At 69.0% G+C, this 56,426-nt stretch carries 52 protein-coding genes and 4 pseudogenes (2 of these 56 cut by a window edge); 33 read left to right on the plus strand and 23 right to left on the minus strand.

The annotated features are described in order from the left end of the window. Nucleotides 1–85 carry the 5' end (the start) of a type I restriction endonuclease gene (locus L2X99_RS13245; protein ID WP_236126325.1) on the minus strand. It extends 998 nt beyond the left edge of the window, so 85 of the gene's 1,083 nt are visible here — the first part of the coding sequence; it begins with the start codon at nucleotides 83–85; its stop codon lies off the left edge, out of view. 92 nt (nucleotides 86–177) lie between these two features. Here L2X99_RS13245 and L2X99_RS13250 point away from each other — a divergent pair, with 92 nt between their 5' ends. Further along, complete coding sequence (locus tag L2X99_RS13250) at nucleotides 178–591, plus strand: (deoxy)nucleoside triphosphate pyrophosphohydrolase (RefSeq protein ID WP_236126324.1); 414 nt, start codon at nucleotides 178–180, stop codon at nucleotides 589–591. Here the strand turns inward: L2X99_RS13250 and L2X99_RS13255 are convergent, their stop codons facing one another. Next, a complete protein-coding gene (locus tag L2X99_RS13255; protein ID WP_236126323.1) occupies nucleotides 592–1,161 on the minus strand; it encodes an HNH endonuclease in 570 nt (189 codons plus the stop codon). 252 nt (nucleotides 1,162–1,413) lie between these two features. Between L2X99_RS13255 and L2X99_RS13260 the strand changes: the two genes are divergently transcribed. Then, nucleotides 1,414–1,740, plus strand: coding sequence for a nucleotide pyrophosphohydrolase (locus L2X99_RS13260; protein ID WP_236126322.1), 327 nt, complete (start codon nucleotides 1,414–1,416; stop codon nucleotides 1,738–1,740). Then, entirely contained in the window at nucleotides 1,737–3,461 is a 1,725-nt protein-coding gene (locus L2X99_RS13265) for a DUF2075 domain-containing protein (protein WP_236126321.1), read from the plus strand. Before L2X99_RS13260 ends, L2X99_RS13265 begins: the two co-directional genes overlap by 4 nt. A gap of 25 nt (nucleotides 3,462–3,486) precedes the next feature. Here the strand turns inward: L2X99_RS13265 and L2X99_RS13270 are convergent, their stop codons facing one another. Beyond that, on the minus strand, nucleotides 3,487–3,951 hold the full coding sequence (locus tag L2X99_RS13270; protein WP_236126320.1) for a GNAT family N-acetyltransferase: 465 nt from the start codon (nucleotides 3,949–3,951) through the stop codon (nucleotides 3,487–3,489). Further along, nucleotides 3,948–4,247, minus strand: coding sequence for a type II toxin-antitoxin system TacA family antitoxin (locus L2X99_RS13275; protein ID WP_236126319.1), 300 nt, complete (start codon nucleotides 4,245–4,247; stop codon nucleotides 3,948–3,950). The genes L2X99_RS13270 and L2X99_RS13275 overlap by 4 nt, the downstream gene beginning before the upstream one ends. Nucleotides 4,248–4,400: 153 nt before the next feature. Here L2X99_RS13275 and L2X99_RS13280 point away from each other — a divergent pair, with 153 nt between their 5' ends. Beyond that, complete coding sequence (locus tag L2X99_RS13280) at nucleotides 4,401–4,733, plus strand: VOC family protein (protein ID WP_236126318.1); 333 nt, start codon at nucleotides 4,401–4,403, stop codon at nucleotides 4,731–4,733. Here the strand turns inward: L2X99_RS13280 and L2X99_RS13285 are convergent. Further along, nucleotides 4,712–5,290 carry a TetR/AcrR family transcriptional regulator gene (locus L2X99_RS13285; RefSeq protein ID WP_236135233.1) on the minus strand — a complete coding sequence of 193 codons (579 nt, stop codon included), beginning with the start codon at nucleotides 5,288–5,290 and terminating at the stop codon, nucleotides 4,712–4,714. The two genes, L2X99_RS13280 and L2X99_RS13285, sit on opposite strands and share 22 nt — an antisense overlap. 168 nt (nucleotides 5,291–5,458) lie before the next feature. Between L2X99_RS13285 and L2X99_RS13290 the strand changes: the two are divergent. Then, nucleotides 5,459–6,453, plus strand: a pseudogene (locus L2X99_RS13290) (SDR family NAD(P)-dependent oxidoreductase). A gap of 218 nt (nucleotides 6,454–6,671) precedes the next feature. Here the strand turns inward: L2X99_RS13290 and L2X99_RS13295 are convergent. After that, nucleotides 6,672–7,526 carry an SDR family NAD(P)-dependent oxidoreductase gene (locus tag L2X99_RS13295; protein WP_236126315.1) on the minus strand — a complete coding sequence of 285 codons (855 nt, stop codon included), beginning with the start codon at nucleotides 7,524–7,526 and terminating at the stop codon, nucleotides 6,672–6,674. A gap of 9 nt (nucleotides 7,527–7,535) precedes the next feature. Here L2X99_RS13295 and L2X99_RS13300 point away from each other — a divergent pair, with 9 nt between their 5' ends. From L2X99_RS13300 to L2X99_RS13315, 4 genes are all read left to right on the plus strand, one after another. After that, a complete protein-coding gene (locus L2X99_RS13300; protein ID WP_236126314.1) occupies nucleotides 7,536–7,907 on the plus strand; it encodes a hypothetical protein in 372 nt (123 codons plus the stop codon). Between the two features lie 195 nt (nucleotides 7,908–8,102). Then, complete coding sequence (locus L2X99_RS13305) at nucleotides 8,103–8,804, plus strand: DUF2786 domain-containing protein (protein WP_236126313.1); 702 nt, start codon at nucleotides 8,103–8,105, stop codon at nucleotides 8,802–8,804. A 166-nt stretch (nucleotides 8,805–8,970) separates the two neighbouring features. Then, nucleotides 8,971–9,357 carry a hypothetical protein gene (locus L2X99_RS13310; RefSeq protein ID WP_236126312.1) on the plus strand — a complete coding sequence of 129 codons (387 nt, stop codon included), beginning with the start codon at nucleotides 8,971–8,973 and terminating at the stop codon, nucleotides 9,355–9,357. Nucleotides 9,358–10,129: 772 nt separating this feature from the next. Continuing rightward, on the plus strand, nucleotides 10,130–11,098 hold the full coding sequence (locus tag L2X99_RS13315) for a hypothetical protein (RefSeq protein WP_236135234.1): 969 nt from the start codon (nucleotides 10,130–10,132) through the stop codon (nucleotides 11,096–11,098). Between the two features lie 137 nt (nucleotides 11,099–11,235). Here L2X99_RS13315 and L2X99_RS13320 read toward each other — a convergent pair whose 3' ends face one another. Then, nucleotides 11,236–11,580 (minus strand): prealbumin-like fold domain-containing protein, encoded by a 345-nt coding sequence (locus L2X99_RS13320; protein WP_236135235.1) that lies wholly within the window; start codon nucleotides 11,578–11,580, stop codon nucleotides 11,236–11,238. Further along, nucleotides 11,484–12,992 carry an Ig-like domain-containing protein gene (locus L2X99_RS13325; RefSeq protein ID WP_236135236.1) on the minus strand — a complete coding sequence of 503 codons (1,509 nt, stop codon included), beginning with the start codon at nucleotides 12,990–12,992 and terminating at the stop codon, nucleotides 11,484–11,486. Before L2X99_RS13325 ends, L2X99_RS13320 begins: the two co-directional genes overlap by 97 nt. A 229-nt stretch (nucleotides 12,993–13,221) precedes the next feature. Between L2X99_RS13325 and L2X99_RS13330 the strand changes: the two genes are divergently transcribed. The 4 genes from L2X99_RS13330 (at nucleotide 13,222) to L2X99_RS13345 (ending at nucleotide 16,282) form a co-directional block, all read left to right on the plus strand. Further along, a complete protein-coding gene (locus L2X99_RS13330; protein WP_236126309.1) occupies nucleotides 13,222–14,745 on the plus strand; it encodes an ATP-dependent DNA ligase in 1,524 nt (507 codons plus the stop codon). Nucleotides 14,746–14,783: 38 nt separating this feature from the next. After that, entirely contained in the window at nucleotides 14,784–15,047 is a 264-nt protein-coding gene (locus L2X99_RS13335) for a type II toxin-antitoxin system Phd/YefM family antitoxin (protein WP_236135237.1), read from the plus strand. After that, nucleotides 15,044–15,418, plus strand: coding sequence for a type II toxin-antitoxin system VapC family toxin (locus L2X99_RS13340; protein ID WP_236126307.1), 375 nt, complete (start codon nucleotides 15,044–15,046; stop codon nucleotides 15,416–15,418). The genes L2X99_RS13335 and L2X99_RS13340 overlap by 4 nt, the downstream gene beginning before the upstream one ends. A gap of 123 nt (nucleotides 15,419–15,541) precedes the next feature. After that, nucleotides 15,542–16,282, plus strand: coding sequence for a class I SAM-dependent methyltransferase (locus L2X99_RS13345; protein ID WP_236126306.1), 741 nt, complete (start codon nucleotides 15,542–15,544; stop codon nucleotides 16,280–16,282). 95 nt (nucleotides 16,283–16,377) lie between these two features. Here the strand turns inward: L2X99_RS13345 and L2X99_RS13350 are convergent, their stop codons facing one another. Next, a complete protein-coding gene (locus L2X99_RS13350; RefSeq protein ID WP_236126305.1) occupies nucleotides 16,378–17,112 on the minus strand; it encodes a formylglycine-generating enzyme family protein in 735 nt (244 codons plus the stop codon). 237 nt (nucleotides 17,113–17,349) lie between these two features. Here L2X99_RS13350 and L2X99_RS13355 point away from each other — a divergent pair, with 237 nt between their 5' ends. From L2X99_RS13355 to L2X99_RS13385, 7 genes and pseudogenes are all read left to right on the plus strand, one after another. Further along, a complete protein-coding gene (locus tag L2X99_RS13355) occupies nucleotides 17,350–18,732 on the plus strand; it encodes a plasmid pRiA4b ORF-3 family protein (RefSeq protein WP_236126304.1) in 1,383 nt (460 codons plus the stop codon). Nucleotides 18,733–18,859: 127 nt separating this feature from the next. Beyond that, nucleotides 18,860–21,179: pseudogene (gene purL, locus L2X99_RS13360) on the plus strand (phosphoribosylformylglycinamidine synthase subunit PurL). Between the two features lie 52 nt (nucleotides 21,180–21,231). Beyond that, nucleotides 21,232–21,375, plus strand: coding sequence for a hypothetical protein (locus tag L2X99_RS13365; protein ID WP_236126303.1), 144 nt, complete (start codon nucleotides 21,232–21,234; stop codon nucleotides 21,373–21,375). Between the two features lie 622 nt (nucleotides 21,376–21,997). Then, the gene (locus L2X99_RS13370; protein WP_236126302.1) at nucleotides 21,998–22,318 is read left to right on the plus strand and encodes a cupin domain-containing protein; all 321 of its coding nucleotides are present in this window, start codon (nucleotides 21,998–22,000) and stop codon (nucleotides 22,316–22,318) included. A gap of 126 nt (nucleotides 22,319–22,444) precedes the next feature. Continuing rightward, nucleotides 22,445–22,789 carry a TraR/DksA family transcriptional regulator gene (locus tag L2X99_RS13375; RefSeq protein WP_236126301.1) on the plus strand — a complete coding sequence of 115 codons (345 nt, stop codon included), beginning with the start codon at nucleotides 22,445–22,447 and terminating at the stop codon, nucleotides 22,787–22,789. A 29-nt stretch (nucleotides 22,790–22,818) separates the two neighbouring features. Further along, nucleotides 22,819–23,640, plus strand: a complete 822-nt coding sequence (locus tag L2X99_RS13380) for a hypothetical protein (RefSeq protein WP_236126300.1) — start codon at nucleotides 22,819–22,821, stop codon at nucleotides 23,638–23,640. Nucleotides 23,641–23,898: 258 nt separating this feature from the next. Continuing rightward, a complete protein-coding gene (locus L2X99_RS13385) occupies nucleotides 23,899–25,077 on the plus strand; it encodes a winged helix DNA-binding domain-containing protein (RefSeq protein WP_236126299.1) in 1,179 nt (392 codons plus the stop codon). 39 nt (nucleotides 25,078–25,116) lie between these two features. Here the strand turns inward: L2X99_RS13385 and L2X99_RS13390 are convergent, their stop codons facing one another. Next, the gene (locus L2X99_RS13390) at nucleotides 25,117–26,094 is read right to left on the minus strand and encodes a helix-turn-helix transcriptional regulator (protein ID WP_236135238.1); all 978 of its coding nucleotides are present in this window, start codon (nucleotides 26,092–26,094) and stop codon (nucleotides 25,117–25,119) included. A 163-nt stretch (nucleotides 26,095–26,257) separates the two neighbouring features. On the opposite strand from L2X99_RS13390, the gene L2X99_RS13395 reads away from it, so the two are divergent. Continuing rightward, nucleotides 26,258–29,257, plus strand: coding sequence for a hypothetical protein (locus tag L2X99_RS13395; RefSeq protein ID WP_236135239.1), 3,000 nt, complete (start codon nucleotides 26,258–26,260; stop codon nucleotides 29,255–29,257). A gap of 11 nt (nucleotides 29,258–29,268) precedes the next feature. Next, complete coding sequence (locus L2X99_RS13400; RefSeq protein WP_236135240.1) at nucleotides 29,269–30,327, plus strand: S53 family peptidase; 1,059 nt, start codon at nucleotides 29,269–29,271, stop codon at nucleotides 30,325–30,327. Nucleotides 30,328–30,535: 208 nt separating this feature from the next. Here L2X99_RS13400 and L2X99_RS13405 read toward each other — a convergent pair whose 3' ends face one another. Then, nucleotides 30,536–30,904, minus strand: coding sequence for an ArsR/SmtB family transcription factor (locus tag L2X99_RS13405; RefSeq protein WP_236126296.1), 369 nt, complete (start codon nucleotides 30,902–30,904; stop codon nucleotides 30,536–30,538). 82 nt (nucleotides 30,905–30,986) lie between these two features. On the opposite strand from L2X99_RS13405, the gene L2X99_RS13410 reads away from it, so the two are divergent. Both L2X99_RS13410 and L2X99_RS13415 read left to right on the plus strand, forming a co-directional pair. Next, nucleotides 30,987–32,297 carry an NAD(P)-binding domain-containing protein gene (locus tag L2X99_RS13410; RefSeq protein ID WP_236126295.1) on the plus strand — a complete coding sequence of 437 codons (1,311 nt, stop codon included), beginning with the start codon at nucleotides 30,987–30,989 and terminating at the stop codon, nucleotides 32,295–32,297. Beyond that, nucleotides 32,294–32,695, plus strand: coding sequence for an arsenate reductase ArsC (locus tag L2X99_RS13415; RefSeq protein WP_236126294.1), 402 nt, complete (start codon nucleotides 32,294–32,296; stop codon nucleotides 32,693–32,695). Before L2X99_RS13410 ends, L2X99_RS13415 begins: the two co-directional genes overlap by 4 nt. A 222-nt stretch (nucleotides 32,696–32,917) precedes the next feature. Here the strand turns inward: L2X99_RS13415 and gnd are convergent, their stop codons facing one another. Then, nucleotides 32,918–33,982 (minus strand): phosphogluconate dehydrogenase (NAD(+)-dependent, decarboxylating), encoded by a 1,065-nt coding sequence (gene gnd, locus L2X99_RS13420; RefSeq protein ID WP_236126293.1) that lies wholly within the window; start codon nucleotides 33,980–33,982, stop codon nucleotides 32,918–32,920. Nucleotides 33,983–34,058: 76 nt separating this feature from the next. Further along, complete coding sequence (locus L2X99_RS13425; RefSeq protein WP_236126292.1) at nucleotides 34,059–34,997, minus strand: LysR family transcriptional regulator; 939 nt, start codon at nucleotides 34,995–34,997, stop codon at nucleotides 34,059–34,061. A 148-nt stretch (nucleotides 34,998–35,145) separates the two neighbouring features. Here L2X99_RS13425 and L2X99_RS13430 point away from each other — a divergent pair, with 148 nt between their 5' ends. Genes L2X99_RS13430 through L2X99_RS13440 form a run of 3 tightly spaced genes read left to right on the plus strand, consistent with a single transcriptional unit; the run spans nucleotide 35,146 to nucleotide 38,402 of the window. Beyond that, entirely contained in the window at nucleotides 35,146–36,525 is a 1,380-nt protein-coding gene (locus L2X99_RS13430) for an MFS transporter (protein ID WP_236135241.1), read from the plus strand. Between the two features lie 39 nt (nucleotides 36,526–36,564). Beyond that, nucleotides 36,565–37,785, plus strand: coding sequence for an FAD-dependent monooxygenase (locus L2X99_RS13435; RefSeq protein WP_236126291.1), 1,221 nt, complete (start codon nucleotides 36,565–36,567; stop codon nucleotides 37,783–37,785). Next, nucleotides 37,782–38,402 (plus strand): NADPH-dependent F420 reductase, encoded by a 621-nt coding sequence (locus L2X99_RS13440; protein ID WP_236126290.1) that lies wholly within the window; start codon nucleotides 37,782–37,784, stop codon nucleotides 38,400–38,402. Before L2X99_RS13435 ends, L2X99_RS13440 begins: the two co-directional genes overlap by 4 nt. Before the next feature lie 56 nt (nucleotides 38,403–38,458). On the opposite strand, the pseudogene L2X99_RS13445 reads toward L2X99_RS13440, so the two are convergent. Next, nucleotides 38,459–40,745, minus strand: a pseudogene (locus L2X99_RS13445) (glycoside hydrolase family 3 C-terminal domain-containing protein). A gap of 97 nt (nucleotides 40,746–40,842) precedes the next feature. Here L2X99_RS13445 and L2X99_RS13450 point away from each other — a divergent pair. The 3 genes from L2X99_RS13450 (at nucleotide 40,843) to L2X99_RS13460 (ending at nucleotide 43,153) form a co-directional block, all read left to right on the plus strand. After that, entirely contained in the window at nucleotides 40,843–41,418 is a 576-nt protein-coding gene (locus L2X99_RS13450; RefSeq protein ID WP_236126288.1) for a TetR/AcrR family transcriptional regulator, read from the plus strand. A 4-nt stretch (nucleotides 41,419–41,422) separates the two neighbouring features. Then, nucleotides 41,423–42,373, plus strand: coding sequence for a Gfo/Idh/MocA family protein (locus L2X99_RS13455; protein ID WP_236126287.1), 951 nt, complete (start codon nucleotides 41,423–41,425; stop codon nucleotides 42,371–42,373). An 84-nt stretch (nucleotides 42,374–42,457) separates the two neighbouring features. Continuing rightward, entirely contained in the window at nucleotides 42,458–43,153 is a 696-nt protein-coding gene (locus L2X99_RS13460) for an SGNH/GDSL hydrolase family protein (RefSeq protein WP_236126286.1), read from the plus strand. A 23-nt stretch (nucleotides 43,154–43,176) separates the two neighbouring features. Here L2X99_RS13460 and L2X99_RS13465 read toward each other — a convergent pair. The 5 genes and pseudogenes from L2X99_RS13465 to L2X99_RS13485 all read right to left on the minus strand — a co-directional run bounded on the left by L2X99_RS13465 (nucleotide 43,177) and on the right by L2X99_RS13485 (nucleotide 49,632). Next, nucleotides 43,177–44,635 (minus strand): annotated as a pseudogene (locus L2X99_RS13465) (lipase maturation factor family protein). Between the two features lie 106 nt (nucleotides 44,636–44,741). After that, a complete protein-coding gene (locus tag L2X99_RS13470; RefSeq protein WP_236126284.1) occupies nucleotides 44,742–45,668 on the minus strand; it encodes a glycine betaine ABC transporter substrate-binding protein in 927 nt (308 codons plus the stop codon). A 48-nt stretch (nucleotides 45,669–45,716) separates the two neighbouring features. Then, nucleotides 45,717–46,682 carry an ABC transporter permease gene (locus L2X99_RS13475; RefSeq protein WP_236135242.1) on the minus strand — a complete coding sequence of 322 codons (966 nt, stop codon included), beginning with the start codon at nucleotides 46,680–46,682 and terminating at the stop codon, nucleotides 45,717–45,719. After that, nucleotides 46,682–48,025, minus strand: a complete 1,344-nt coding sequence (locus L2X99_RS13480; protein ID WP_236135243.1) for a quaternary amine ABC transporter ATP-binding protein — start codon at nucleotides 48,023–48,025, stop codon at nucleotides 46,682–46,684. The genes L2X99_RS13475 and L2X99_RS13480 overlap by 1 nt, the downstream gene beginning before the upstream one ends. A 275-nt stretch (nucleotides 48,026–48,300) precedes the next feature. After that, a complete protein-coding gene (locus L2X99_RS13485; RefSeq protein WP_236126283.1) occupies nucleotides 48,301–49,632 on the minus strand; it encodes a class I SAM-dependent methyltransferase in 1,332 nt (443 codons plus the stop codon). An 89-nt stretch (nucleotides 49,633–49,721) separates the two neighbouring features. Here L2X99_RS13485 and L2X99_RS13490 point away from each other — a divergent pair, with 89 nt between their 5' ends. Continuing rightward, nucleotides 49,722–51,695, plus strand: a complete 1,974-nt coding sequence (locus L2X99_RS13490; protein ID WP_236135244.1) for a DUF5107 domain-containing protein — start codon at nucleotides 49,722–49,724, stop codon at nucleotides 51,693–51,695. 111 nt (nucleotides 51,696–51,806) lie between these two features. Here L2X99_RS13490 and L2X99_RS13495 read toward each other — a convergent pair whose 3' ends face one another. Further along, nucleotides 51,807–52,421 carry an ArsR/SmtB family transcription factor gene (locus L2X99_RS13495; RefSeq protein WP_236135245.1) on the minus strand — a complete coding sequence of 205 codons (615 nt, stop codon included), beginning with the start codon at nucleotides 52,419–52,421 and terminating at the stop codon, nucleotides 51,807–51,809. A gap of 76 nt (nucleotides 52,422–52,497) precedes the next feature. Here L2X99_RS13495 and L2X99_RS13500 point away from each other — a divergent pair, with 76 nt between their 5' ends. Beyond that, a complete protein-coding gene (locus L2X99_RS13500; RefSeq protein WP_236126281.1) occupies nucleotides 52,498–53,838 on the plus strand; it encodes an MFS transporter in 1,341 nt (446 codons plus the stop codon). A 23-nt stretch (nucleotides 53,839–53,861) separates the two neighbouring features. Here the strand turns inward: L2X99_RS13500 and L2X99_RS13505 are convergent, their stop codons facing one another. After that, a complete protein-coding gene (locus L2X99_RS13505; protein ID WP_236126280.1) occupies nucleotides 53,862–54,425 on the minus strand; it encodes a winged helix-turn-helix domain-containing protein in 564 nt (187 codons plus the stop codon). A gap of 59 nt (nucleotides 54,426–54,484) precedes the next feature. Further along, nucleotides 54,485–54,706, minus strand: coding sequence for a hypothetical protein (locus L2X99_RS13510; RefSeq protein ID WP_236126279.1), 222 nt, complete (start codon nucleotides 54,704–54,706; stop codon nucleotides 54,485–54,487). A 121-nt stretch (nucleotides 54,707–54,827) separates the two neighbouring features. Here L2X99_RS13510 and L2X99_RS13515 point away from each other — a divergent pair, with 121 nt between their 5' ends. Next, complete coding sequence (locus tag L2X99_RS13515) at nucleotides 54,828–56,201, plus strand: MFS transporter (protein ID WP_236126278.1); 1,374 nt, start codon at nucleotides 54,828–54,830, stop codon at nucleotides 56,199–56,201. Nucleotides 56,202–56,327: 126 nt separating this feature from the next. On the opposite strand, the gene L2X99_RS13520 is transcribed toward L2X99_RS13515, so the two are convergent. Beyond that, nucleotides 56,328–56,426: the final stretch of a biopolymer transporter Tol gene (locus L2X99_RS13520; RefSeq protein WP_236126277.1), read on the minus strand. 747 nt of this gene lie beyond the right edge of the window; the window shows 99 of its 846 coding nt (coding positions 748–846); the start codon falls outside the window, past its right edge; it ends in the stop codon at nucleotides 56,328–56,330.

Raw genomic sequence — 56,426 nt, forward strand, 5'->3', positions numbered from 1 at the left:
TCTTTGTCGCCTCCTCCGTACCGATTGCGGTCGCCTGGTTCCTCACCTTTGTGGCAAGTGCCTCAAGGCGCTCGGCAAACTCCATATCACTCCGATCCCCGTCGAACAGTCAGATAGTTCCGAGGCTATCGGATAGGTCGCGTCCTCAGCTGTCGTCCGCGCTGTTACCTTCGCCTCATGTCCGAAGCTCAGGGTCTGAGAAAGATCCCCGTCTCCGCAGCTGCGATCATCCGAGATGGACTGGTCCTTGCGGCGCAACGCGGGCGTTCCGCTGCGCTTCCAGGGCTCTGGGAGTTCCCGGGCGGCAAGCTCGAAGTCGGTGAAACCGCCGAAGACGCTGTGCGGCGCGAGATCCACGAGGAGCTTGGCTGCACGGTTTCGGTGGGCCCCCGAGTCGCTGTCACCGTTCACACCTACGACTTTGCTGTCGTTGAACTGTCCACGTTTTACGCAACGATCGTCGACGGTGTTCCGTCCCCACGCGAGCACTCCAGGTTGCTCTGGTTGCCGCCACATCAACTCATGTCGCTCAAATGGACTCTCGCAGACATGCCAGCGGTCGAGCAAGTACTCAGAGACATGGGCGCTTAGTCAGGCCGCGAAAGCCTCAAACTTCGTCGCAAGCCGCTCTCGTGACGGCCAGTCCTTCTCCCTCTTAGGCAGGGTCAATACTCGCCCGTGCATGTCCTGCAGGCCATGCCGCAGCATGGGCCCGTCCACCTCATCAAGAAGTTGTCGGTCAATTCGAACCTCGTAGTCCGGTGTGATTCCGAGCAGATTCCGGTCGTAGGAGGCATGGTGGATCTTGCACAGCGCAAGACCATTAGTCACTTCAGCGACACCGTACTGATCGGAGTCTGGAACGATGTGAGCGGCGTCCAAAAGCTCCGCGTGTCTCAACGAACAAATCGCACAAGAGGAGTCGTAGGCTCGCAGCACCCGCGCCCTAAAAAGCGGTTGATGGAGTCGTGAGCGGACGAGTCGTTCGGCGTATCGCCGTTCGGACTGCTTGAGGTTGAGCGGGTCGTCGAAGAATCGGAGCGACTCATCGAGCGCCAGATGCACTTGACGACGGACCGGATCGCGTGACTGGTAGGAGTACTGGACTAGGCCCTCAGGACTAATGCCGTCGGAGTACACAGTCCTCTTGGCGCTGGTCATGATCGTGAGCGTCGAGTCAAAATCCGCAGGATTTCTTATCCCGTCGGCTCCGATCGAGCAATGGGATACGCTCGATGCCATACCTATACCCCAGCAGCTCGTCGCGACTGTACTCATAGCCCCGGCATTGCGGCGGTCATCCAGCCAGCGGAACACGGCCTCGCGGATCGCACGTTGTTCGGACAAGGGGCGTGCCATGAGCTCAACTTAGCCTCTCTCTGTGCACAACAGCCCCGCTGGTAGGTTCAGTCCATGCCGTCACCGAAGACCATCGAAGCCCTCCGCGCGTTCACGGCCGAACGCGACTGGGCTCAGTTCCACTCCCCCGAGAACCTCGCGAAGAGCATCGTCATCGAGGCAGCTGAGCTGCTCGAGTGCTTCCAATGGAACGACGCCCCGAACCAGCGCAAGGTCGAGGACGAGCTCGCCGACGTCGTCACCTACTGCATCCATCTCGCCGGCGTCCTCGGCGTCGACCTCGACGAGATCGTGCTGCGCAAGCTCGCGCAGACCCGCGCCAAGTACCCCGTCGAGAAGGCCCGCGGCCGCGCCACCAAGTACACGGAGCTCGAGCCGTGACGAGCATCCGTCACGTCGCGTTCGATCGCGCCGATGTCGACGACTGGGCGAAGACTGATCAGCAGCACACGAACTGGCCCGTCGTCTACCTGCTCGATGGCAAGCGCAAGCTCTACGTCGGCGAGACCGTCAGCGCCCACAACCGCCTCCGCCAGCACCTCGACGGTCCGAAGAACGATGTCGGGCTCGAGAGCATCCGCGTCGTCGTCGACGACACCTTCAACAAGTCGGTCTGCCTCGACCTCGAGTCGCACCTGATCCGCTGGTTCCACGGCGACGGTCAGTACGAACTCCTCAACGGCAACGACGGGCTCACCGACGCGCAGTATTACGACCGCGAGCTCTACCGGGAGTCGTTCCGCGACGTCTTCGAAGCCCTCCGCTCCGAGGGGCTCTTCTCACGCAGCATCCCGCAGATCGAGAACTCGGATCTGTTCAAGCTGTCGCCCTTCAAGGCTCTGAACAGCGACCAGGCCATCGCCGTCACCGACATCGTCGAGGGGCTGCTCGAGGATCTGCAGCATCCAGGCATCCGATCGACGCTCGTCGTGCAGGGCGACCCTGGCACGGGCAAGACGATCATCGCGATCTTCCTGATGAAGCTGCTCGCCGACATCCGCGATCATCGCGCGCACGACAACGTCGAACCCGACTCGATGTTCACCGAGTTCTTCGTGCCGGAGAACAGCGAACTGCTGCATGACCTGCGCATGGCCCTCGTGATTCCGCAGCAGGCGCTGCGGAAGTCGGTCAAGGAGGTCTTCAAGAAGACCCCGAAGCTCGACCCGAAGATGGTCATGACGCCGTTCCAGCTCGGCGAATCGGATGTCGAGTACGACCTGGTGCTCGTCGACGAGACTCACCGCATCGGGCAGCGCGCGAACCAGGCATCCGGCATGCAGAACAAGAAGTTCACCGAGATCAACCACGCACTGTTCGGGGACGACGATCCGAAGCGCACGCAGCTCGACTGGATCAAGGCGCGCAGCCGGCACCAGCTGCTGCTCGTCGACGGCGCGCAGAGCGTTCGTCCGCACGACTTGTCGCCGGCGACGCTGGATGCCGAATTGCGCGCAGCACGAGACGCGCATCGGCACTACCGGCTCAGCACGCAGATGCGGGTGCGCGCCGGGACTGACTACGTCGAGTTCGTGCGAGGGATGCTGCGGGGCGAGGACCCTCGGATGCCGGATCTGGGCGAGTACGACCTGCGGCTGTTCGACGACGTCGGGGAGATGCGCGCGGCCATTCGAGCTCGGGATACCGAGGTCGGGCTGTCGCGGATGGTCGCGGGGTACGCGTGGGACTGGGTGTCTCGTCGTGATCCGGCGGCATACGACATCGAGGTCGACGGCGAACGGATGCGGTGGAACACCACCGACAAGGACTGGATCAACTCGCCCGGGTCGCTCGACGAGGTCGGGTCGATCCACATGGTGCAGGGGTACGACCTCAACTACGCCGGCGTGATCATCGGGCCGGATCTGCGGGTCGTGGACGGCACGATTGTCGCGGACTGGGATGCCTATCGCGACAAGAAGGGCAAGGAGAACACCGGGCACCTGAAGGGATCGTTCGGGGAGGACGAGCTGCTCGTGTTCATCCGGAACATCTACGGCGTGCTGCTGACGCGCGGGATCCGGGGGACGTATGTGTATGTGTGTGATGAACGACTACGGGAGAGGGTGCAGGCTTTGATCGGCGGCGTTCAGTCGACGTAGCGCCGCAGCACCTTCATCGGGACCGTCAGGTGCAGGTCATCCGCGGAGACGGGACGAAGTCGCCGAGGTGCAGGTAGAAGTCCCGGGCGTTCTCGTCACGACAGTGCACGAGGACAGCGGCGGCGCCGATACTGTCGCTCACCACTATTGACCGGAGAAGGGCATCTCGAAGCAGTTCCGCACCGAGTCCTTGACCGCCGTAGCGCTCATCGACCGCAAGCCGCGCCAGCAGGATGCAAGGGATCTGTGACGGCCGGGACCCCTTGAGCAGCTCCGACGGCGCGGCCGACTTCGCAACAGTCGCCATCGCGATCGAATAGAACGCGACGACACGATCGCCATCCGTGATCACGTAAGTGGTCGCGTTATTCGCGGCCTGGTTCTCCCAGCCGTACTTCACAAGCCATTCATCAAGGTCTGCCGCCCCGCTGCGGAACCCGCTGAGGTCGTCCGACTTTCGCAGCTTTCGGGGAGCGGTCAGATGGCTCACTCGCCCTCCGCGAGGTGCGATGGGCGGGCGAACAGGCGGTCGAACTTCGACGTGGACGGCAGAGGCTCATCAAGCAACCGGACGAACTCATCGAACTGCGCTTCAGTGGCGCTGAACCAACGACGATCGGCGAGAACCCGGTGCGCCTCATCAACGGCGCTGCTCATGACGAACTCTGTGAGGGATCGATCTGTCGCTTCCGCTGCACGACGAAGCACGGCCTCCTGACGCTCGGTCGCCCGGAGATTGATCCGCTGGCTCTTGGCTACGCGCGATTCGATAACTGTCTCAGACATGAGTTCCTCCGTACTCACATTGTACGCACGTGTGAGTATTATTCGGCGGCATTCTCCCGGCGCATGCTCGTCATTTGCACCTCGGCCCCGTACTCTGACCTCAAACGCCGCCGAGTCGAGGAGCCCGCCATCACGTCCACCCGCGAAGTCAAGATGATCGTCCTCTCCACCGAAGACCTCGACGAGTCGATCCGCTTCTACACCGAGACCCTCGGGTTCCCGCTCAAGTTCCGCGACGGCAACCACTTCGCGGCGCTCGACGGCGGCACGATCACCATCGCTCTCGCCACCGAGATCGACCACCCGATCCCCGGCCAGGTCGTCGTGGGCATCAAGACCGAAGACGTCGACGCAGATGCCGCCGCAGTCGACGAGAACGGCGGCGGCATCGTCACCGCCGCGTACAACGACGCGCACGAGCGCCGCGCCGTCGCCTACGACAGCCAGGGCAACGGGATGGTGCTCTACTCACCACTGCCGCGCTGAGTCCGGCTCAGGCCCCGATCCCCCGCAGAATCACATCGACCATCGCGTCCACCCGCCCAGCATCCATCGGCCCGCCGACCAGCGCCGAGTACGAGCCGATCGCAATGAGCTGATCGGCCACGACCGGCGGCATCCACGTCCGCGCGCACGTCCCCGGCATCCACCGCCTGCGCCAGCCGCATCAACGTCCACTCCCGCAGCGGCGCCGCCAGGCGCGCGTTGAGTTTCAGGCCGAGCTCGACATCCGTCGCGGTCACCTCGATCAGAGCGCGCGCCAGCGACACGGCATCCGGGCTCTGGGCCGAGAGCACCGCTCGCAGATCGGCGCGCAGATCTGAGGTGACCGGCAGGTCGAACGCCAGCATCTCACCTTCGAGCAACGCCTCGCCGAGGATCGCGGCCTTCGACGGCCACCAGCGGTAGATGGTCTGCTTCGAGACTCCGGCCTCCAGCGCGAGGCCCTCGATCGTGATGTCCGAGTAGCCCGACTCGGTCAGGGCACGACGCATCGCCGCCAGCACCGACTGGCGGGCTTTCTCACTGCGAGGACGAGCCACGCTCACAGATTAGCGGTACCGACTGGAATAACGAGACGGTGCGTTGCATTATTAGTAGTGAGCGGGTTGGACGTCCTTCGTCTCGCTTCGCTCGCTCAGGACCCGGGCCCTTCGACAAGCTCAGGGACCCACCCTTCGACAAGCTCAGGGACCCACAAAGGAGAAGAAATGGCACTCACCGCACACTCCACCATCGGCGACTGGCTGAACGACCCCACGGGCAGCGAGCTCATCAAGGGTCTGCTCGCGCAGTCGGGCGGCGACCCGTCGCAGCTCACCCCGTACTCGGCCTGCCGCTGCAGCAGCTCGTCGTCATGAGCCAGGGCGCCATGCCGCAGTCCGTCGTCGACGACCTGGTGCGCGCCGCCAACGGCGGAGAGATCCCCGCCGACGACGAGACCGCAGGCTGGACCGAGCAGGTCACCGCCGGACGCTTCGCCGGCAAGACCGTGATCGTCACCGGCGCGGCATCCGGAATCGGCAAGGCCACCGCCTCGCGCATCGCCCGCGAAGGCGGCCGCGTCGTCGCCGCCGACATCTCGGCCGACAAGCTGGATGCCCTGGCCGCAGAGCTCCCCGGGATCGTCACCGTTGCCGGAGACCTCACCCAGCAGGCATCCATCGACGCCGTCATCGCCGCCGCCGGCGACCGCATCGACGGACTCGCCAACGTCGCGGGCATCAACGACGACTTCTCGCCCGCCGGCGAGACCCCCGACGCCGTCTGGGACCGCGTCATCGCGATCAACCTCACCGCGCCGTTCAAGCTGATGCGCGCGGTGCTGCCGATCATGGAGGCCGCCGGCAGCGGCGCGATCCTCAACGTCTCGAGCGAGACCGGCCTGCGCGGCAACGCCTCGGGCAACGCCTACACCGCCAGCAAGCACGGCATCATCGGCGTCACCAAGTCGGCCGCGTTCATGTACGGCCCCAAGGGCATCCGCGTGAACTCCGTCGCACCCGGCGGCGTGGCCACCGGCATCCCGATGCCGCCGAACATGTCGGAGGCGGGCTCCGCGCGTCTCGCGCCGTTCCAGCAGGCGATCCCGACGGTCGCGACGGCCGAGCACCTCGCCGCGTCGATCACGTTCCTGCTCTCGGACGACGCCGTCAACATCAACGGCGCGATCCTCGCGTCGGACGGCGGATGGTCGGTGCAGTAAGCACCGGATGCTGGGGCGTTTCGTCTCGCTGTCGCTCGCTCAACGACCGGGAGGGGTGACCACCTCGGTCGTTGAGCGAGGGAGCGCCAGCGAGCGAGCGCCGTACTGAGCGAGCGAAGCGAGTCGAAGTGACGAAGCGTGGTGAAGTTCCTCGCGAACTGAGAGCGTTTCGTCTCGCTCCTCCGTCGCTCGCTCAACGACCGGAGGTGTGAGCTCGCTCAACGACCGATGTCGGTGGCCAACTCCCACATCCGGCGACCCGCGGCCGGGTCGTGCAGCGACCGGAACAAGGGGCGCTCCCGCGGAGCACCGGCCAGCCCGAACCAACCACCGGGTAGGAAGAAGCATCCCGGCGCGGCATCCCGCTCCAGCGCCATCAGCGCGGGCAGCGCGCCCTGCGCCGGACTGTTGCCTGGCATCCGGCGCAGCCAGCGCTCCTCGCCGCCGGGCAGTCGGCTGCGCAGCGCCGGCGCGATGTGCGTCGCCGGCGCGACACCCGGATGGCACAGGTTCACCGTGATGCCCTCGCTGCGTCGCGCGAGCTCCAGCGCCCACAGGCCCAGCGCGCGCTTCGATCCGGCATACGCGCGCCAGGCGCTGTACCGGCGCTCGCCCTCGAGATCGTCGAGCCTCCCGCGCGTCGCCGCGACACTCACCTGCACCGCGACGCGGGCGTGCGCAGCGACCAGCAGCGGCATCAGCTCGCGCGTGAGCACCGCGTGCCCGAGGAAGTTCGTCTGCAGATGCAGCTCGTGCCCGTCGGCGGTGACGTGCCGAGTCCGGTCGCCGAGCAGCACGATCCCGGCGTTCATCACGAACAGGTCGATCGGAGCGTTGCTCTCCCGCAGCTTCGCGCCGACCGCGGTGATCGTGCCGAAATCGGCCAGGTCGAGATCGCAGATCTCGAGTGCGGCTTCCGGAACCGACTGGCGGATGCTGCGCGCCGCGGCTTCCCCACGATCGCGATCGCGCACGGGGAGGATCACATGCGCGCCGTCTGCGGCGAGTGCCCGCGCGATCTCGAGGCCGATGCCGCCGGTCGCTCCGGTGACGAGCGCGCGGGGAGAGGGCATGGAGACAGCGTGGCATCGTCCCGGGTGTCGAGGGAAGCTGAAGCCGTTTCGTCACTTCGACTCGCTTCGCTCGCTCAGCACGGCGCCCGCTCGTTCCTCACTCGCTCAACGACCGGAGGTCCTTCATCTATCTTCCTCGCCGCCACGCTGGTCCCCGCCGCGACGCGCAGCCTGTCCAACGGCCTGCGCATCTTCGGCAACGTGCTCGTCACCCTCGGCGCCGTCGGCGGCGCAGCCGCCGTGATGCTCATGGGCATCCAGACGCTACGCTCCCCCGGCAACGACTTCGGCTGGGGAGGGCCCGTGCTGCTGTTCGGCATGCTCGCCGTGCTGCCGCTGCTGAGCAGCGCGGCCCGGTCCATCGTCAGCCCGCGGCGCTGACGGTCACGCCGCACCGGCATCTTCGTCCGCTCAACGGCTGCTGCCTTCGCCCTGCGGGTCCGTGGGACCCACATCCTTTCAACAACCTCCGCCTCGGCGAAGTTCTCCACCGGTCCCGGCATCCGATCGTGGAATGCCCGCAGAATGTAGGCGACTCCTCCGAAGATTCGAAGCACCACGAATCGAGGAGGCACTGTGAGCGACACGAAGCTCGACCTGATCACCAAGCTGTTGGCCAAGGCCGAGAGCACCACGCCGGAAGAGGCCGAGGCGCTCACCGAGCACGCCGAGCGCCTCATGCTGAAGTACGGCATCGAGCAGGCACGCATCGACGAGAAACGGGCGCGGCTGGGCCAGACATCCGAAGAGATCGTGCAGGAGCGGATGCTGTTCAGCGGCGCCTACGTCCGCGACATCCGCGAACTCGGTGCCGGCGTCGCGCTGGCGCTCGGGTCGCTGCATCCGCTCTACGGCAACGGGGAATCTGCGCTGTATTTCGTCGGGTTCGCGTCGGACGTGCGGCAGGCGCAGATCCTGACCGCGAGTCTCGAGGTGCAGGCGATGGTCGCGATGCGCTCGTGGTGGACCATCGAACGGCACCGGTACCACTGGGGCTCCGAGGCGGACAGGCGGCGAGCGCGCAGCGGGTTCATCCGTGGCTTCGGCGTCGGCGCGGCCGAGCGCATCCGCGAGAGCCGGCGCATGCTGCTGGCCGAGGCCGGCACCGGGATGGATCTCGTACTGGCGTCGCGCAAGGAGCGCGTGGACACCTTCGTCGACGGGATGCGCCTGCGCAAGGCGCGCACCCGGCGGGGAGCGGATGCCGGTGGCTTCACCCGCGGGCACGCGGCCGGCCGCGAGGCGAACACGGGCGGGACGGCGATCGAGCATGAGTGAGAGCGGGCTCACGGCACCCAACGAAACAGTCTCAGTGGGCTAGACTATGGGAAGTCACACCACGTGGGAAGGACCGAACGGAACGACCTTCACGCTGCCGGACGCCACAGCACGATCAGCCCAGGCGTGTACCGAAAACTGCTCAAGGCCATCGAGAAGGACGAGAATGACGCGCTTTGAAGCAAGTGTGACCCGCGAGGGCAAGTGGTGGATGGTCAGCATCCCCTCCATCGACGGACTGACACAGGCCCGTCGGCTCGGCAAGGCCACCGAGATGGCACGGGAGTACATCGCCGCATCGCAGGACCTTCCCCTCGACGAGATCGCCGTTGACCTCACGTTCGCCCCCATCGGTGGCGTCGGGGACATCACCGCACGCGTCGCCCGAATCGCCGCAGAGCGGAGGCGGATGGCGGAGCTCGAGCGGGACGTCGTCACGGAGTCTGGCGTTCTTGCGGAGCAGCTCGCTGCCGCCGACGTCCCACTCCGCGACATCGGAGCAATCCTCGGCGTCTCGCACCAGCGCGCACACCAACTGACCACGACCAACTGACCCCGAAGCATCCGCGGACACCTCGGAGCGACTCCGGGACCGCGCGGACCGCCCGTCCTGAACTCGTGCCCATGCTGTACGCCGACGTCACGACCCCGAGCGAGGCTGAGGCTCTCGCGACCCGCATCCTCGCGATACGGCCGCGCCCGCTGGTGCTGGTCTCGGCGACTCCGGAGGGCGAGTTCGCGTTCGACGACGAGCGGCTGCGGCACGAGCTCGGCGACGTCGCCGACGTGGTCACCATCGCGACCGGCAAGGCCACGCACGCCCTCGAACAGCTGCTGCCGCCCAAGACCCACGCGTTCGGAGGCGCCGCGCGCTCCTACCCGGTCGACTTCGGCAAGGACCCGGACTGGTCCCGCTCGCGACTGCGGTTCCCCGGCAAGGCCGACACCGACGACCTCATCGCCGACGCGATGGCGCAGTCCGTGCAGCAGGTGCGGCGCACCGTCGAATCGGCGGCCCCCGCCGCCGTGCGCCGGGTGACGGGAGTGGTGAAGGGCTTCATCGCCGACGACACCCGCGCCCTGGTCGAACTCGCCGACGGCACCACCGTCACCGCGACCGGCGACCTGCTGCCCGACACCCTGCCGCTGGCCTTCGCGCTCGTGCCCGGATCACCCGTGACCGGCATCCTCCAGGGCAGGAGCTGCACCCGGAGCCCTTCCCCGCCGACCTCAGCACCCTGGCCGACGGTGCGAACACTCTCTCGCTGGTCGTCAAAGTCACCGAGCTGCGCGCCACCGTGCACCTGCATCCCGACCACGCGTTCGTGCTGCGGCGACGTGACGTCAGCACCGACGAGAGCCCGGTCAGCGACGTGCTCGCCGTGGGCGACGTCATCCGCGTGCGCGTCGGACACGGCCCGGCCGGCGAGGTGCTGCTCAGCCATGCCGCGCGCGACGACGACGCGCCGCTCACGCCCGCCTTCCCTCTCGTCACCGGCGGGTCGCCCTGGCTGAGCGAGGATCGCAAGGTCGCGCGATCGGACGCTGCAGAGCCGAACGCCCCGACGCCGGCATCCGCTCCTCTCCCTCCCGACGACTACGCGACCCGAAACGACGTGCGGATGCTGGCGCAGGCGATCTCCGCCCTGCGCGGCGACCTGCTCGCGGTGACCAGCCTCGTCGGACGCGGCGGCGATGCGGCATCCGGCTCTCCCTCGTCGGCAGAGCTCGAGCAGTTGCGCGCGGAGAACGCGCGCCTGCGCAGCGAACTCGCCGAGGAGCGCGCGGAGCGCGCGCGGGCAGAGGCGCGACTCAGCGAGAGCTCGCAGGACCAGCGCGACAACGCGCGGGCGCTGCGCGACGCGCGCCGTGCCGCGGAGCGCGCGCACGTCGACCCGACCGAGGACGGCATCCGGTTCGAGATCGAACGCACCTGGGGAAACCGCACCGCCCCCGGGGAGCGCAAGCGGTGGCCGCTGCGGGAGTTCCGGTTCGGGCCGGACTTCATCGGCTCGCTGTCGAAGCTCGACGAGAACCAGCTGGCCAAGGCGGTGCGTGCCTGCGTCGACGCGATCACCGGCCGCGACCGCGAGATCCCCGCCCGCGACCTGCACCGCCTGCGCACCGGCGAAGGCGGAGACGATGCCTACGTCGTGCGAGCCGACGGCGCGAAGTGCTGGCGCTCCGCGATCGAGCAGGGCACTCCTGGTGCCCGCCGGCTGCATTACTGGGAGCTGTCCGGAGACGTCGTCGAGCTCAGCCGCATCGTGCTGCACGACGACACGAAGCCGTGACGCACTCCGGTCGTTGAGAGCGCTTCGACTCGCTCCGCTCGCTCAACGACCCACCCCCGGTCGTTGAGCGAAGCGACGAAGGAGCGAAGACGAAACGCCCCAGCCGACCGGAGAGCGTTTCGACTCGCTCCGCTCGCTCAACGACCGGAGGCCGTGGCGCCCGTGGCCCGCCGTCGGACAGCGGCACCGGCCGTGACCACCGCGCCGCTCACGAGTAGAGCGGCGGCGATCAGTGCCAGGCCGCCTCCGTCGCCGCCGCCGGTGAGAGCGAGCGATGCTGGCGGCGCCGCAGTCGGTGCCGGCGATGCCGGCGGCACGACCGACGCCGGGGTCTTCTCATTGACGATCTGCCCGAAGCTCGCGGCCGTGTGCTCCGCGTCGATCGTCACCGTGAACGTCTTGTCCGTGCGCTCGTACCCCGCCGGCGCCTTGGTCTCGGTGAGCGTGTAGGTGCCCGCAGGTAGCCCGCCGACGCCGAGCACGCCGTCTGCGTCAGCCTCATCGCCCTGGCCGCCGTCGACCACCGCGATGTCCCCGTCCGGCCCCAGACGAGCCACTCCGAACCCGCGAGCGCGGCACCGTCGCGATCGACCTTCTGCCAGGACAGGCTGCCGACGACGGGCGTCGTGTTCGCCTGGTTCGTGAGGGTGAACTGCACACCGGCCGTCGTCGACGGGGTGACCTCGTAGCGGCCGTCACCGGTCGCTGTGACACCCTCCCCGGTGATGCTCCAGTCGCCCCAGGTCACGCCGTCGATCGTCGGGAGGTCGATCTCCTCGACGATGAACGTCGAGCCGAGAGGTGCGCGGTCGCTGCGCACGGCCTGCCCGACCGGAACCGACAGCGTCTTCGCCGGAGCATCCGATCCCTTGATGGAATAGCGCACCGTGAAGGTCGCACCGCGCGCAGCATCCGCCTGCTCGCCGGACAGCGCCTTCGTGATCTCGAACCTCGTGAACCGCGCGCCGGTTCCGCTGCCACCGCCGGCTTCCGTCACGACGACCCGCGCCGACGTGTCGGAGGAGTTGACGGTCGCGCTGTTGCCGAACACGTCACCGGCCTGCACGATTCCGTCCGCCTGCGTGAAGTACTGCAGGCGGTAGGACATCCCGGAGGACGGCAGACCCGACGCCGTGAACTCGAAAGAGAGGTCATCGGGGGCGAACGTCATCTGATAGCGGGACGTGTCGACTTCGGTCCAGTTGCCGACGAGCACGCCGTCCTGGACAGGCCGCTGCAGCAGCCGGGCCTCACCGGTGTAGTGGTGGTACTCGAGGTCGCGATCGAGAGAGTCGCGCACCACGAAACCGCCGTCGCGGACCGCGCTGCTCGGAATTCCGACCACCCAGCTCAGCAGCCCATCGGTCGCCGTCGGCCCGCCGTACTTGTACGGCTGCCCGGCCTCGGTCAGGTCCTCGGGAGTGATCCCGCCACCGCCGGGAAGAGTCACGATCTCGACCGTGCTGCCCAGGTCGAACTCCACCGTGCCGCTCGTGTTCGACTGCGAGGCCGTCACCTCGACCCAGAACGAACCACCGGGATTCTCCATGTCCTCGACGGCCGCTGTCAGCGTGCAGACGAGCTCAGGACCGTTGCCGCCGGCGATCTGGCACTGCGCGAGCACCACGCCGCTGTCAGGATCGGCGATATCGAACGATCCGCCGCCGCTGCGGCTGAACTCGTCGGGCAGCGTCATCCCGAAGGTGTCTCCGGCCTGGGAGCCGGTGGGCACGGACCAGTCGCCCGTGATGCGGACCTTCTCCCATTGCGCCACCGGCCCGCTGCCGTTGGTCTTCTCGATCGCAAGGTTCGAGATCGCGTCGGCATGGGTCACCGTCGGCGCTGCCGCGGCAATCTGCGCGGTGCCGAGCAGCGCTGCAGCGACGAGAGTCACCCCCGTCAGCGCTGATGTGAGGCCGCGCCACCAGCGCCCGCCCCGTGGTCGTGTCGACTTCTGCGCACGCCGAACGTGCTGTCCCCGAGCCATCAATGCATCTCCCCAGAATTCGTGCGCTCGGCACACGCCGAGCTCTTCCCCAGTACTTGAGAGACGGCGTGACACGCCGATCATTACGCGACTCCGCGAAACGAGGGATGTCCGACCCCGGTGCGAGACTGATGGGATGAAGCTCGAAGAGCTCACCGACACCGCCGACGAGGTCGCGGCGACGTCGTCGCGGCTCGCGAAGATCGACGCACTCGCCCGGCTGCTCTCGCGCGCAGACCCGGCCGAACTTCCGGTGCTCGTGGGCCTGCTGCTCGCCTCACCGCGGCAGGGCCGGCTGGGCGTCGGATGGCGCGGACTCTCGGCCCTGCAGGTCGACCATGCGGATGCCGCGACTCTGAGCATCATCGACGTCGACGACGCCCTCGACGCGCTCGCGCACGCCTCCGGCACCGGATCGGCCGCCCAGCGCACCGGGCTGCTCGAAGACCTCGCCTCGCGTTCGACGCCCGACGAATGGGACTTCCTCGCCCGCGCCATGCTCGGCGAACTGCGCACCGGCGCGCTCGGCGGCGTGCTGCTCGACGCGATCGCCCGCGCCGCCGATCGACCGGTGGCATCGGTCCGCCGCGCAGCCATGCTGTCGGGCGACCTCGGCGAGACGGCCGTGATCGCCCTCACCGGCACGGAAGCCGACCTCGACGCAGTCGGGCTGCAGGTCGGCCGGCCCGTGCTGCCCATGCTCGCCGCCACCGCCGCCACCCCGACCGCCGCGCTCGAGATCACCGGCCGCGCCTCGGTCGAGTACAAGCTCGACGGCGCCCGCATCCAGGTGCACCGGCACGGCGACGAGGTCGGCGTCTACACGCGCAGCCTCGCCGACATCACGCACCGCGTGCCCGAGATCGTCGACATCGTGCGCGCTCTGCCCGCGCACGACCTGATCCTCGACGGCGAGACCCTCTCGCTCGACGAGGACGGCGGGCCGCGGCCGTTCCAGCAGACCATGTCGCGCTTCGGTGCAGATGTCTCACGTGAACTCGTGCTGCGGCCCTGGTTCTTCGACCTGCTGCACGTCGACGGCCGCGATCTCATCGACGAACCGCTCTCCACCCGGCTTGAAGAACTCGAGCGTGTCGCCGGCGACTGGCGGATGCCCGGCACCGTCACCGACGACGCGGATGCTGCGGAGCAGCTCTCCCGCGAGGCCCTCACCGCCGGTCACGAAGGCGTGCTGGTCAAGGCCATCGACGCGCCCTACGCCGCCGGACGGCGGGGAAAGTCGTGGGTCAAGGTCAAGCCCGTGCTCACCTACGACCTCGTGGTGCTCGCTGCGGAGTGGGGTTCGGGGCGCCGGCGCGGCTGGCTGTCGAATCTGCACCTCGGCGCGCTCGACCCCGTGGGTGAGTTCGGAGAGCCCGGCGGCTTCGTGATGGTCGGCAAGACCTTCAAGGGACTCACCGACGAGCTGCTGAAATGGCAGACCGAGACGTTCCCCGAGTACGAAACCGAGCGCACGCCGTACGCCGTGCACCTGCGGCCGGCGCTGGTCGTCGAGATCGCGATCGACGGCGTGCAGAACTCGCCCCGCTACCCCGGCGGCATCGCCCTGCGCTTCGCCCGGGTGAAGGGCTACCGACCCGACAAGACCCCGGCCGAGGCCGACACCATCCAGACGCTGCGGGGGCTGCTGCGCGGGTGACCTACTGAGAACTACTAGAACAGTGGCAGAATCGAGGCATGGCCACCGTGACGAAGACAGAGCTCAACCAGCAGACCGCGCGCGTGCTGGCGCGGGTGGCTGCCGGTGAGCGACTGACTGTCACCGATCGCGGCCGCCCGATCGCGCAGCTCACTCCGCCGGAAGAGGATGTCTGGAGCGACCTCATCGCCGCCGGGCGCGTGACCCTGCCCACGAGGTCCGGGGCTCTGCAGCATCCACCGGCGAAGAGCGGGAAGACGAGTGCCGAGATCCTCGACGACCTGCGGGCCGACCGCCTGTGATCTACCTCGACACCTCGGCCGCTGCCAAGGCCCTGCTCGACGAGGACGGAAGCGCGGACGTCCGCGCGCTGATCGCCTCCGGAGCCGAATTCGTCTCCTCGCGGTTGCTGGCCGTCGAACTCCACGCCGTCGCCGACCGACGGCTGCTCGACGCAGCCGCCGTCCAGGAGCTGCTCGACAGGGTCGCCCTCGTCTCGCTCGACGACGAGACTGCGGCCACGGCGATCACCATGCACTCCCGCCTGCGCACCCTCGATGCCCTGCATCTGGCGACCGCTGTCCGCATTCGCGGAGTGGTCGACAGCATCCTCACCTTCGATGCGGAGATGCGGGCAGCCGCCGTGGCCGCAGGGATCCCTTCCCGCGACTGACGCGGCATCCCGTCGGAGATCTGCATCATTCCGGAGACTTCTGCCCGGTCGGCATCCGAGATGCTGCAGATCTCCGAGATCGTGCAACTCAGCGCTGGTGCACCGGCCGACTACGCTGGCGCGATGACCGATCCGATGCATTTCGACGGCATCGCCGGCGGATACGGCGCGGCGCGTCCGCCGTATCCCGCGGCGCTGTGGTGGACCGTCGAGGAGACGGGGCTGGTCACGCCAGGGCGCGTCGCCCTCGACCTCGGTGCCGGCAGTGGCGAGGCGACCGGCGAACTCCTCGCACGCGGCATGGACGTCATCGCCGTCGAGCCCGGGGAGCACCTGGCGGCGATCCTCGCGCAGCGCCTTCCCCGAGCCACGACGATCCGCGCCCGCGCCGAAGACCTCGACCTCGCCCCGGCATCCGTCGACCTCGCCGTCGCGGCGACCTCGATCCACTGGATGGACCTCGGCCTCGTGCTGCCGATCGTCCACCGCACCCTGGCTCCCGCAGGGCGCCTGCTGATCTGGCGCAACGTGTTCGGTGACGCCGACGCCGAGATCACTCCGTTCCGACGCGAGGTGCAGCGCATCGTCGACCGCCGCAGCACCGTCCGAGCCGGCGACCCGGAGAGCGCCGATCTCGCTGCGGAGCGGGTCGCCGCATCCGGCCTGTTCACGATCGCCGGCATCCACCGCTACCGCTGGAGCATCGATCTGACCACCGATCAGGTGCGGGCGCTCTTCACCACCTTCAGCGACTGGTCACTGGCCGAGGTCGAGGCCGCCTCCGCCGCGGTCGCCGCCCTCGGCGGCACCGTGACCGAGTACTACACGTCGTGGCTGATCGACGCGCGGCCGATCCCGCTCTGATCTCGACATCCCGTCGGAGATCTGCAGAATCGCGGATACCTCGGCCCCCGGCATCCGGAACTCTGCGGAAGTCCGAGATCGTGCCTCCGCCTCGCTCAGCCGGAGTCCGCCGCGAGGCGAAAGCCGACGCCGATCGCCCGCAGGTCCTCCTCGTACGCGCCATGCCGACGCGCACAGCGCGCGAGGTCGCGATCGTGGCGGAAGGCACCACCGCGGGTGATGTGCGGGTCGAATGCCCAGCTCTCGAGAGCAGAGACCTCCGCGGGCGCGCCCGGGTACGGGGCGTAGAGCGTCGAGGTCCACTCGTCGACGTTGCCGGCCATGTCGAGCACGCCGAACGGACTCGCGCCCGCGGGAAACGAGCCGACCGGCGTGGTCGTGCCGACGCCGAGGTCCCAGAGGTTCGCGAGGCCGGTGCGGTACTGGTCGCCCCACGGGAACTCGCGGACGTCGTCGCCACGCGCCGCGCGCTCCCATTCCGTCTCGGTCGGCAGGCGCACCTCGTACCCGACGCGCTCGGTCATCCAGGAGCAGAACGCCTGTGCATCCGCCCAGGTGATCCCGAAGACCGGATGGTCGTCCGGCTCCGCTGGCACGGCACGGTCCGTCTCGGCGGAGAACGCCCGCCACTGCGCGACAGTGACCGGCGTGCGGGCGATACGGAACGCGGCGACCGGAACGGATGCCCGCGGCGCCTCCTTCAGGAACCAGGCAGCGGAAACCCCCGTGTCGGCGTACCGCGTCACGACGGTGTCGAGCTGATCGACGGGCGTGCCGCGCTGCAGCACCCCCGCCGGGATGTGCACCCAGTCGATCGGCGGCACGGTCATAGGTCCTCCACACTCTGCTGGTCCTCGAGGTCCTCCACAACCTCGAGGTTCTCGCAGGCATTCCCCCATGGATGTCCGCGAGTCGCACGAGAGTAGCGACATGACGATCCATAAGGCATACCCTGCAAATGAGGGCATTGATGTTCGCATGGACGCACCTCTCGCCACGAGGAACGCGAAGGACTTCGACGGCACCGGGGCGCGGGTCGTGAACCCGTGGCTCCTGGAGGAGGAACGATGACCCGGTTCCGCCTGCGTGCGTCGCTCGTGGGCAGCGACCCCGAGATCCGGCGCGAGTTCGACGCCGACGGATCGCTGCACCTCGCCGACCTGCACGACGCCCTTCAAGTGATGTTCGGCTGGCGTGATTCGCACCTGCATCAGTTCACCGACGCCGATCCGTACACGCACGGCGCCGCGGGCCGGCGATGGGAGTCACCTTTCGCGCCGGATGCCGGGGACGACACGCTCTCGGAGTACGAGTTCCGCATGCAAGACGTGCTCGGAACGACGGACACCCTCTGGTACGAGTACGACTTCGGCGACGGCTGGGCGGTCCGCATCGACGTCCTCGACCGGTTCGACGGCGACCCGCTGTTCGCGCCCGTCGTGCTGCAGGACGGCGCCCGCCGTGGTCCGTTCGAGGACTCCGGCGGCCTTCACGGCTACGCCGAGAAGCTCACGATCGCCGCCGATCCGCAGCATCCGGAGCACGACGAGATCGTCGCATGGATCCGCGCGACCGTCGGCCCGTGGGCCACGCCGACCCCTGACGCCTTCGACCTGATCGGTCTCCAGTCCGAGTTGAACCTGCGCTTCAAGCCGGAGGAGTCGGGTTACGACCCGGACGAGATGTCGGGGATCGTCAAGGCCGACGCGCACCGCCGGGCCGGCGACGTGGGTGCGGCTTCACCCCTCACCGTGTTCGCCGGGCAGCTGCCACCGCCGATCCGCTCTGAGCTGCGCCGGCACCTGCACGCCGCCGGCATCCTGGATCCGGTCGAGATCTCACCGGACGACGCAGCCCGCATCATCCGCCCGTTCGGCTGGCTGATGGAGGCCGTCGGCACAGACGGGCTGAAGCTGACCGCGGCTGGATGGATGCCTGGGGCGACCGTGCTCGAAGGCATGACGCGGCTCGGCTGGATGCAGGAGTGGTCGACGATCGGCAAGGGCAACCGTGAAGACGTCACGCCCCCGATCTCCGTGCTGCGCGAGACCGCCGAGCGCATGGGTCTGGTGCGTGTCGTGAAAGGCCGACTCGTGCTCAGCGCTGCTGCGAAGAAGGCGCTCGGTGATCCGGTGCTGCAGCTGCGCCTCGTCGTCGGCGGGCTGTATCGCAGACTCAGTGAGGCCGAGACGGATGCCGCGGTGCTGCAGCTGCTCGCGATCGCGGACGGCACCCCGCGGGCGCAGCGCTGGGAGGCTGTGGCGTACGGCATGGAGATGTGCGGTTGGGCGTCGTCGACGGGATACGCATTCACCGAGCAGGACATCCCGCACGCGACGTTCCAGGCCGATCAGGTGCTGATGTACATCGGGGACGAGTACTGGAAGCGGCGCTCCGAGCGCGGCGTGAGCGCGGACGTGAGAATGTTCGCGCGGGAGGCGCTGCGGTAGGGCTGAACGCGTCTCGTCTCGCTTCGCTCGCGAGGCGGCCGGGGTATCAACGTGATACGCGAATAGGCGCTTATCGGCCCCGGTAGACTGGAGCCGCCCCGCTTCTCCCTTCTCTTCAGGAGCCCGCGTGACCACCACACACATCCCCGACTCCGTCGAGAACGCCCTCGCGACCCCTGAGAAGGAGCAGCCCTACGCGGCGCTCGGCCTCAAGGACGACGAGTACGCCCGCATCCGCGAGATCCTGGGCCGCCGCCCCACCTCGGGCGAGCTGGCCATGTACTCGGTGATGTGGTCGGAGCACTGCTCCTACAAGAGCAGCAAGAACTACCTGCGCCGCTTCGGCCAGAAGGTCTCCGACGAGATGAAGCAGCGCCTCATGGTCGGCATGGGCCAGAACGCCGGCGTGGTCGACGTGGGCGAGGGCTGGGCCGTCACCTTCAAGGCCGAGTCGCACAACCACCCCAGCTACATCGAGCCGTTCCAGGGCGCGGCGACCGGTGTCGGCGGCATCGTGCGCGACATCATCTCGATGGGCGCCCGCCCCGTGGCCGTCATGGACGCGCTGCGCTTCGGCGCCATCGACCACCCCGACACCGCCCGCGTGGTGCACGGCGTCACCGCCGGAATCAGCTTCTACGGCAACTGCCTCGGCCTGCCCAACATCGGCGGCGAGACCGTGTTCGACTCGGTCTACCAGGCCAACCCGCTGGTCAACGCCCTCGCGGTCGGCGTGCTCCGCCACGAGGACCTCAAGCTCGCCAACGCCACCGGCACGGGCAACAAGGTCGTCCTGTTCGGCGCCCGCACGGGCGGCGACGGCATCGGCGGCGCCAGCATCCTGGCATCCGACTCCTTCGACGACGGCGGCCCCACCAAGCGGCCCGCCGTGCAGGTCGGCGACCCGTTCGCCGAGAAGGTGCTCATCGAGTGCTGCCTCGAGCTGTACCGCGACGAGCTGGTCGAGGCCATCCAGGACCTCGGTGCCGCCGGCATCTCGTGCGCGACCAGCGAGCTGGCCGCCAACGGCGACTCCGGCATGCACGTCTCGCTCGACAACGTGCTGCTGCGCGACCCCACCCTGACCGCTGAGGAGATCCTCATGTCGGAGTCGCAGGAGCGCATGATGGCGATCGTCGCCCCCGAGAAGCTCGACGCCTTCATGGCCGTCGTGAACAAGTGGGAGGTCGAGACCAGCGTGCTCGGCGAGGTCACCGGAGACGGCCGCCTCATCATCGACTGGCAGGGCGAGCGCATCGTCGACGTCGACCCGTCGACCGTCGCCGTCGACGGCCCGGTCTACGACCGTCCCGTCGCCTACCCGACCTGGATCGACGCACTGCAGGCGGATGCCGCCGGAGGAGCTGCCCCGCTCGTCCGACCCGGCCGTGCTGCGCGAGCAGTTCCTGCAGCTGATCGCGAGCCCGAACCTGGCCGACGTCAGCTGGATCACGAACCAGTACGACTACTACGTCGGCGGCAACACCGCCCTGGCCTTCCCCGACGACTCCGGCATGATCCGCGTCGACGAGGAGTCCGGCCTCGGCTTCGCGATCTCCACCGACGCGAACGGCCGCTACAGCCAGCTCGACCCGTACCGCGGCGCGCAGATCGCGCTGGCCGAGGCGTACCGCAACGTCGCCGTCACCGGCGCGACGCCCACCGCGATCACCGACTGCCTGAACTTCGGCTCCCCGGAGAACCCCGAGGTCATGTGGCAGTTCGGCCAGACGGTCGACGCCCTCGCCGACGGCTGCTACGCCCTGGGCACCCCGGTCACCGGCGGCAACGTCTCGTTCTACAACCAGACCGGCGACGTGCCGATCCACCCCACCCCGCTGGTGGGCGTGATGGGCATCATCGACGACGTCTCGCGCCGCATCCCTTCGGGCTGGCAGGACGAGGGGCAGAACATCTACCTGCTCGGCGTCACCTCGACCGAGCTGTCCGGCTCGGCCTGGGCCGACGTCGTGCACGACCACCTCGGAGGCCTGCCGCCGCAGGTCGACCTCGAGGCCGAGCGCCGGCTCGCCGGGCTCCTCGCCGCCGCGCGCGACGAGTGGCTGATCTCGTCGGCGCACGACCTGTCCGAGGGCGGCCTGGCCCTCTCGCTCGCCGAGGCCGTCTCGCGCTTCGGCGTCGGCGCGCGCGTCTGGCTCACCGAGCTGATGGAGCGCGACGGAGTGGATGCCGCATCCGCCCTTTTCTCGGAGTCGACCGGACGCGTCATCGTGACCGTGCCCCGCGAGGACGACGTGAAGTTCCGCGGCCTGTGCGAGGGCCGCGACTACCCGGTGCTGCGCATCGGCGTCACCGACAGCGAGCCCGCCCTCGAGGTGCAGGACGTGTTCACCGCCACCGTGGCAGAGCTGCGGGAGACGTCGCGTGCGACGCTGCCGGCCGCCTTCGGCCCCACCGTCACCGAGCCCGCTTCGTCCGGTCGTTGAGCGAGGCCGCCAGGCCGAGACGAAACGCCCCGAACCACCGCAAGGACTACTCATGAACCAGCACGAAGACGCCGAAGACCTCTCCGTCTACAGCGAGCGCCGCCAGAAGCGCATCCGCGTCACCGCCTGGGTGACCATCGTCGCCCTCATCCTGGTCGGCGGCGGCGCCACGGTGCTCGGCCTCATCCTGAACTGAGTCGGTCTGCGGACCCGCGCACTGCCGCGCCCCGCGCACTCTCGCGGAGTTGTGCACCTCCCGCGGACGAAGGCCCGGCATCCTCCCGCGCGAAGCGCACATTCCCGAACGAACGCGCGGGGCGGATGCCGGATCAGGGCGCGGGCTCCGCGACCCAGAACCGGGGGTCGCCCCAGCCCAGTTCGCCGTGACCGGCCGCGTTCAGCGCGAGGAGCACGAGCACGCGGCGAAGGCCTCGTGCGACGCGTGACCGGCATCGACGGCGATGTCGAGCAGCGGCATCCGCGTCGTCAGCATCCGGAACGCGGCGCGCTCCAGCAGGATGCGGCGGCGGAACGCCCCGGGTTCTCGCCCGCCGCCGATCGGATGATCCGGTCTAGGTGGAAGCGTGAGAACCCGACCCGCGCGGCCAGCTCCGCGCCGTCGATCGTGCCGGCCTCGTCGTCGCGCAGGGCGTCGGCGAGCCGGTCGACGAAGGTCGCGAAGGTGTCCGCGGGGTGCTCATGCCCCCATCGTGCTCCTCCGCGGCGGCACGCTTGATCATCCTTGCGCAGTCGCGCACCCCTCGCGCCCGGCCGGATCTCAGCGTACCCTCGGCCGGAAGTGCACCGGGAGGCACACCATGACGATCCAGCTGTTCGACGTCGCACGTGACGCAAACATCGAGGGTTACCTCATTGGGTCGCCCGTGAGCATCATCCGCGAGTACGCCTCGCCGGGCGCCGGCCCGCGCCTGCACCGCCATCCTTACGCCGAGACCTTCGTCATCCATCACGGCAGAGCGCTGTTCACCGTCGGCGAGGATCAGCTGGTGGGCGTCGGCGGGCAGATCCTCGTCGTGCCCGCTCTGGTCGCGCACCGCTTCGAGGTTCTCGACGGCGACATCTACGAGGCGACGCACATCCACGCGAACGACCGCTTCATCACCGAGTGGCTCGAGTGAGCGGGCCGCCCGCGCCGGGGCGTGCGTGCGGAATCCCGGAGATCTGCGACTTTCCGGACGGTCTCGTGCGGCGGACTCCGGGATGCTGCAGAACTCCGATGTTACGAGCGGGACTATGCTGACCGGATGCCTGATCAGCGGGAGAATCTGCAGCGCCTGCGCGCCGAGGCGGCGGCGCGCGCCGCGTCCGCGGCATCCGCTCTGCGGGCGCTCGTGCACGATCGCGAGGGATCGAACGACGACGACGAGCACGACCCCGAGGGCGTCACGCTGTCGTCGGAATGGTCGCGGCTGTCGGGTCTGACCGACGCCGCAGCAGACGAGCTGCGGCAGGTCGACGACGCGCTGGCGAGGATGGATGCCGGCACCTACGGCATCTGCGCCGGATGCGGAAAGCCGATCCCGTCGGCGCGGCTGGAGGTGCGGCCGTTCGCCGACCGGTGCGTGGCGTGCGCCGAGGCCGGACGCTGACCCCGCGACCGGATTAGGCTGAACCCATCATGCAGGAGTTCTTCGAGGGGTTCTGGCAGTTCGCCGGCGACTACTGGTGGCTGATCTTCCCGATCATGGGGGCCGCCGGCGGCATCGGCAAGGCCTGGGAGCGCGGCGCGAAGCGCCGTCATGAGCGGCGCCTCGAGACCATCCGTCTGAAGGGCGAGATCAAGGCCGCCCAGATCGCCGCGCGCGGCGGGCAGACCGGCCCGATCCCGACCCGGAAGCAGCAGCAGAAGAAGCAGGACGAGAGCCATGCCGAACTGCTCGCCCGCCTGTTCGCCGAGCACGACGAGATCACCGCCCGCTGGCTGGACTACGAACTCGACGTCGCCAAGCTCATCGCCTTCCCCGCCATGAGCGACGGACGGCAGCCGCTGACCGCCGCATTCCTGAGGGCCAAGAAGGTCGCGGACGCCCTGCGCCCGGCATCCGCCGAGGCGAAGGTCACCGAGCAGCAGGTCACCGAGTACCTCGACGCGGTCGGCAACTACTCCGTCGCCTTCGAGGTCGCCGAGCGCGAGGCCCGCCGACTGCGGAACTCGACCTTCACCGAGGACGAGCGCAAGCGCCTCGACCGCGCGCAGCAGCTGCTGAAGGTCGCCGTCGACGAATCGGCCACACAGGCCGAGCGCAACGTCGCCTACAAGCGCGTGCGTGAGGAGCTCGACGGGCTGATCGTGCTCTCGGATCAGGCCGTGACGGTGCTCGAGAAGCAGGTCGCCCGAGAGCTCCCCGCCCGGCCGGATGCCGCGCCTGCGGCGCCGCCCGCGCCCGCGGCGCCGCCCGCTCCGGAGCGGATGCCGCTGAAGCGTCCGGAGACGTCATGACGCGACGCTCCGCGACGTGAGACGCGCTTCGGCTCCGCCCCCTCGGCGATCGACGGCGAGTCGCGGCCGGAACCCGTGACGCTCCCCGGAAACCGTGGTGCGGTTCGACTCGTCCCGCCCGCGGGCCGACCCGCAGCACAGACCCTCACGCATTGATGCTCCCAGCGCATCAAAACGTGAGTCCCCGGGCCCAGCCCGCTCGCGGGACAAGCGTCGCTCGCAGAACCCGATTCCGGGACGACGCGGTAGCGTGAGGTCGTGAGAGTCGCCCGTGACCGGATCGTCGCGTTCCGGCTGGGTGCGCATCATCTGTCGGAGCGGATCGACGAGCACGGCCTGCTCGAGGCCGCCGCCGCGTGCGGCGTGCAGAACAGCCCGCCGGGTTCCGCCCTGCTCGCCCTGAGCGCCCGCGTGCGGTCGATGACGTCGCAGATCCTGGATGCCGCGATCGACGATCGCTCGATGCTGCAGACCTGGGCCATGCGCGGGGCTCCGTTCCTCTTCCCCACCGCGGATGCGGGGGCCTTCACCACCGGAGTGCTCGCGACGACCGATCCGGCGCTGCGCCGGTTCATCCTCGGGGTCGGGCCGTCGGTCGACGATCTCGGGATCACCGTCACCGAGGCCGTCGACCTGATCGATGCGCATCTCGACGATGCGCTGGCCGGACGCCGCCTGGCGATCGACGACCTCGGCGCGGAACTCGCTCGTCTGACCATGCCCGACCTGACGCCGCCGCAGCGCAAGGTCTGGCGGCGCGAGGGTCCGCATGCGCCGGGACAGCCGACCGGCGAGGCCGTCGCGCACTTCTGCCTTCGCATCCTCATGCTGCGCGGGCGCGTCTGCTTCGCCCCGCGAGAGGGCGATCGGGCGCCGTTCGTGCTGGTCGAGGAGTGGCTCGGGCATCCTCTTCCCGAGGCGGACGCGCAGCAGACGCGCGCTGAGCTGCTGCGCAGGTATCTGCACTGCTACGGGCCGTCGACCCGCGCCGACTTCGCCGCCTGGCTGGGCCTGCGCGCGGGCGATGTCGCGCCGTGGTGGACGCCCCTCGACGAGGAGCTGGTCGAGGTGGACGCCGGACGCCGCGCCTGGATGCTCGCCGACGACGTCGACGCGCTGCACGCGGCGTCCATGCCCGAGGGCGTCCGCCTGCTGCCGCCACGGGATCCGTACATGCAGGCACGCGAGCGGGGTCTGCTCGTCGAGAAGAAGCACCAGCACGAGGTCTGGAAGACGGTCGGCGATCCGGGCGCGCTGCTCGTGGACGGCGAGGTGGCGGGCATCTGGCGCCCGCGGAAGAAGGGCCGAGTGCTCACGCTCGCGGTCACACCGTTCGCCGCGCTGACGGAACGGACACGACGCCAGCTGCAGTCCGAGGCAGAGCAAGTGGCCGCGCTCCGTGGCGCGACGACCGTGGACGTGACGCTTCCCGGGTGATCGAGCTCCAGGGCCGTCGGGCGAGGGAGCGACGAGCGGTCAGACCCAGCCGCGCCTCGCGGCCTGCGCGCCGGCCTGGAAGCGGCTCGACGCGCCGAGCCGGTCGATGAGCTCCGCCACGTGCCGGCGCACCGTGCGCTCGGAGAGCCCCAGGTGCCTCGCGACCGTCTCGTCCTTCAGCCCGGCGCTCAGCAGTCGCAGCAGCTCGGAGTCCAGCCCCGAGAGGTCACCCACCGGGGCGGCATCGGCGAAGACCGGGCTCGCCATCTCCCAGGTGGCCTCGAACAGTTCCACGAGCGCATCGCACAGCCGGGACTGCCACACCAGCACCGCGGTCGTGCGGGTGCTCTCCTCGCGGGCGGTGAGCGGCACGACGGCCACGCGCCGATCGATGAGCATCATCTTCAGCGGCACGTGCGCGGCGACCCGCGCCTCCTCACCCAGCCCGGACAGCCGCCGGATCGCGTCGACACGCTCAGGCACATCGAGCACGCCCGCCCCGTACACGGCGCGCACGCTCACACCCCGTGCGAGCAGCACCTCCTCGGTCTCGCTCTCCGACCGCGGCACGTCGGTGACATAGGGCGGCTCCTCGAAGGCGATCACCTCGCGCTCGGCGTTTCTCAGCAGGGCGTCCAGCCGCTCCGAGATGATCGAGGGCCCGTCCAGCACCTCCACCAGCTGCTGCGGCTCGCTGCGCAGCATCCGTTCCATGTACTCGGCCGCATAGGTGTCGATCGCGGCGGTCGCGCGCTCGAGTTCGGCCTGCCTGGCGCGCACCAGGATCGGGATGCCGATGCGCGGGTCGACGGGTGCGTACTGCGGCGGGGAGGCGTCGTCGACCGTCACGAGACCGGCCATCGTCAGCGCCTCCGCCGCGCGCCGTGCCGTGGCCGTCGGCACACCCAGCGCCGCCCCGAGCTCCCGCACCAGCAGACGCGGATGCCGCAGCAGCGCGCGATAGGCGCGCTCCTCGACCTCGCCCAGGCCGACACCGTCCAACACGCGTGTCCTCATCTCTGTCGACTATGCGTGAGTCTAGTGACCTAAACCGGTCACTGACCGGAAGCTGTCCGCATCCGGCATCCGGAATCTGCGAACCTTCATAGGAACCCGCTTTCCCCCGCGGGCCGTCCGTCGCCCCCGAACGGGCATCCTCCCCATAGAGAGACACCTCCCCATGAACAGGTCTCATCGCCGTCTGCGTGCCGCAGGCGTCGCCGTGGCCGCGACGACAGTCATCGGACTGCTCGCCGTGCCCGCGGCGTACGCCACGGACGCGGCCCCCGATGCCCCGCGCCTCACACCCGAGGCGCTCGCGTCGCTCAGCGACCGGTACACCCCGCAGTCCGACGGCACGCCCGGCCTCGTCGCCGAGGCGTCAGGTCAGGCGGATGCCCCGTCGCAGACGCTCAAGGCGACGCAGAAGAGCAAGAGCGACGAAGACGTCTCCGGCTTCGAGTCGAAGGGCAGCATCGAGACGATGCGCGGCGCCGTGTCGCCGATGACGCTCGACGGCACGAAGGACTGGGTCGGCGTCTCGAACGCCGGAGGCCTGGCACGTTATGACGCCCACGGCGACCTGAAGTGGCAGATCGGCGCGCATGACCTGTCCGCGGCGTGGCAGGTCGACTACGAGTCGCCGTTCACGACCGAAGACCTCACACCGGTGATGTTCCAGGGCTTCAACCCCTACCAGCCCGGCTCCACCGGCCGGCACCCGTTCGCCCAGCTGGATGTCACCGGCGACCACGTCGCCGACGTCGCCGTCGCCTATCAGCTCGGCGTCGCCCCCATGGAGCCCTTCCGGGTGCCGGGCTCCGACCTCACCAGCGGGACGTTCGTCAGCGTCGTCGACGGCGCCACCGGCGACATGGTCTGGCACACGTTGATCCCCGGCACCGTCGGCTCGATGCACGCGCAGGACGGCAAGCTGATCGTCGCGCAGAACACCGGACCGAACTGGGATCTGAACCCCGTCGCCGAACAGGGCGACAGCCGCAGCTCGCTGATCGCCTACCAGTTCTCGGGCCGGGGTCGCCACGTCTCCGGCAAGGCCGCCTGGACCTACAGCACGAACGCGCCGTTCGCGAAGTGGTCGGACATCGAGACTCTCGGTGACGGACGCATCACCGCCGCCTGGACCGACACCCCGATGGCGCTGGGCAATCCTCGCCCCGCCGCCGGGCACGTCCTGGTGCTCGACACGAAGAAGGGCCGCGTCGTCACCGATGTGAAGACCCCCGGCTACCCGCGGATCGTGCAGAAGGACGCCGTGAAGGGTCGTGTGCTCGTGGCCGAGCAGAACGACCCGTACGACGCCGTGCGCCTCGACCTGACCGCGATCGACATCGCGTCGGGCAAGCGCACGGTGATCGCCTCGCACAACGGCGCGATCCCCGCCGGCGTCGTCATCAACCCCCACGGCAACGGGCCGCGCTACCTCGTCGCCGAGGTCAGGATCAACGCCGACCTCTCCGACGGGCCCTCGTCGGTGGTCGGTGTCGACGCGAACGGCAGCACCCGCTGGAGCTACACCACCAAGTCGACTGTCGGCGCGCCGATCGCCCCGATCACCGGCCTGGACGTGGCATCCAACGGCGTCGTCGCGGTTTCGGTGGGAGACGGCATCATGCAGTCCCTCGACAACCCGGAGGGACCGCTGCACACTCAGCTCGTCGGTCTCGACAACCGGTCCGGAAAGGTCGCGTGGACGCGTGACGGCGCGGTCACCGGCAACGAGGCCGTCGCCTATCAGGGCGGGTTCCTGACCGTCGGCTACGACTCCACCGCCTGGCGCACCGACAAGCGCGGCAAGACCGAAGCTCTGCCCCTGCTCGCCGACCTCTACGCCGCAGCCGCGTATGACGTGAACCACGACGGCGTGAAGGACGTCATCGCCGGTGGCCAGAGCCACGGTGTGTTCGCACTGGACGGCAAGGCCCTGTCGCACGGCGAGACCAAGGTGCTGTGGACGCAGGCCGTGAGCCAGGCCGTGCACGGTCTGAAGGTGGGCGCTGTCTCCGACGGCAAGGGCAAGCACGGCAAGGGCAAGACCTCCGAACGCGTCGTCGTCGCCACCTCGCACGGCTTCGCCGTGATCGATCCCCGCAACGGTAGGCTCACCTCGGATGTGAAGACCGGCGCGTTCCAGTGGAACGCGACGATCGCCGACGGCCTGATCCTGGCCGGTGGCGAGAAGACGTTCGGAGCCTATGACGCCGAGGGCCGCCCCGTCTGGTCGTACCGCCCCAAGGGCACCGGGAACAAGGCCGTCGCCTACTCGACTCCCGCGGTCGAGGACGGGCGCGTGTTCCTGGAGTACGGCGGCTTCCGCGACAGCATCGGCACCGGGACATCCGATCCCGCGCCGACCGCCGTCGCACTCGACCTCGCGAAGGGTACCGAGAAGTGGGCCGTTGCGGCCTCCGGCGTCAAGGCGACCTGGATCGAGGCGCAGGACGGCGTGCGCGCCGCCGACGTGCCCGGCGCCGACGGCAACGCCGTGGCGTTCGCGTTCGGCGGCGACACCGTCAGCACCCGCGGCCACACCCTGATGCTGCTCGACGGACGCACCGGTGCGCCGGTGAAGACCTATGAGGGCCCGGGTTCGGCGACCTTCCAGGGGTTCACGTCCTCCGCTGATCAAGGTCTGCTCTGGCTGCACCAGAACGCGATCCACCAGGTCCCCGCCGACGGTTCGGAGGCGTACTTCGCCCGGACGATGGCGAACGTCTGGCAGGGCACCATGGCCACCGCCCAGGACGGCAGCGAGATGTTCATCGGTGCGGTCGGCGGTGTCTACTCATGGTCGATGCCGTTCGCGAACGCTCCGGACGACTACCAGCGGGGCGACGGATCCGCCTTCGCCTACTTCGCCGGCTCGGTCACGGCCGCCGACCTCAGCAAGGGCAAGGTGACCGACCTGATCGCGCTGCCCCGGGACTACGCCGCGTACAACCTCAACCAGGAGGTCGGCGGCTACGGCAACAACCCGTACGCCATCGACAGCTTCCCGCACGGAGTGACGATCCTGCAGGCATCCGGTTCGACGCCGGCCACGGGAGCGGATGCTGCCGCACCCGCCCTTCCGCAGGCGGCTGCCGAAGCGGCCAGTTCCGAGCAGATCGATGCGTCCCCGCTCCCGCGGGCATCACCTCGGCGCCTCACCAGATCGTGAAGCAGCAGGCGGTGACCCCGCACGCCGAGGTCACGGTCCCGGGCTACACGGCACAGCAGATCCAGAAGCGTCTGGGCCTCTCCGGCGACGGCGAGGGCACGACGGTCGCCATCGTGATCGCGTACCACTACCCGACCGCGAAGGAGGATGCGAACGCCGCGGCCGCGCAGTTCGGTCTGCCCCAGACGTGCGACGTTGTCGCCGAGGGCGCGGACTGCTTCGACTTCGAGGTGGTCTACGCCGACGGCGCCCAGCCCGCCGTGAACGCACAATGGAACCAGGAGGCCGCGCTCGACATCCAGTCGATCCATGCAGTCGCTCCGAAGGCGAAGATCGTGCTCGTCGAATCGAAGGACGCTACGGCCGCGGCGATGTACCGCGCCGTCGACAAGGCGGCTTCGCTGAAGCCGACGGCCATCAGCAACAGCTGGGGCATGTCCGAGTTCTCGGAAGAGGCGTTCTACAACAAGCACTGCGCGCTGACCACCTCGGCCTGCCTGCAGTCGACCGGCGACTTCGGCTGGCCGTCGAGCTACGGCAGCACCAACCCGCACATCCTGTCGGTCGGCGGCACCAACCTGAAGCTCGACGAGGACGGCGATACCGTGAGCGAGTCGGCCTGGGCGAAGACCGGAGGCGGCGTGAGCTTCTTCCAGAAGCGCCCCGCCTACCAGGACGGTGTCGTGAAGGGCGCGCTGCGTTCGACCCCGGACGTCAGCTTCGTGGCCGATCCGGCGACCGGCTTCTCGGTGTACTACACCGCGGGCACCCAGCACTACTGGGCGGCCGTCGGCGGCACCAGCCTCTCGGCTCCGCTCTGGGCGGGCATCCTCGCGGTGACCGACCAGCTGCGCTTGGCCGACGGCAAGGACCGTCTGGTCGCTGTCGGGCCGAAGGACTCGGCGCCGCTGCATGAGGCGATCTACAGCCTCGACAAAGGGCTGTCGGATGTCGCGTCCGGCGCCAACGGCCTGTGCGGCACCGAGTGCACCGCTGGGGCGGGATACGACTCGGTGACCGGCCTCGGGTCCCCCATCGCGGGGATCGACAAGGCCCTCGCCGAGAAGTAGCCCGGCAAGAAGCGAATCCCCGCCGGCACCCCCTCGCCGGCGGGGATTCGTGCGTCTTGCCACCAGTCGGTGAGCGAGCGAGACCCCTCCGCGATCGTTGAGCGCGCGACGAAGGTGGTCGTTGAGCGGAGCGACGAAGGAGCGAAGACGAAACGCAGAGACGGAGCGCCCTCAGGTCACCTGACGCGTTTCGTCTCGCTTCGCTCGCTCAACGACCGGAGGGTACTGCGCTCACAGCGGCTGGGCGAAGCGCCTCCGCGGCGGCGGCGAGGGCGCCGTCGGCGAGCGAGAAGTAGGCCCACTTCCCGCGCTGCTCGCGGGTGACCAGACCTGCATCAGCGAGGATCTTCATGTGGTGCGAGACCGTGCCCTGCGACAGACCCACCGGATCGGTGAGGTCGCAGATGCAGGCCTCGCCGCCCTCACTGCCCGAGATGAGCGACAGCAGCATGACGCGGGTGGGGTCTCCGATCGCCTTGAACACCCGGGCGATGCGCTCGGCCTCGTCGAGGGAGATCGCCGCAGTGACACGGGGCGAGCAGCACGCGCGCTGCTCGACGGTGACGGGAAGGGTCATACCGACATCTTCCCACGTATTGACAAACTTCGATAGGTACGTGAGGGTTTCATATTGAAGTCCTTCAATTCGAGGAGATGTCATGTCCGAGCTTCCCGTCGTCGTCATCGGAGCGGGCCCGCAGGGCCTCGCCGCTGCTGCGCACCTGACCGAGCGCGGTCTTGACGCGATCGTCGTCGAGCGCGGCGAGAGCGCCGCCGCGGCAGTCACCGAGTGGGGTCACGTCCGCCTGTTCTCCGCCTGGCCCGAACTGACGGATGCCGCAGCGCGGCGCCTTCTCGAACCATCCGGCTGGAGGGCGCCCACGAGCGGCTACCCGACCGGTGCGGACTGGGTGCGGGACTACCTCGCGCCCCTCGCCGAGGCCCTCGGCGACCGGGTCCGCTACGGAACGACGGTGACCGGAATCGCACGCCGAGGCCGCGACAAGGTCGTGGACAGCGGACGAAGGAGCCAGCCGTTCGTGGTGCACACGGTCGACCAGGGCGGTCAGGAGGGACGCATCCTCGCCAGCTCGGTGATCGACGCGACCGGCACCTGGTCGCTGCCGAACCCCGCCGGTGCGGACGGATTCCCGGCGGTGGGCGAAGCCTCCGCGGCGGATCACATCTCGTACCGCATCCCCGACGACGTCTCCGACCTCGCCGGCTCCCACGTCGTCGTGGTCGGCGCCGGCCATTCCGCCACGCACACCGTGCTGCGGCTGAGCGAACTCGCCCGGCGCGAGCCCGGCACGCGGGTCACCTGGCTGCTGCGCCGGGGCAGCGCCACGAACGTGTTCGGCGGCGGTGCGGGCGATGAGCTTCCCGAGCGGGCTGCGCTGGGTTCCCGCGCCCGCAAGGTGATCGATGCGGGAGTCGTCGACCTCGTCACCGGCTTCCGGGTCGCGCAGTTCACGCAGGATGGCGTCGCCCTGACGGTCCGCTCCGAGGACGATCGCGAGATCAACGACGTCGCCCACGTCTTCGCCCTCACCGGGTTCCGCCCCGACACCGGCATCCTCCGCGAGCTGCGCATCGACCTGGACACGTCGCTGGAGGCGGTGGCCGGCATCGCGGCCGAGATCGACCCGAACATCCACTCCTGCGGATCGGTCGGAGCGACCGGCGCGCGCCAGCTCGCGCAGCCCGAGCAGGGGCTGTTCATCGTCGGTACGAAGTCGTACGGACGGGCGCCGACGTTCCTCGCTCTGACGGGTTACGAGCAGGTGCGCAGCGTGGTCGCGCACCTCGCCGGCGACCACGAGGCCGCGGATCGCAGCGATCTCGTGCTCCCCGACACCGGGGTCTGCGGCGGCGCCGGCGGGTTCGACGTCGAGGAAGCCGGATGCTGCGCGGCTCCCGCCCCCGCCGTCGCATCTGGCGATCGCCCCCTGCTCGGAGTGCTCCCATGACCAAGCCCTCCGTCCTCTTCGTCTGCGTTCACAACGCCGGGCGCTCGCAGATGGCCGCCGGGTTCCTGCGCGAACTCGCCGGCGATCGCATCGAGGTCCGCTCAGCGGGGTCGCTGCCCGCCGAGCGGATCAACCCGGTCGCTGTCGAGGCGATGGCAGAGCTCGGCATCGACATCACCACCGAGCAGCCGAAGGTGCTGACGACCGAAGCCGTGCAGGCATCCGATGTGGTCATCACGATGGGATGCGGCGACTCCTGCCCGGTCTTCCCCGGCAAGCGCTACGAGGACTGGAAGCTCGACGACCCGGCCGGCCAGGGCATCGATGCCGTGCGCCCGACCCGCGACGAGATCCGTCGCCGCATCGAGGGGCTGGTCGGCTCCTTCCCCGTCCGTTGAGTGAGGGAGGCCGGTCGTTGAGCGAGGAGCGCCAGCGACGAGCGAGCGAGCGAGGGAAGTCGAAGTGACGAAACGGTCTCACGTCAGCTGAATGCGTTTCGTCTCGCTCCGCTCGCTCAACGACCCGAGAGGTGATGCGTTTCGTCTCGCTCCGCTCGCTCAACGACCGGAGAGGTGATGCGTTTTGTCTCGCTGCGCTCGCTCAACGACCGGGCGGCTCGCTCAACGAGCGGGCGGGGAATCCGACTTGCGTCCGCCGGCCTCGAGCACGTCGCCGGCGGGCAGCTCCTGGTGGCCCCCAAACTGCAGCCGCATCGCGGACAGCACCTGGTTGGCGAAGTGGTCCTCGTCGCGCGAGGCGAACCGCTCGAACAGCGATGCGGCGAGCACCGGCACCGGCACGCCCACGTCGACCGCGGCCTTCACCGTCCACCGTCCCTCGCCCGAGTCCGACACGCGTCCGGCCAGCCCGGACAGCGTCGGGTTCTCGTTCAGCGCGGCCGCGGTCAGGTCGAGCAGCCACGACGACACCACCGACCCGCGGCGCCACAGCTCGGTGACCTTCGCGGTGTCGATCGGGAACTGGTAGAACTCCGGCTCTTCCAGCGGCGCGATCTCGGCGGAGTGCGCGGCCTCGCGCACTCCGGCATCCGCGTTCTCGAGCAGATTGAGGCCCTCGGCGAGCGCGGCCATGATGCCGTACTCGATGCCGTTGTGCACCATCTTCACGAAGTGTCCCGCACCCGACGGTCCGCAGTGCAGGTAGCCCTGCTCCTCGGGCGCGAGCGCTCCGGTGCGTCCGGGTGTGCGTTCGATCTCGCCGGGCCCCGGCGCGATCGTCTTCAGCAGCGGCTCGATGTGGTTCACCGCGACATCCGTGCCGCCGACCATCAGGCAGTAGCCGCGCTCCAGCCCGAACACGCCGCCGCTGGTGCCGGCATCCACGTACTCGATGCCGCGCTCGCGCAGCGCGGCGGCCCGGCGCACGTCGTCACGATAGTTCGAGTTGCCGCCGTCGATGATGATGTCGCCGGGCTCGAGCACCGCCGAGACCTCGTCGACGACCTTGCCGGTCAGCGAGGCGGGCACCATCAGCCAGACCACGCGCGGCGTCTGCAGCTTCGCGGCGAAGTCCGCGAGATCGGATGCTCCGGTCGCGCCCTCCGCGGCGAGCGCCGCGACCGCGTCGGAACTGACGTCGTAGACCACGCAGTCGTGTCCGTCGCGCATCAGCCGGCGCACGATGTTGGCGCCCATCCGGCCCAGTCCGATCATTCCCAGTTGCATGGTGTCTCCTCAAGGCTCAGGTCCGTCTCCATCGTCCTGCACACCCGCCCGCAGGGCAACGACCGGTGGATGCCGATCAGTCCGAGGTCCCATCCAGAGCGGCATCCGCGCGACCGTAGCCGCCGAGCTTCTCCACCGCGAAGTCGAGAACGGCCGAGGCGCGCGGAGTGAGCTTCATGTCGGCCGGCCACAGGCCCACCACATGCGAGAGCGTGACCGGCGGATCGAGGGGGCGAATGACGATCGGCCGCCCCTCTGTGCTCATCGGGAGCGTGTGCGGCCGGGACATCAGCAGTCCATAGCCCAGGCCGCGTCCCACGAGCGCCTCGACGAGGCTGAGCTGAGTGACCTTGGCGACGATCCGGGGCTCGAGTCCGCGGGCCGCGAAGGCGTCCGTCACGTTGCGGGTGCCCGGCGCCACGTCGTACAGGATGTAGGGCTCGTCGGCGAGGTCGGCGAGATCCACCGTCTCGGCGACCGCCAGCGGGTGATCGGGATGCAGGTGCACCTGAAGCTCGGTCGCGTAGATCCGGCGTCGCCGGTACCCGATCGGCAGCGACACGTCGAACACCAGAGCGACGTCGAGACGCCCTCCTTCGAGCGCGGCGAGCAGCTCCTCGTTGGTGCCCACCATGATCTCGAGCTCGACTCCCGGATGCCGCTTCGGGAAGCCCTCCAGAAGCTCGGGGACCACGTTGGTGGCGAAACTCGAGTAGCAGCCCAGCTTCGCGGGTCCGCGCAGCCCCTGGTCGCGCCCGACACCGAGGACCAACTCTTGCGTGTCGGCGATGATCCTGCGTGCCTGATCGGCGAACTGCTGACCGGTTGGCGTGAGCGTGAGGCCGCGCGCCTTGCGCCGTACGCACAGCTGCTCGCCCACCGCTTTCTCGAGGCTCGTCACGGCCTGCGACAGCGCGGATTCCGAGATGTGCAGGTGGGCCGCTGCCGCACTGAGCGTGGAGAAGTTCGGCAGGGCGGCGAACAGTTCGAGCTGCCTCAGGCTGACATCGACCACGGCTTCCTCTCCCTCTTCTTCTTCAGTTGCCTCGAACTATATCCACGAATAACCGTGATTTACACACAGACATGTCTGTCGCACGATGAGAGCAACCCGATTCCCCGCTCCTCCTCCGGAGGGCTGAACAATGACGTTAGGGACGACGATGACCACCTCAGTTGCCGCCGGCAACGCCACCTCACAGCGCAGGATCGCCTTCGCGACGATCATCGGCACCACTATCGAGTGGTACGACTTCTTCATCTACGCCACGTGCGCAGGACTCGTGTTCGCCCAGCTGTTCTTCCAGCCGGCGGGCAAGGACATCGCGCTCCTGCTCTCATTCGCCACTGTCGGCATCTCGTTCCTGTTCCGGCCGCTCGGGGCCTTCCTCGCCGGGCACTTCGGCGACATCATCGGGCGACGCGCGATGCTGGTCGCCACCCTGGTGCTGATGGGAACGGCGACGACGCTCATCGGCGTGCTGCCGACCTTCGCCCAGATCGGCATCTCCGCGCCGATCCTGCTGCTCCTGCTCCGCATCCTGCAGGGCCTGTCGGCCGGAGGCGAATGGGGCGGCGCCGTACTGATGGCCGTCGAGCACGCGCCTGCCGGTCGCCGGGGCCGCGCCGGCGCCTGGCCTCAGCTCGGTGTCCCGCTCGGCTTCCTGCTGGCGTCGGGCATGACCGCACTGATGACCGGCGTCGTCTCCCCCGGTGAGGCCTTCCTGCAGTGGGGGTGGCGCGTGCCGTTCCTGGTGAGCATCGTGCTGATCGTCGTCGGCTTCGTCATCCGCCGCTCCGTCGAGGAGAGCCCGGTGTTCGCCGAGATCGCCCAGCGCGGAAAGCAGGCGAGCCTGCCGATCGTCACGCTCTTCAAGCGCCACTGGTACCTCGTAGTGCTCGCCGCCCTGGTATTCGTGGGCAACGGGACCCTCGGCTACATGACCACCGGCGGATTCCTCAACAACTACGCGATCAGCGTGCAGCAGCTGGACACCACCTCTGTCCTTGTCGCCGCGGTCTTCGCCGCTGCGGTGTGGTTCTTCTCGACCCTGCTCGCGGGACACCTCGCAGACGTGATCGGCCGGCGGAACACCTTCCTCATCGGCTTCGCGCTGCAGGCGATCATCGTCTTCCCGGTGTTCTGGCTCGTCGACGCCGGTGGCCTGCCGGGGCTCTACATCGCGCTGCTGCTGATCTCCACCGGCCTCGGTCTCACGTACGGACCGCTGGCGGCGTGGTACGCGGAGATCTTCCCGGCATCCATCCGCTTCTCGGGCGTCTCGATCACCTACGCGATCGGCGCCGTGCTGGGCGGCGCGTTCGCTCCGATGATCGCGCAGATGCTGCTGGATGCCACCGGCACCACTGCGGCGGTCTCGTCGTACCTGCTGGTCGCCACCCTGCTGGGTGCGGGCGCGACGCTGTGCCTGCGCGATCGCTCCGGCATCCCGCTCGGGCCGGACGCCGAGGCCGAGCAGGCCGCCGGGGCGACGATCTTCGGTCCGGGTGCTCCCGCAGATGCGCTCACCGGAGCACGGTAAGGAAGGGCACGTGGTGCGCAGGACAGTCAGGGAGAAGCGATGGTAGGTCGAAACACCAGGATCGCGATCATCGGCGGAGGGATGGGCGGACTCACCGCCGCCATCGCGCTGACCAGGATCGCCGGAGTCCAGGTCACCGTGTTCGAACAGGCGAGTCGGCTGGGCGAGGTGGGCGCCGGCGTCACGATCGCACCGAATGCCGCACGCGTCCTCGACAGCCTCGGCGTGCTCGATCGGGTCCGCAGCGCGGGAGCGGTCCCCGACGGACACGGCGTCTACCTGGACGCCATGGGCGGCATGGTCACCGACGCCGCCTGGGAGGACACGGCAGGGCAGTACCAGAACATCGGGATGTACCGCCCCGACCTCATCGACGCCCTCGCCGAGCAGGTCGACCCCGCGAAGGTTCGCCTCGGCCATCGGCTGAGGTCGGTCGAGAGAGACGGCGCCGGCGTGCGTACGACGTTCGAGAACGGCGTGGAGGAGGTCTTCGACGCGGTCATCGGCGCCGATGGCATCCACTCGGTCGTCCGCGGAGCGGTCGACCAGCATCCTGAACCGGTCTACTCGGGGTACATCGTCTATCGCGGAGTCATGGACGCCTCGCGCCTGCCCGCGGACTGGCCCATGATCAGCCAGGTGTGGATGGGCGACAGCCGGCACTTCATGGCCTATCCGCTGCAGCAGCGCAGACTCTTCAACTTCGTCGCCGGCATTCCGAGCGATCGGCCGCTGGACGGGCCGTGGTCCGGCCCGGCGGAGGTGAGTGAGCTCGCTGCCGAGTTCTCAGGCGAAGGCTGGGACCCGCGGCTCCAGCACTTCATCAGCCTCATCGACAAGACGTTCTGGTGGGGCCTGTTCGACCACGAGCCCCTCACGAACTGGTCACGGGGACCCATCACGCTGCTCGGCGACGCCGCGCACACGATGCTGCCGCATCAGGGTCAGGGCGTGAGCCAGGCGATCGAGGACAGTATGGCGCTGGCCACGTTCCTCGCCGCCGCGGACGACGTCTCCGACATCCCGGAGGCATTCCGTCGCTACACCGCGATCCGCATGCAGCGCACCGCGATCCTGCAGCACGGCTCGCGTCGTGCCGGTGCGATGTTCGACGCGCAGCACGAGTTCCAGGATCTGATGAAGCGCGACGCCGACATCCGTGTCGGCCGCGACTTCCGTCGAGGCGCGGTGTTCGACTACGACGCACGGAAGGTGGCTGAGCAGGCGCTCAGCCGTTTCAGGAAGGTCCAGTTCGCATGACTTCGATCAGCATCATCGGCAGCGGCAAGATGAGCGGCGCGATCTCCGAGGTCGCTATGCGCGCCGGCGCCGGCATCCAGATCATCAAGCGCAGTGCGGCAAGCATGTCCGCGGCACGCCCAGGTCTCGAGTACGGCGTCATGGGCGACGAGCTCACCGGCGACCTCGTCGTGCTCGCCGTGCCGTACAGCGCGTACTCGGGCATCCTCGAGCACTACCGGGATCAGCTCAGCGAGAAGGTCGTCATCGACATCAGCAACCCCATCGACTTCTCCACCTACGATCAGCTGAAGTCGCCCGCCGATTCGTCGACGGCCGCCGAGCTGGCGAAGATGCTCCCGGAGGGAGCGGCCGTCGTGAAGGCGTTCAACGTCAATCTCGGTGACACGCTGACCAGCGGCACGAACGGCACGACGCCGACGACGGTGCTGTACGCCGGGGACTACGCGGACGCGAAGATGCGGGTCGCCGCGCTCATCGAGGCGTCCGGCATGCGGGCCGTCGACGCCGGGCCGCTGACGCGCGCGCGGGAGCTCGAGGCGGTGGGGTTCCTGCAGATCGTCATGGCCGCGCTCGGGAAGACCCGCTACGAGTCGGGGTTCGCGCTGCTGCCATAGGGCCGGCGGATGCCGGATGCCCCGCCCCTCGATCGAGGGGCGGGGCATCCGTGCGTTCAGGCCTGCCCGGCCGCAGCGTTCGCGCCGGCGATCAACTGCTCGATCTGCTCGTGGGTCACCGGTACCCCCGGGAAGCCGACGACGCGACCGATGGGGAACGACGCCATCATCTTCTGCATCGCGTTCTCGTTCTGCATCATCGACGCCCCTGCGGCATCCGTCGCTCCGAGCCCGTCGGCGAGGCCTGCGAGCGCCTCCTGCACGATCGGACCGGCGAACGGGTCGGTCAGCAGGTCGCCGATCGACGAGTTCAGCGTCAGCGGCAGGCGCACGTCGTCGCCCGCCACGGTGACAGAGGTCGACGAGCGGATGTCGCGGCTCGATGCCGCAACCTCGACCACGTACTCGCCGCCCTCGACCACGAACCGGTCGACCCGGATGTCCCAGTACGCGAGGTCCTCACGGCGCACCACCAGCTCGACCGCGCGGGTCTCGCCGGCCGGGATCTCGATCGAGGCGAACGCCTTCAGCTCGCGCGGCGCGCGCTGCACGATCGACTCCGGCAGCGACGTGTACACCTGCACGACCTCGCGGCCGTCACGCTGACCGGTGTTGCTCACCTCGACACGGACGACGACGTCACCGGCATCCGTCACGGACGCCGAGACCTGGCCGTACTCGAACGTCGTGTACGACAGGCCGTGGCCGAACGGGTACACGACGTCGAGGCCCTTCGCGTCATACCAGCGATAGCCGACCAGGATGCCCTCGCCGTAGCGGACGTGGCCGAACTCGCCGGGGAAGCTGCCGAACGACGGGTTGTCCTCGAGCCGGACGGGGACGGTCTCGGTGAGCCGGCCGGAGGGGTTCACCGCGCCGTACAGCACGTCGGCGATCGCACCGCCGCCGGCCTGGCCGAGCAGCCATGACTCCACGATCGCCGGCACGCGGTCTGCGAACGGCAGCGCCACGACTCCGCCGTTCGAGAGCACGACGGCCGTGTTCGGGTTGACGGCGAGCACGGCGTCGAGCACGGCGAGCTGTTCGGCGGGCAGGTCGATGTGCTCGCGGTCGAAGCCCTCGGACTCGTCCTGCGCGGGCAGGCCGAGGAAGACCACCGCGACCTCTGCGGCGGATGCCGGCGGCGACCGCCTCGTCACGCAGTTCGCCGACGGAGCGGCCGGATGCCGCGACCGTCCCGCCGGGAACCGCGAAGCCCGGTGCGTATGAGACGGCGTCGCCGCCGACCTCGCGCAGCGCGTCGAGCGCGGCATCCAGCCGGGTGGGGTTGATCAGCGACGAACCGGCGCCCTGGAAGCGCGGCTCGGCGGCGAACGCCCCGATCACCGCGACCTTCTGCGCGGGCGCGAACGGCAAGAGGGCGCCGTCGTTCTTCAGCAGCACGATCGACCGGCCGGCAGCCTCACGGGCCAGGGCGTGGTGCGCGTCGATGTCGAGCGGGCCCGCGGCAGCCGAGCGCTCTCCCGCCTTGCGCACCAGGTCGAGGGCGCGGGACGCCGCGGTGTCGAGCACGCTCTCCGCGAGCTCCCCGGACTGCACGGCGGCCACGAGCTGAGCATCCGTCCGTCCTCCGGACGCGGGCATCTCGAGATCGAGCCCTGCGGCGACGCCTGCGACGCGGTCGTTCACCGCGCCCCAGTCCGACACCACCAGCCCGTCGAAGCCCCAGTCGTCACGCAGCACGCGGGTGAGCAGCCAGGGGTCCTCCGAGGCGTACACGCCGTTGATCCGGTTGTACGAGCACATCACCGTCCATGGTGCGGCGTCCTTGACGACCCGCTCGAAGCCGCGCAGGTAGATCTCATGCAGCGGACGCGGGTCGATGTCGGAGCTCGCTCGCATGCGATCGAACTCCTGGTTGTTCGCGGCGAAATGCTTGAGCGAGCTGCCCACGCCCTGCGACTGGATGCCGCGGACGGAGGCCGCGCCGAGCACGCCCGAGACGATCGGGTCCTCGGAGAAGTACTCGAAGTTGCGGCCGCACAGCGGCGAGCGCTTGATGTTGATGCCGGGTCCCAGCACCACGGCGACGTCCTCGATCGCCGCCTCCACACCGATCGCGGCGCCGACGCGCTCGACGAGCTCGGGATCGAACGACGAGCCGAGGCCGACCGCCGGCGGGAAGCAGGTCGCGGGCACGCTGTCGGCGATGCCCAGATGATCACTGCCGCCGGCCTGCTTGCGCAGTCCGTGCGGGCCGTCGGTCATCATGATCGACGCGACGCCGGCTCTTTCGACGGCCTTCGTGGTCCAGAAGTCCGCCCCACTGGTGAGCGACGCCTTCTCCTCGAGGGTGAGGTCGGATGCCTGGATCTCGGTCATTGCGCTCCCTTTCGGACCTGCGGACGGCGGTGTCATGCGAAAACTATATGGGGTTCAATTTCCAAAATCAAACACCGTTCAGGATTAGGCTCGGGGGATGGCACGAAGAGGTTCGTACGCGAAAGGGATCGCCCGGCGCGAGGAGATCCTGGACAGCGCGCTCGACGTGATCGGGCGTCGCGGCTATCAGAACGCCTCGCTCAAGGACATCGCCGAGGTCGTCGGGGTGACCCCCGCCGCGCTCCTGCACTACTTCGGAAGCAAGGAGGACCTGTTCACCGCCGTGCTGCGCCGGCGCGACGAGCGCGATGCGATCGACGCCGGCACCGACTTCGACACCGCCCGGGCCGCGTTCATCGCGACGATCCGGCACAACACCGAGGTCCCGGGGCTCATCGAACTGTTCTCACGCCTGTCCGTCGACGCCGTCGATCCCGAGCATCCGGCGCACCAGTACTTCCTCGACCGCAACCGGGGCCTGCGAACCGCCGTGGCGGACAGCCTTTCCCGCGATCCGGCCCACGAGGGAGCGCTCGACCCCGACACGATGGCGCGCATCGTGCAGGCGGTGGCCGACGGGCTGCAGCTGCAGTGGATGATCGACCCGTCGGTCGACATGGCCGGCATCGTGGACAAGCTCATCGACGCGCTGTCGGCGCGGGCGGCAGGATGAACCCATGACCAGGACACTGCGAGTCGGGCTGATCGGTTCCGGCGGGATCGCCCCACCGCACATCGAAGGCCTGCTCGCCCTCGGCGCACAGGTCTCGATCCTGCGACGCACCGGAGCCGCCGAGCTGGCGGCACGATACGACGTCGAGATCGTCGACGACCTCGAGGCGCTGATCGAGAGCTCCGACCTCGTCGACATCATCAGCCCGACGCACACGCACCGAGACATCGCGCTGCGCGCGATCCGCCGAGGCCGACACGTGATCTGCGAGAAGCCGCTCGCGACGACGCCGGAGGACGCCGCGACGATCGTGCGTGCTGCGACGGATGCCGGTGTTCGGCTGTTCCCCGCGCACGTGGTGCGGTACTTCCCGGAGTACTGGCGGATCAAGCAGGCGGTCGATGCGGGAGACATCGGCGCCGTCTCCGAGATCCGGCTGAGCCGCGTCGGTGCCGGGCCAGAAGCTCCGTGGTTCTTCGATGAGAACGCCGGCGGCGGTCTCATCCGCGACCTGATGATCCACGACATCGACCAGGCCCTGTGGCTGGCCGGCCCCGTGGCATCCGTCTCGGCCGTGCAAGATCAGCCGTCGGCGGCGGGCGTCCTGCCCCGCTCCGTCACGGCCGACGTCGTGCTCGCCCATCGCGGCGGCGCTGTCAGCCGCATCCACGGCGGCTGGCTCGGCGCGGGCACGCCGTTCCGCACCGCGATCGAGGTGGTCGGCACGACCGGCCGACTGCGGCACGACAGTGCCGAGGCGCCGGCCGACGGTTATCTGCCGACCGCGGACGCGGGCGAGAGCCCGTACGTCATCCAGCTCACCGACTTCGTCACTGCACTCGGGAACGGCACAGATGCCCGCATCTCACCCGCCGAGGGTGTCAGCGCCGTGACCGTCGTCGACGCCGCCTACAGGTCACTCGCCTCGCACGTCCCCGTCCGCATCCGCCGATGAGAACGCCGCAGCGTGCAAGAAGCAGCGTGACGCACCATTTCTCGTGACGCCGGACGTTTCTCACAGACCCGGAAGAATGACCTCATGACCACCGCCGAGAACGCTCGACTGCAGGCCGCCCTCACTGCCGAAGAACCCTTGACCTGGGTGATCACCGGCGACTCGATCACCCACGGGCTCGTGCACACGCACGGCGGACGCAGCTATCCCGAGCACCTGCACGAGCTGGTCCGCGGCGAGTTGGCCCGCACGCGGGACATCCTGATCAACTCGGCGATCAGCGGGAACAAGATCGTGCAGATCCTCGCCGACTTCGACCGTCGCGTTGCGTCGTGGAACCCCGACGTCGTCACCCTGATGATCGGCACGAACGACTGCTCGACGGCGGTGGCGACGCTTCCGCCGGAGAAGTTCGCCGCATCCATCGCCGAGTTCGTCACGCGCGTGCGCGCTCTGTCCGCCGTGCCGGTGCTGCTGACCCCGCCATCCGTCGACGTCGCGGCTGCACCCGAACGCGCGCGCATCGGCGAGTTCGCGCAGGCCATCCGCGACGTCGCCGCGCACGACGACGTGCTGCTGGTCGACCAGCACGCCCGCTTCGGCGAGATCGGCCATGGCGGGGTGCCGTGGGGCCTCATGAACGACCCGTTCCACCCGAATGCTGCCGGTCATGCCGCGCTCGCCCTCGAGCTCGCGAAGGTGCTCGGCATCCGGCCGGAGCCGTCACGCACGCTGACACTGCTGCAGGCGCAGGTCGCGGCCGGAGCGCTCAATCCCTGAGGATATCTGGACGCCCGCGCACGTCACCGCCCGATCGGGCGCACCAGTACGTGACGCCGGTCGCGCACCCAGACGTCGCCGGTCTCGCGATGCTGCTCCCTGGTCGTGAAGCGGTACCGGTACGAGACCACGCGCACCCATCGCGGCCTCCGACCGTCGAACGGATCCCGGGCGAGCAGGCGCAGCGTCGGAGCATCCGCCTCGAGCAGCCGCACCAGAAACACCGTGAACCAGTCGTCCAGCGAATGGCCCAGGGCAGGAACCACATCAGCCAGTCCAGCCGCAGATGGTACGGCGCGAACTGAGGCGGGATGCGGCCCGGTGCTCCTGGCTTGCCCTTGAAGGCGTACTCGACCCATTCCGCGGCATCCGGATCATCGTCCTCGCTGCCCTCCACCACGTACTCGATGCGCTGCTTCGTCACCGAGCCGAAGGCGCCGTACGCGTTCGCGAGCTGCCACGGATTGAAGCTCGCGTTCATCATCTGCCTCCGCGAGAACAGGTTGCGCAGCGCCGGCCAGCTGATGACGACGTAGAGGACACCGACGGCCGAGGTGATGACGACCCAGTAGATGTCAGGCGTTTCGTCTCGCTTCGCTCGCTCAACGACCGGGATGCCGATGGCCGAGAACGCGAGCACGATCGTCGCCCAGTTCAGCCAGGCGAAGTTGCCGGTGATCACCAGCCAGCACTGCGTGGCGATCACGATCGCTGCCGCGACGGCTCCGACGATGAGCGGTCCTTCGACGAACTCAGGGACCCACGGGGCGACCAGCGACAGGATCGGCACGAACAGGAAGAACGGCACCACCAGCTGGGCGAAGTGGTTGCCGAGCACCTCGCCCTTGTGGAACCAGCGCGGCAGCAGGTGCGCCTGCCGACTGAGCGGTCCGGGCATCGGCTGCGTCTCGTGGTGGTAGGTGAGCGCAGTGAGGTCGCGCCACTCCCGCCCGCCGCGGATCTTGATCATCCCGGCGCCGAACTCGAGCCGGAACACGAGCCACCAGAACAGCACGATCACCACCGTCGGCGCAGACTGGTCACGCGAACCGAGGAAGGCCGCGAGGAACCCGGCCTCGAGCAGCAGCATCTCCCAGCCGAAGGAGTAGAACGTCTGCCCGATCGTCACGACCGACATGTATCCCAGCCACAGCACGAGGAACACGATCATCGGCACCCACGGCGGCGCCAGCTGCGGAACGCCCACGACCAGCAGCGCGGCGAGCACGATGCCGGTCCAGCACAGGGCGACCAGCCGCCGGTCGGTGTACCGGACGAAGCGGAACAGGGTGGGACGCCGCATCCGGTTCTTCCCGCGGCGACCCAGGCGAGCAGGTCTGGCGCCGGCAGCAGCCCGTGCTCGCCGAGCAGCGGACGGAACTGGTTCAGCGTCGAGACGAACGCGACCAGGTACAGCGCCGCGATGCCTCGCTGCAGCACCTCGCGCGCAAGCCAGAAGTCGGGAGCCGCGAACCCGTCCATCCGTCCAGGCTACGTCGCCGCCGTCCGGTCCGGAATCGGGGTTGACACGCGACGGCGCCCCGGCCCGCACGCAGCGGACCGGGGCGCCGGGAGCGTTCTGAGAAGGTCAGTCGACCTCGGTCTCGAACGCGTCGGGGTTGTTCTTCACCCACTCGGTCACGGCCTCGGACTCCTTGCCCTCGCCGTACTCGTTGACCACCAGGTCCTCGAGCTCGCCGTACTGCGCGTCGTCCAGCTTGATGCCGGCGATCAGCTCAGCGGCCTCGGGGTACTTCTCCGAGAAGCCCTTCGTCCCGAGGAAGTGCAGGCCCTCCGGCTCGCCCATGGCGCCCTTCGGGTCCTTCAGGTCCTTCACGTTGTAGGCGTCGTTGGCCCAGAACGGACGCCACAGGGTGACGACGATGTCCTTCTGCGCCTTGATCGCCTTGTCCAGCTCGGTGAGCATGGCCGGCGTCGAGGAGGTGACCAGCTCGTACTCGCCCTCGAGGCCGTACGCGGGGATCATGCTCTCCTGAGTCTGCTTGGTCAGGCCCGCACCCGGCTCGATGCCGATGATCTTGCCGTCGTAGTCGGCGCCCTTGCCCTTGAGGTCCTCGATCGAGTTCAGCTTCGAGTACTCGGGAACGGCGATCGTGAGCTTGGCGTTCGCGTAGTACGAGCCCAGGTCCTCGATCTTGTCGCCGTACTCGTCCATGTAGGACTTGTGCGTGAGCTCGGGCCACGCCGACGGGTAGATGTCGACATCGCCGCGGGCGAGGCCGGTGTAGAGCGGGCCCGCCTCGGTGAGGGTCTTCATCTCGACGTCGTAGCCGATCTTCTCCAGCTGGTTCTGCAGCAGGTAGGCGGTGCTCAGGCCGTCGGTCCAGGACGGCAGGAAGCCGAGCGTGATGGTGCCCTTGTCGCCGGACGCGGTGTCGTCGCCGCCGTCGCTTCCGCTGCCGGTGCCGCCGTCGCCGCCGCTCGCGCAGCCCGCCAGGGCGAGCGCCGCGGTCGCCGCAAGAGCGATGGATGCTGTGAGGTGCCTCTTCTTCATGTTTCTTCCTTTTCGTATGTCATTCATCTCGGGTGCAGGTTCTTCGGGTCAGACGGTCGACTTGCGACGGACCTTCTCGCGCTCGGTGTCCTCATGGATCCGGGCCGCCTCGGCCGCAGCATCCGCCGCCTCGCGCCGCTGCTGCGTGCGCCGCTTCGAGAGCACGCCCAGCAGGGATGCCGTGTTGTCGGCCGGATTGCCGAGCGCGGCGGTGACGCGGTCGAGGAACACGGCGATCAGCACGACGCCCAGGCCCGCCTCGACGCCCTTGGGGATGTTGATCGTCGAGATCGCCTCGACGACGAGCTTGCCCAGGCCGTCGGCGCCGGCCATGCCGGCGATGACCGCCATCGACAGGGCGAGCATGATCACCTGGTTGACACCGGCCATGATCGTGGGCATCGCCAGGGGCAGCTGGATGCCGCCCAGGATCTGCCCGCTCTTCGCGCCGAACGCCTGACCGGCCTCGACGGTCTCGCTGTCGACGCCGCGGATGCCGAGCTCGGTGAGCCGCACCCCCGGGGGCAGCGCGAAGATGACGGTCGCGACCAGGCCCGGCACCACGCCGATGCCGAAGAACACGATCGCCGGGATCAGGTACACGAACGCCGGCATGGTCTGCATGAAGTCGAGGATCGGCTTCAGCACGGCGCCGACCGTGGCGCTGCGCGCCGACCAGATACCGAGCGGGATCGCGATGATCAGCGCGACGATGGTCGCCATCAGCACGAGCGCCAGCGTCTGCATCGCCGGCACCCAGAGGTTCATGCCGACGATCAGCAGGAACGACACGGCGGTGCCGATCGCGAGCTTCCAGGAGCGCACCAGCCAGGCCAGCAGCGCGGCGATGATGATGATCACCGGGAACTGCACAGACAGCAGCATGGCGGTCAGGCCGTCGACCAGGAAGGTGACGACGACGGAGATCGCGTCGAGCACACCGCCGAGATTGGCCTGGATCCAGTCCACGGCCGCGTCGACCCAGTCGCCGATCGGAATGCGGAAACCGTCCATCAGAGCACCTCCCCCTCGTGGGTCGCTGAGCTTGTCGAAGCGTCCGAGAAGGCGACGCCGCCGCCCACCGGCGTGCCGACGGTGTCGGCCGGCTCGCCGAGCACCTCGTTGATGATCGCCTGCGGCATCGGCTGCAGCGGCAGCGTGAGCTCCTCAGTCGCGGTCGTCCCCGGGCCGAGCGCGGCGAGCAGGGTGATGCGCGGGATCACGCCGACCAGGCGGTCCTCGTCGTCGGTGACGGCCAGCGGCAGCACCGACTCGACGGACGGCACGAACAGGTCCATCAGCACCGAGTCCTCGTTCACGCTCTGCGGAACGGGCTTCAGCACCGAGGTGAGCGAGTTCTCGCCCTTGCGCACCAGCTTCACGGCATCCCGGTCTGTGACGATGCCGAGCAGCTTGCGGTCGCGGCCGACGACGTAGGTCGCCGACATGTAGGCGTCGCGCATCTCCCGGAGCGCGGAGCGCGGTCCCGAGGATTCCAGGATCACCGGGCGGGGACGTTCCATGACGTTCGCGGCGGTGAGCACGCGGGCGCGGTCGACATCTTGCACGAACTGCTCGACGTAGTCGTTCGCCGGGTCGGTGAGAATGTCCTCGGGGGTGCCGATCTGCACGATGCGGCCGTCGCGCATGACCGCGATCCGGTCGCCGAGGAACATCGCCTCGTTCAGATCGTGCGTGATGAACACGATGGTCTTCTGCAGCTTCGCCTGCAGTTCGACCAGCTGCTCCTGCATCTCACGGCGGATCAGCGGGTCGAGGGCCGAGAAGGCCTCGTCCATGAGCAGGATGTCGGTGTCGGCGGCGAGAGCGCGGGCGATGCCGACGCGCTGCTGCATTCCGCCGGACAGCTCCTCGGGCAGCTTGTCGCCCCAGCCGCCGAGACCCACCAGGGCGAGGATCTCTTCGGCCTTCTGCAGGCGGTCTGTCTTGCCGACGCCGCGCAGCTCGAGCGGGTAGGCGACGTTCGCGGCGACCGTGCGGTGCGGCAGCAGTGCGAAGTGCTGGAACACCATCGAGATGCTGTCCCGGCGGATCTCGCGCACGCGCCCGGCGGACGCCTGCGTGAGCTCCTCGTCTCCGATGAGGATCTCACCGGAGGTGGTGTCGTGCAGGCCGTTGAGCATGCGGATGAGTGTGGACTTGCCCGATCCGGACAGTCCCATGATGACGAAGATCTCGCCTCTGTTCACCGTGAAGCTCGCGTCGATGACGGCTGCCGTTCCGGCATCCTTCACGTCGTCGCGGGTCTCCCCGGCCTTCAGCCGTTTGACGGCCTGGTTCGGATTCCTGCCGAACACCTTGTACAGATGGCGCGCTTCAAGAGCGGTTTCAGACACACTTCCCCCGGGGCCCACCTCGGGTGCGATGAGCCCGCTTCGGTTACGCCCGGGTGATGATCACAAGGCCGTTCGACTGCGTCGTGCTGGCGGCACAGGCACCGGATTTCGGATCCGGGCAGAGATCACCGACCATACGTCCGCATCTCACACCAGTAAGCACAAAAATCGAAGAAAGACACGGTCGCGGACTGGTCTTGGGCCGTCAGGCCCGCATTCCAACGTAACGAGTGGCTGATCGGGTGGCAAATTCTGTCACCCGATCGTGACCCACGTCAACGCTTGATCGACTGTGTGACGGTGAATTTCGACGTGCGCACGATCTGCTCGGTGATGCCGACCTCGCGGGCAAGGGTGCGGCGGTGATCGAGGTGCGAATTGAACACCGTCCACACCTCTCCGCCCGGCCTCGTCAGCCGCGCGGCGGCCTCGATCAGCCGGCGGCCTGCGGCCTCGTCGACGGCATTCCCCAGGTGGAAAGGCGGATTCAGCAGCACCAGGTCGGCTGTTCCGTCGGCGATCGCGGAACCGGCGTCGTCGAGGGTGACCTCGACGTTCCCGAGGCCGTTCGCGGCCATGGTCGCGCGCGCCGAGCGGACGGCGGCGGCCGAGCGGTCGGTCGCGATCACGCGGGATGCCGGATGGGCGAGCGCGTACGCTGCGGCGAGCGCCCCCGTGCCGCAGCCGAGGTCGATGACCGTCCTCCCCGGGTCGTTGAGCGAGCGAGCCTGCGAGCGAGACGAAACGCTCTCAGCCGCCCACGAGCTCATGACGCCGAGCAGCACCCGCGTCCCGATGTCGATCCGATCCCCCGCGAACGCCCCGCCGTACGCGCACAGCGTGAGCCCGTCCGCCGACCTCCCGACCTCTGCGCGAGATTCTGACGAGGCCTCGACTTCTGCGCGAGACACCTGTTCAGCACGTGGGACTCGCGCAGAAGTCGATGTCTCACTGGGGAAGGAGTGGCGCGAGGAGACGGGGAACGGCGGCGGCCCGTCGGGACGACGCAGGTGTCGTGCGACGACAAGCCGCGATTTCCGCTCGGCGCGCTGCGGCTGCACCTCGCCGAAGTACCGCCTGAGCACCTCGTTCTGCGCGAGTGTCATGTGCTTCACCCGCCCGCCCGCGATGAGCACGGCGTCGGAGTCGGCCCAGCGGGCGATCGCGTCGGCGATCTCGTCCAGCTCGGCGAGCGACTTCGGCAGCTGCAGCAGCACGAGCCGGATGCCGGTGAGCAGACTCTCGTCCAGTTCGCCCTGCGTGTACGTCGGAACCCGCAGACCATCTGGTTCGTCGGCGGCGCGTTCCGACGCGGCACGCCGCGCAGCATCCGCTCCGTCCGTGATCCCCAGCGCGGCGGCGTTGCGCGCCAGCGCTCGCCGCCCCGTCACGAGGTCCTGATGCACCCGGATGCCCGGCATCCCGGCATCCGTGAGGGCCAGCGTGATCGCGCCGTACTCGTCGCCGATGACGGCGATCTCGGCGCCGTGGATGCCGGCGGTGAGCGCCTCCCCGACGAGCAGCTCGTCTGTGGCGTCCCAGGCCTGCAGGTTCGGCGCCTCGACGTCGGGCGTGCGGCGCAGCCGTGTGAAGTCGAACTCGGGCACCCGCTCAGCGTATCCGGCGTCGACCGCCGACCCTCCGCCGGACGCTCTCGCAGCGTTCCGGATGCCGATGGGCCGGGATACTTGATCGCATGGCCGCCTCACTGACGATCGCCTCGCACTCCCTGCCCACCGCACCGGTCGGGGCGGTGAATCCGCTTCCCGCCGTGGCGAGCATGCCGCAGGCTCCGTACGAGGCCTCGACGGAGGGGCTGCCGGAGCGGATCGCATGCGGCATCCGGTACGGGCAGGTGGCCAGCATCCATCCGTACCTGCTGCAGGACTCGTACGGCCGTTCGCGCTCCGAGGAGCCGATGCGGCTCGCGGTGCTCGAGAACGAGCATCTGCGCGCGGAGTTCGCGCTCGACCTGGGCGGGCGACTGATCGGCCTTGTCGACCGGGCGACCGGACGCGACCTGGTCTACCGCAATGAGATGCTGCAGCCGGCGAACCTCGCCCTGCGTGATGCCTGGTTCTCGGGCGGTGCGGAGTGGAACATCGGGATGCGCGGGCACTGGCCCCTCACCTGCGATCCGCTGTATGCCGCATCGGTGATCGGCCCCGACGGCGAGCCGGTGCTGCGCCTGTGGGAGTACGAGCGGGTGCGCGGCCTGATCGTGCAGATCGACGCGACTCTTTCGACCGACGCCCCCGCGCTGCACGTGCGCGTGCGGGTGCGCAACCCGAAGGATGCCGAGACGGGCATGTACTGGTGGACCAACATCGCCGTCGCGCAGTCGCCTGGGAGCAGGGTGTTCGCGCCCGCGAAGATCGCCTACAAGACCGACTACGACGGGTCGCTCGCATCCGTCGACTTCACCCGCGACGACGCCAGCCGTCCGGCGTCGGCTCCCGCCGCGGCCGACTACTTCTTCGACATCCCCTCCGTCGAGACACCGTGGATCGCCGCCCTGGATGCCGGTGGCGCCGGGCTCGCGCACGTCTCGACCGCGCCGCTGACCGGGCGCAAGCTGTTCGTGTGGGGCGACACCACGGGCGGGCGGCGCTGGTGCGACTGGCTGGGCGGCGACACCGGTGCGTACTTCGAGATCCAGGCCGGGCTGGCGACCACGCAGTACGAGCACCTGCCGCTGCCGGGCGGAGCGACGTGGGAGTGGACCGAGACGTTCCTGCCGCTGCAGGTCGACTCCGGATTCTCCGGTGAATGGGCCGAGGCGACCGCAGTCGTCGGTGGAGCGGTGCGCGAGGCGTACGGAGCGGTCGGATCGGCGGGTCTCGAACGGCTGGAGGCGGTGGCCGACGCCGAGCCGGGCGCACTGCTCTCCACGGGGTCGCCGTGGGGCGCCCTGGAGCAGGAGCTGTCGGCCTGGGCCGGCGAGGCATTCTCCAGCCTGCCCGGGGTGCGCTTCTCGCGCGACGGCGCCGAGGGCGCGTACTGGGCGGGCCTGCTCGAGGCGGCGGATGGGACAACTGGGTCCCTGAGGACGACTGGGTCCCTGAGCCCGTCGAAGGGTCCGGGGCCGGATGATCCGTCGATTCCGCCGGCCTCGTACGTCGCCGGCCAGACGTGGGACCGGCTTCTTCAGGCATCCGCTCCGTCCTGGCTGAACTCGTACCATCGCGCGGTCATCGCACATGCTGCCGGCGACCTCGATCGGGCGCTCGCGCTGTACGCGGAGTCCGAGGCGCAGCATCCGACGGCGTGGGCTGCGCGCGGAGCGGCGCAGGCGCTGCTCGCGCGAGGCGACGACCCGTTCGACGCTTTCGAGCGCGCGCATGCGCTGGCGCCGGACAGCGTCACGCTCGCGCTCGAGTTCGGTGCGGCGCTGCTGGATGCCGGGAGCGGTGAGCGCCTGCGCGAGCTGCTCGATGAGCTGCCCGAGGAGGTCGCGCAGCTCGGCCGCTTCCGCATGCTCGCGGTGCGGGCGGCGCTGGCGTCCGGTGACCGGGAGGCGGCCGGCCGCATCCTCGAGGCCGGGTTCGAGGTTCCGGATCTGCGCGAGGGGGAGCTGAGTATGTCGGCCCTGTGGCACCAGGCGTTCCCGGGCCGTCGGATGCCCGCCCAGTACGACTTCGAGATGGCCCCGGACGCGTCCGGGACCTGAAGGCGTTTCGTCTCGCTCCGCTCGCTCAACGACCGGGGCCCCTCTCACGGGTCGTTGAGCGAAGCGACGAAGGAGCGCAGACGAAACGTCGTGACGCGCCTGCCGGACGGGTCAGATCGAGTCGTCAGCCGCCACGATGTCGATCTGCCAGTAGTGCGAGTCCGGATCCGCGGGATCGTGGGCCGCCTTGGCGTCCTCCAGCGCCCTGTTGATCTTCTCCATGACGGCGATGAACTCGGCGCGCGTCAACTTCATGTTCAGCTGATTGAGTGTGCCCCGAGCGACGTCATCGCGCCCACGCGTGTACTCCGGCACCCAACTGATGAATCTCCGCACGAGGTCGTTGTGCTCGTCGACGAGCAGACGCGTGAACGCGGCACCGGCGATCTCGTCCTCATCCTGAATCGGATGCTCAGGGCTGCCCAGCTCCAGCCCGATCTTCCGCGGCCGCCACACCCGATCGCGCCTGTCGCGAGCGAACTCCGGAGCCTCTTCGATGAGCCCGGCATCGGCCAGCACCCGCAGATGGAAGCTGATCGTGTTCGCTGCGACATCCAGCTGCTCGGCCAGATCGGCCGCGCGGGCGTGCTCAAGGCGATTGAGCATGTTCGTGATGCTCCGGCGCAGGGGGTTCGCGAGGGCCTTCAGCATCGCCGAGGTCATCGGAGTAGGGCGCTCATAGGCGCTCTGGGATCCGCGTGGTTCGTCAGCAGCATCCGCCGTCATGCAACCGAGTGTACTCGCAGATAAATTTGCGCGACTTTACTTGCGCAACTTTCCTCGCGGGATTATCGTCGTCACCATGACCTCGTTATGGCGCAATCTGCAGTACGTCTCGTGGCTCGTCAGCGACACGAGTAAGGGTCTCGCCGGTGCGCTGTTCCGGTTTGCCGTGCCGCTGATCGCCCTCTTCGTCACGAACGATCCGGCGCAGGCCGGCATCATCGCCGGCGTCGGCATGGCCGTGAGCGTCTCGCTCACGCTGTTCGGCGGAGTCCTGGCCGACCGTCACCGTCGCCTGACCCTCATGGTCCTGGGCGCGTCGATCGGTGTCGCACTGTCGATCGCGTTCACCCTGTTCGCCCTCGGCGACGCGCTCACGTTCTCGACACTGCTCGCGCTCGAGGTGCTGCTCGCCGCGCGCAGCGGCATCTTCGACCCCTCCGGCGAGGCCGCCCTCAAGGACCTGGTCGCCGCCGACACGATGGGGCGGGCGCAGGCCGCGAACCAGGCTCGGGATGCCGCGCTGCAGCTGGCCGGTGGCCCGATCGGCGGCGCACTGCTGGTCGTCGGCGGCTGGCTGATCGGCGCCGTCATGGCCGCATGCCAGCTGATCTCCGCCATCGCGGCGGCGCTGATCCCCCTGCTGCGCGGGGCGGAGAAGGCGGATGCCGCAAAGGATGCCGACGGGCTCCTGAGCCTGTCGACGGGTCATGACGACGCGTCGACAGGCTCAGCGACCCACGCCGTCGCCAAGCCCAATGCGCTGCGCGAGATCCGGGAGGGATTCGCCTGGCTGTTCTCGCGCCGGGATCTGCGCGGCGTGCTGCTGATCTCGACCGTCATCAACCTCGGCATCAACACCGTCATGACGACGATCGTCTACTCGCTGCAGCAGGACGGCGAGTCACCTGCGGTGATCGGCTGGATCAGCGCCGGGATGGGTGTGATGATGCTCGCCGGCGCACTGATGGCGTCCCCGCTGGTCGGCCGTATCGGTGCCGGCAGGCTGATGATCGTCGGGCTCATCGCACTGTCGATCGGCGCCGCGGCGACGATCTTCACCCGGGATCCTCTGGGGATCGTGCTGGTGATGGCCGTGCCCGGCCTGCTGCTCGCGCCGCTGAACGCGGGCCTCGGCGGCTACTTCATGGTTGCGACGCCGTCGGAGCTGATGGGCCGGGCGAGCAGCGCCTCCGCGGTGTTCGCCATGGGTGCGATGCCGCTGGCTCCGCTGATCGCGGGGTTCGGGCTGTCGCTGGTGGGACGCACCGGCACGATCATGATCGGCGTCGTGCTGTCGCTGGTCGCAACCGCGATGGCGATCACGAACCGTCCGCTGCGCTCGCTCCCCGCCGAGGCGGGGTGGGAGGCGCACGCCGCACAGTTCGCGGATGCCGGCTCCGGGGTGCCCGTCCGCTGACCGGCCGCGCAGCGCGTCCCGGCTCAGAGGGTCTCGTCGCCGGCCAGCAGGTGCACCTGCCAGAGCGGAGCATCCTGGTTCGCGCGGTTCGCGATCGTGAGCTCCTCGATGCGGGTGCGGAAGTCGTGCACCAGCTCGCGGAACTCCGCCTCTGTGAGGCGCGCGTTCAGGAACATGAACGTGCTGTGCCCGTCACTGTCGCCGGGGTTCGCCGTGTGGTGCTCGTTGACCCGTCGCATCAGGTCGAGGTGGTCCTCGTCGAAACCCTGTGAGATGGCGGCGTCGAGCTCGGCGTCACCGGTCGCGCCGACCGTCATGGTGCCCGGGATCGCCTGCCACACCCGATCGCGACGATCACGGGCGTGCTCGGGTGTCTCGCGGATCAGCCCGGCCTCGCCGAGCACGCGAAGGTGGAAGCTGACCTGATTCGCGGGCAGTCCGAGGTCTGCGGCGAGGTCAGCGGCCCGCGCGAAGTCCCGCGCCGCGAGCCGGCGCAGGATGCTGCGCCGAGTGGGGTGCGCCACCGCGCGCAGCATTCCCAGCGACATGGCGGATGCGGGATCCCCGGGCTGCGGATCGTCGACCATGCCCCCATGTTAGTCAGCACTCCTTGCGCACCAACTGTTGCGCAGTCGGCTGCCGCGCGTCAGGGACGCGGACGCGAGCCGATGGCGAGAAGTGCGATGTCCAGAGCTCGCGGGTCCTTCGCGCGGGTGCGCGACTGCTGAAGCAGCTCGAGCTCGTGGCGGCGCGATTCGGCACGCAGTTCGCGCCTGTGTCGGATGGCGGCGATGAGGGCGGTCGCCAGTCTCAGCAGTGCACGCTCTGCGGCGGTCGGCGATGCGAGGTGCGATGTCACGGCAGTCATGTCACCGTTCTCCTGTCTTCCGCGGTGTGAGAGGCAAGCATCCCGCGCCCTTCGTCGTTACACAAGAGCTCTTGTGCACTAGTCATTGCGCAATAACTGGTGCATAACTACCGTGAGTGCCATGAGCACTCCGTCGCGCCTCTGGGCGAACTCCCGATACGTCACCTGGCTGGTCAGCGACACGGCGAAGGGACTCGGCAGCGGGCTGGCGACCTTCGCCCTCCCGCTGCTGGCGCTGCAGGTCACCGGCGAACCCGTCCAGGCCGGAGCCATCGGTGCGATCGGCATGGTGGTGATACTGGTGACCTCGCTCTACGGCGGGGTGCTCGCCGACCGGCACGACCGGGCGCGGCTCATGGTCATGGGCGCGGTGATCGGCATCGCTCTCTCCGCGGTGATCACGGCTCTGATCCTCACCGATGCCCTGAACTTCGCGGTGCTGCTCGGGATCGAGATCGTCCTGGCGGCGCAGTACGGGCTCTTCGGCATCGCCGGGGAGTCGATCCTGAAAGACATCGTCCCCGCCGATGCCCTCGGCCGGGCGCAGGCTGCGAATCAGGCGCGCGACGCGATCCTGCGGCTCGGGGCGACGCCGCTGGGTGGGCTGCTGCTCGCCACCGGCGCCTGGCTGATCGGAGCCGCGATGCTCGTCAGCTCCGTGATCGAGGCGGTCGCCGCGGCCCTGCTGGGGCGAATGCATCCCTCACGGCGCGTCGAGCAAGGAAGCGCCGGCGACCGAGGGAGCGCCGGCGACCGAGACGAAACGCGCCGCGAGCGCGGGACACGTCGCGATGACTCTTCTCGCTCCGATCGCTCGACGACCGATCGGCCCGGTGCGTTCGCCGAGGTGCGCGAGGGCGTCGTCTGGCTGATGCGGCGACGCGACCTGCGGCCGATCCTGTTCACCATGACGTCCGTGAATCTGGGATTCAGCACGGCGACGACGACGATCATCTACCTGCTGCAGCAGCGCGGGGAGTCGCCGGCGGTCATCGGCCTGCTCGGCTCGGCGATCGGTGCCGCCACGCTGATCGGCGCGCTGCTGGCGACCCCGCTGGTGTCGCGCGTGCCGGCCGGCGCGATAACGATCGCCGCGCTCGCCCTGCCGACAGCGGCCGTCGGGATCCTGCCGTTCACCGACGCGGTTCCGGTGCTGATCGCTGCGCCCGCGATCGCGCTGCTGTTCGCGCCCGCGCTCAACGCGGCGCTGCTCGGATACTCCATGGTCGCGATCCCGACCGAGCTGGTCGGGCGTGTGCGCAGCGCGATGACGGTGATCGTCAGCGGGGCGATGCCTCTTGCGCCGCTGATCGCCGGAGCGGGCCTGTCCTCGATCGGCACCGCGGCGACGCTGGTCATTGCCGCGGCGCTCTGCGCGGCCACGCTCGTGCTGGCCGTGTGCACACCGGCGCTGCGCGGGCTGCCCGCCGAGCAGGGCTGGGCCGAGCACGCCGAGCTGTTCGCGGATGCCGGAGTCCCGGCATCCGTCCGCTGAGCGGTTTCCGCGATCTCGCGCGCCCACCGCGCGAGCACACGAGAACACGCCGGAACAGGACGATGCGCCGGACTCGTCCCGTCCTCGCCGAACATCCTGCCCCGGCATCCGAAACCCGACGCGGACTCAGCCCTTCGGGTAGGCGACGTACGCGAACGACCGGGAGTCCGGCGCCCAGCTGTTCACGTTGATCGTGCCCTGACCGCCAGGCAGCGCGATGCGAGC

This window comes from Microbacterium sp. KUDC0406, assembly GCF_021582875.1.
Taxonomy (GTDB): domain Bacteria; phylum Actinomycetota; class Actinomycetes; order Actinomycetales; family Microbacteriaceae; genus Microbacterium.

Bases quoted from the DNA above. Each gene is read 5' to 3' on its own strand.
- L2X99_RS13250 (WP_236126324.1), top strand. From the start codon at position 178: ATGTCCGAAGCTCAGGGTCTGAGAAAGATCCCCGTCTCCGCAGCTGCG.
- L2X99_RS13255 (WP_236126323.1), bottom strand. From the start codon at position 1,161: ATGACCAGCGCCAAGAGGACTGTGTACTCCGACGGCATTAGTCCTGAG.
- L2X99_RS13260 (WP_236126322.1), top strand. From the start codon at position 1,414: ATGCCGTCACCGAAGACCATCGAAGCCCTCCGCGCGTTCACGGCCGAA.
- L2X99_RS13275 (WP_236126319.1), bottom strand. From the start codon at position 4,247: ATGTCTGAGACAGTTATCGAATCGCGCGTAGCCAAGAGCCAGCGGATC.
- L2X99_RS13280 (WP_236126318.1), top strand. From the start codon at position 4,401: ATGATCGTCCTCTCCACCGAAGACCTCGACGAGTCGATCCGCTTCTAC.
- L2X99_RS13295 (WP_236126315.1), bottom strand. From the start codon at position 7,526: ATGCCCTCTCCCCGCGCGCTCGTCACCGGAGCGACCGGCGGCATCGGC.
- L2X99_RS13310 (WP_236126312.1), top strand. From the start codon at position 8,971: ATGACGCGCTTTGAAGCAAGTGTGACCCGCGAGGGCAAGTGGTGGATG.
- L2X99_RS13330 (WP_236126309.1), top strand. From the start codon at position 13,222: ATGAAGCTCGAAGAGCTCACCGACACCGCCGACGAGGTCGCGGCGACG.
- L2X99_RS13335 (WP_236135237.1), top strand. From the start codon at position 14,784: ATGGCCACCGTGACGAAGACAGAGCTCAACCAGCAGACCGCGCGCGTG.
- L2X99_RS13345 (WP_236126306.1), top strand. From the start codon at position 15,542: ATGACCGATCCGATGCATTTCGACGGCATCGCCGGCGGATACGGCGCG.
- L2X99_RS13350 (WP_236126305.1), bottom strand. From the start codon at position 17,112: ATGACCGTGCCGCCGATCGACTGGGTGCACATCCCGGCGGGGGTGCTG.
- L2X99_RS13355 (WP_236126304.1), top strand. From the start codon at position 17,350: ATGACCCGGTTCCGCCTGCGTGCGTCGCTCGTGGGCAGCGACCCCGAG.
- L2X99_RS13365 (WP_236126303.1), top strand. From the start codon at position 21,232: ATGAACCAGCACGAAGACGCCGAAGACCTCTCCGTCTACAGCGAGCGC.
- L2X99_RS13370 (WP_236126302.1), top strand. From the start codon at position 21,998: ATGACGATCCAGCTGTTCGACGTCGCACGTGACGCAAACATCGAGGGT.
- L2X99_RS13375 (WP_236126301.1), top strand. From the start codon at position 22,445: ATGCCTGATCAGCGGGAGAATCTGCAGCGCCTGCGCGCCGAGGCGGCG.
- L2X99_RS13380 (WP_236126300.1), top strand. From the start codon at position 22,819: ATGCAGGAGTTCTTCGAGGGGTTCTGGCAGTTCGCCGGCGACTACTGG.
- L2X99_RS13390 (WP_236135238.1), bottom strand. From the start codon at position 26,094: ATGAGGACACGCGTGTTGGACGGTGTCGGCCTGGGCGAGGTCGAGGAG.
- L2X99_RS13395 (WP_236135239.1), top strand. From the start codon at position 26,258: ATGAACAGGTCTCATCGCCGTCTGCGTGCCGCAGGCGTCGCCGTGGCC.
- L2X99_RS13405 (WP_236126296.1), bottom strand. From the start codon at position 30,904: ATGACCCTTCCCGTCACCGTCGAGCAGCGCGCGTGCTGCTCGCCCCGT.
- L2X99_RS13410 (WP_236126295.1), top strand. From the start codon at position 30,987: ATGTCCGAGCTTCCCGTCGTCGTCATCGGAGCGGGCCCGCAGGGCCTC.
- L2X99_RS13415 (WP_236126294.1), top strand. From the start codon at position 32,294: ATGACCAAGCCCTCCGTCCTCTTCGTCTGCGTTCACAACGCCGGGCGC.
- gnd (WP_236126293.1), bottom strand. From the start codon at position 33,982: ATGCAACTGGGAATGATCGGACTGGGCCGGATGGGCGCCAACATCGTG.
- L2X99_RS13430 (WP_236135241.1), top strand. From the start codon at position 35,146: ATGACCACCTCAGTTGCCGCCGGCAACGCCACCTCACAGCGCAGGATC.
- L2X99_RS13435 (WP_236126291.1), top strand. From the start codon at position 36,565: ATGGTAGGTCGAAACACCAGGATCGCGATCATCGGCGGAGGGATGGGC.
- L2X99_RS13440 (WP_236126290.1), top strand. From the start codon at position 37,782: ATGACTTCGATCAGCATCATCGGCAGCGGCAAGATGAGCGGCGCGATC.
- L2X99_RS13450 (WP_236126288.1), top strand. From the start codon at position 40,843: ATGGCACGAAGAGGTTCGTACGCGAAAGGGATCGCCCGGCGCGAGGAG.
- L2X99_RS13455 (WP_236126287.1), top strand. From the start codon at position 41,423: ATGACCAGGACACTGCGAGTCGGGCTGATCGGTTCCGGCGGGATCGCC.
- L2X99_RS13460 (WP_236126286.1), top strand. From the start codon at position 42,458: ATGACCACCGCCGAGAACGCTCGACTGCAGGCCGCCCTCACTGCCGAA.
- L2X99_RS13470 (WP_236126284.1), bottom strand. From the start codon at position 45,668: ATGAAGAAGAGGCACCTCACAGCATCCATCGCTCTTGCGGCGACCGCG.
- L2X99_RS13475 (WP_236135242.1), bottom strand. From the start codon at position 46,682: ATGGACGGTTTCCGCATTCCGATCGGCGACTGGGTCGACGCGGCCGTG.
- L2X99_RS13490 (WP_236135244.1), top strand. From the start codon at position 49,722: ATGGCCGCCTCACTGACGATCGCCTCGCACTCCCTGCCCACCGCACCG.
- L2X99_RS13495 (WP_236135245.1), bottom strand. From the start codon at position 52,421: ATGACGGCGGATGCTGCTGACGAACCACGCGGATCCCAGAGCGCCTAT.
- L2X99_RS13500 (WP_236126281.1), top strand. From the start codon at position 52,498: ATGACCTCGTTATGGCGCAATCTGCAGTACGTCTCGTGGCTCGTCAGC.
- L2X99_RS13505 (WP_236126280.1), bottom strand. From the start codon at position 54,425: ATGGTCGACGATCCGCAGCCCGGGGATCCCGCATCCGCCATGTCGCTG.
- L2X99_RS13510 (WP_236126279.1), bottom strand. From the start codon at position 54,706: ATGACTGCCGTGACATCGCACCTCGCATCGCCGACCGCCGCAGAGCGT.
- L2X99_RS13515 (WP_236126278.1), top strand. From the start codon at position 54,828: ATGAGCACTCCGTCGCGCCTCTGGGCGAACTCCCGATACGTCACCTGG.